Consider the following 57,671-nt stretch of genomic DNA (forward strand, 5'->3'; position numbering starts at 1 on the left):
ATTCTCTGCAATCAAAGCCTTGTCTAAACGCCTTTAAATTCTCACTGAGTGAGCAATAATTTAATGGGATTGGTATATAACCAATGCTATAGCTGGGAATAAGCAACCCATTGCACCTTATTTTGTAAGGCTTAACCAAGGTCGGGATCTATCGCTTGTCGGTAAATCGTGTTAGATAGGGATTTTGTTAAATTAGCGCTTTGTCACCTAAAGTTGTACTGATAGAATAACCGGCAATTTTAATTCACTCATCAGTATGGATTTGTAGAGCAATGCGTACCAGTAAATATCTTCTTTCTACGCTTAAAGAAACTCCGGCAAGCGCCGAAGTCATCAGTCACCAATACATGTTACGGGCAGGTCTTGTTCGTCCTGTAGCTTCAGGTTTGTACACCTGGTTGCCGACCGGTTTAAAGGTGCTGAAAAAAGTAGAAAACATCGTACGCGAAGAAATGGACAAAGCCGGGGCGATTGAAACGCTGATGCCAATGGTGCAACCTGCGGATCTTTGGCAAGAGTCTGGTCGTTGGACCGATTATGGCCCTGAATTATTGCGTCTGGAAGACCGCCATCACCGTCCGTTCGTATTGGGCCCGACTCATGAAGAAGTGATTACTAAGCTGATTAGCTCTGAGCTTTCCAGCTACAAACAACTTCCGATTAACCTGTATCAAATCCAGACTAAGTTCCGCGATGAGATTCGCCCTCGCTTCGGGGTTATGCGCGGTCGTGAATTTTTGATGAAAGATGCTTATTCTTTCCACTTATCCCAGGAATGCCTGAACAATACGTATCAGGACATGCACAGCGCTTATTGCAATATCTTTGAGCGTTTAGGTCTTGATTTTCGCCCGGTTATCGCCGATACCGGTTCCATCGGTGGTGATGCGTCGCACGAATTCCATGTACTAGCGGATTCTGGCGAAGATGATATTGCCTTCAGTGATAGTAGTGATTACGCAGCTAACATTGAAAAAGCAGAAGCCCTGGCACCGGATACCGAGCGCGGCGCAGCAACAGCAGAGTTAACCAAGGTAGCAACGCCAAACGTTCACACCATTGAAGACGTATCGAAATTCTTTGACGTAGCAGCTAAAGACGTGGTGAAAACCTTATTGGTATTGGGTGAGCATGAAGAAGGTGAAACCGCGCCAGTCGTTGCTTTGGTATTACGTGGCGATCACGAGTTGAACGAAATTAAAGCCGAGAAAATTTCTGGTATTGCAGCACCGCTAACGTTCGCTACCGATGAGCAAATCAAAGCCGTTGCAAATTGCGACGCCGGTTCTATCGGCCCTGCTGGTTTAGCTATCGACATTATTGTTGATCGCAGTGCTGCGGTAATGGCCGATTTCATCTGCGGTGCTAACGAAAGCGGATATCACTATACCGGTGCAAACTTCGATCGCGACATCCATAATTACAAAGTAGAAGATATTCGTAACGTGGTTGCTGGCGACCCTAGCCCTTGCGGTAACGGCAAGCTAACCATCAAGCGTGGTATTGAAGTCGGTCATATTTTCCAGTTAGGCGAGAAGTATGCCGATGCCATGAATGCAGGGGTATTAACGGAAACCGGTAAAAACCAGACACTGACCATGGGTTGTTACGGTATCGGTGTTTCCCGTATCGTCGCGGCGGCAATTGAGCAAAACCACGATGAAAACGGGATTATCTGGCCTGATGCCATCGCGCCTTTCAAGGTCGTGATCATTCCAATGAATATGCACAAGTCGCACCGCGTCCAGGAAACAGCAGAGAAGCTATACGCAGAATTAACTGCCGCTGGCGTTGAAGTGTTGTTTGACGATCGTAAAGAGCGTCCGGGTGTCATGTTCAAAGACATGGAGTTAATCGGTATTCCTCACGCCATCGTTGTTGGTGAGCGCAATATCGATAATGCTGAGGTTGAATACAAAAACCGACGTAGCGGTGAAAAATCACTGATTGCCATTGATGAAGCGGTCAACTTCGTTTTAAATCAATAATCCCTAATCTTTAGTTTAAAGGGCGGTTTATAAACAACCGCCCTTTTTTTTACCTAAACTCCCGACTTATTTGTGCAAAGACTTATACCAATCCCATTAAGTTTGTGCACAACTCAGAGTTAGGGCAGAGGTTCATTTGCAACATAGATTTCATTGATATAGTCATTCTATATCAGAGCGTATTGACCTTTGCTGGCCGAATTTTGTTCAATTAAGTGCCTATTAATAGTGAAACTGTTGGGCCTATCAGCACACCTATTGTAAGAAACCGCACCATTGAATTCTACGAACAGCGTTTGTTTTGAATCTGGCCCGCGTTTTTTCGATTTACCGTACAATGACTCCCTACGGGTGAGATTTAATTTAATGTGATTGGTATTAGTCAACGGGTGCATAGAAGTGTAACGATGACAATTGCTCATCAATCAAAGCCAGCATCTGTCGGTAAGACGGCGACTGGGTATTGACATAATCGACGGAGAAGCGCTCCGCATCAATCCCCTCCGGTAAATCGCGGGGAAATGGGATAAGTTGATCTTCATTTTCCATCTCGGCAAACGTTTGCTGAATCGCCCTGGCGCTGCTTTCGTTTTGCGTCGCATATTGAGCTAAACGGGTACCGGCACGATCTGCGTATAAATCGACAAAACTAAAACCACTACCGCCTGAGTTTGAGTCTAACAATTCCTTAAATTCCCCCAGCGCAAAACCAGCATTGGCATCACTGAGCAATTGCAAAGCCATCGAGTAGATAAAGTGCTTTTGCAGGTCGTTGCGTTTTAACAGGGTGATACTGCGCTTGTGGTTATTGCGCATTACTTGTTGTTGACGGGATAATGGTTGCATCTTGCCGGTTACAAGAGCGAATTTATTAGAGCCAAAATACAAGGCCAGTGCCATCATCGCATCGCGATTTTCTTCAACCGCACGTCGCCCCTGTGCAAGGGAATTTTTAGTTGCCTCAGAGAATTGATGTTTGAGAAAGTACAGCAAGCTCTTGTCGCGTTTTGGTAATTGCGCGAACCCAAGTAAATTCTGGTAATAGTGCTGCACACTCTCCTGATTAACTCCGGCAACAAGCGAATTTTTCAGCGACAACAGATTGGCCAGTCGTCCGGTATCTGCCAATGAATTTTCACCCTGATCGATATCGATTTGCAGTTGCTGCTGATTGACGTTTACCTTTTGCACCATTTCCAGCAGTTCATAGTGTTCCGGTTTTAACTTATCACTAAGCAAGGCCATTGCGGTTTCAAACAGCCATTGACCATTTAATGTAAGGCGGCCAATGCCTGCCTCACCAAACACCAGACCACTTTCCGAGTCTGGCAAGGCCAATGAAAAGTTAAGATAAAGCTCAGATCTGAAGGGTTTAATGTAACCATAAAACAACGCTTTTGATGCAGACAGCATCACATTCGTGTCGATCTTCGGACTAAGCTTATTTGCCAGCATGCTCAAACTCTGCAGCTCACTATGAGTAAAAGTGTATTGCGATTTACCGCCTTGCCTAATTTGCCTGGCAGTGCGTTGTATTATTTGTTTTGCATCGGCGGCACTAGCGCTGGACAAGCGTACGCGCTGTTGTAGTTGTGGTTCGGTTTCAACCACCATAAACAACAGTATGATCGCTCCAAGCCCCATGAAAAGGCACAAGAATTTAATGAATTTGATAAAAAACGTCAATCGGGATCCCTGTTATATTACAGTTAAAATTCTGCCGGTGATCTTACCTTAAATGATTTTTATAGGTTAATACCAGCATAGATGGTTATTTCCAGCCATCCCAGCGATCCCAGTAAATGATGCGATTGGTCATTCGGGATAGATAATTGTTGAGCAGATAAAAAGTGGTCAACTCCATTGCTTCGCCATGAATGCAGGTCCAGGCAAAACGATGACAGTTATTTTTAATAAGATCGTACTTTTGATAGCTATATATTTGTTTCGCCGCTCGTTCTGCTGTTGCTGCACTCGCCAGCGCCTGTCCTTTGGAATCACAAGCGGCATAAATTTCCGTACCTGAACGCTCCATCAGGAAACGCTCAGGAGATATGGCTTTTACCAGGCCGTTGCCATGCAACTCAACAATTGTATGGCGATCAATCAAAATGCCGGTATGCTCAAGCACCCCACCCAGGCCACAACACAACAGCGCTCCAGGGCTGACTGTGGCGAAGATCTCCTGCTGTTTACCTGCCTTCGCGGTCTGCGTTGGGTATTTGCCAATACCACTGGCATATTTGTCCAACCCTTTACGGGTATGGCCATGAGCCGTTTTACGTTTTAATTCGGCCTGCCGGTTGCGTTCAGACAACTCGCCAACGGCCATAGCGGAAGCGGCAATAGCGGCACCGACCCAAACTAAAGGTAATACCATGGTGACGTCCTTATAAAACTTCATTTGTTATTGATAGTTATAAGAAATATTCAACGATTATGCTGAAATAAATTGTCAGAAAGTGTTGCAGTGCGTATGGTTGTACCAATCACACTAAGTTTGTGCACAACTCAGAGTTAGGGCAGAGGTTCAGTTACAACATAGATTTCATTGATATAGTCATTCTATATTAATGAAATATAGGGAAGTAAATGGGCCTCTGATAAACTCCCTACGGGTGAGTTTTAAAGGCGTTTATCCTGCGTTATTGATTTTGACAATGGAGCGACCATTCTTTGCAATCAAAGCCTTGTCTAAACGCCTTTAAATTCTCACTGAGTGAGCAATAATTTAATGGGATTGGTATTAACGAAACTGTACAACCTAAAAACGATGAATTTACCCGTGTCAGCCATGAAAACCTTCGAAAAATCCTCCAAACTCAATGCCGTTTGCTACGATATTCGCGGTGCCATCGCGACCGAGGCTAGACGCCTGGAAGAGGAAGGTCACAAAGTTCTGAAACTGAATATTGGCAACCCGGCACCGTTTGGGTTTCTGGCGCCCGATGATATTGTCCGCGACGTGATTCATAATTTACCAACCGCACAGGGCTACAGTGAGTCCCAGGGAATCTATTCGGCTCGGGTAGCGGTTATGCAATATTATCAACAGTGTGGACTTAAAAACCTCAACGTCGATCATATCTATATTGGCAATGGCGTCAGCGAATTAATTGTTATGGCGATGCAGGCGCTGCTGAATAATGGCGATGAAGTGTTGGTTCCAGCTCCCGACTATCCACTTTGGACAGCCGCGGTATCCCTGTCATCAGGAAAACCGGTTCATTACCGCTGTGATGATGCCAATTTTTGGTACCCGGATATCGACGATATAGAAAGCAAAATCAATGCAAATACCAAGGCACTGGTGTTAATCAACCCGAATAACCCTACCGGTGCGGTGTACCCACAAGCGGTACTGGAAAACATTCTCGCATTGGCGAGAAAACATGGTCTCATCGTTTTTTCCGATGAAATCTACGACAAAGTATTGTACGACGGTGCCGAGCACATCCCGACCGCGAGGCTGAGCGAAGATGTGCTGGTCGTGACCATGGGCGGTCTGTCAAAAAATTACCGAATCGCCGGTTTTCGAGCCGGCTGGATGATGTTGACCGGTCCCCTGCTCCGTGCTCAGGGTTATATGGAAGGATTAAACATGCTGTCGGCGATGCGCCTGTGTGCCAATGTGCCGTGCCAACATGCAATTCAGACTGCCCTGGGTGGTTACCAGAGTATCAATGACCTGGTTAATGATGGCGGCCGCCTGAAGACGCAGCTCGATATTGCCCATCGGATGATTAACGATATTGAGGGTTTAAGTTGCCATAAGGCCAAAGGCGCGATGTACCTGTTTGTGAAAGTCGACGGTGAACGATTGCGCATCAGTGACTGTGAGCAGATGGTACTGGACATACTGCGTCAGGAAAAAATTCTGCTGGTGCAGGGTAAAGCTTTTAACCTCAACCAGGGCATTTATTTCCGCCTGGTCTTTTTACCGCACTCAGAAGACTTGATCGAAGCCATCAACCGCCTCAAACACTTTTTTAGCCATTATTCACAATATTAGATTGTTGGCAGCGTTCGACTAGCCTTATGTCGAGTTAGATGGGGCTATTTTGAGCCTGTCTTGCGGAGTACTGACCCGCTGGCGATAGACGAAAATTGAATCGATTGTTAGTTCCGGACACAATCGATATACCAGCGTCCCTGCAGGCATCCATGTAATAACCCCTCCCTTTCCCCCATCCATGGTGCGGGAGGATAAATACGTCCGTGTATAAAAAAAGCACCAAGACCGCAATCTTTGGTGCTTTTACAGTTGGGACCGTTTAGATGGATACCCCGCACGGGATATCCAGTCAAATAGTTACAGAGTGCCGCGTTCCATTTGGTTTAATTCGATAGACTCGAATAACGCCTGGAAATTACCTTCACCGAAACCAAAGTCACCTTCGCGCTGGATCATTTCAATGAAGATCGGGCCAAAGATATTCTTGGTAAAGATTTGCAGCAGATAGGTATTTTCTTTCTGGCTATCAACCAGGATTTGATGTTCCTGAATACGCTTTTTGTCTTCTTTGATCCAAGGGATACGATCGAATACATCATCATAATAAGACGGCGTAATATTCAGGGTGTCGATGTTCTCGCGTGCCAGTTTATCCAGTGAACCCACCAGGTCTTTAGTGATAAAGGCAAGATGCTGAACGCCAGGGCCATTGTATTCATCCAGATACTCATCGATCTGGTTGTTGCTGGTACCCTTGCCTTCATTAATTGGAATGCTGAAGTTACCGCAGGGAGATTGCAACGCATAAGAAACCAGCGCCGTCTTTTGACCCTTGATGTCAAAATAACGAACTTCACGGAAACCAAAGACTTCTTTATAGAAGTTGGCCCACTTCTCCATGGTACCCTGGTACACATTATTGGTCAGGTGGTCGATAGCAAGGAAACCTTTGTCTTCGACCATGTTGCGCTCACTTTCCGGCAGCAACTCAAAATCATTCTGATAAATGCTACCCTTGTCACCCCATACATCAATGAAGTAAATCAGGCTGTCGCCGATACCATAGATGGCAGGATATGGCAGATCTTTATTGGTCGCATCTGTCGCTGGTTTTGCACCACGACGCACTGCTTCTTCAAACGCAAATTGCGCGTCTTTTACGCGCCAGCCCATCGAACAAATTGCCGGGCCGTGAGCCTTGGCAAACTCACTAGAGAATCCATTGCGCTCATTGTTCATCAAAAAATGAATGTCGTTCTGATTGTAATAAACGATGTCTTTGCCTTTAAACTTACGGACGCGGGAGAAACCAAACTCCTCAAATACCTTGTCCATAAAATCTGTATCTGGTGTTGCGTATTCGGTAAATTCGATGCCACATAGGCCAATTGGATTTTTAACTTCTGTCATAATTCTTCTCGATTAATAACCATGACTTGATTATTAATCGAATCGAGCACAGGAAAAAGGTTGCCCTGACGCGGCATGCAGGAAAATCGTAAATCAATTTGTACATCGATATCGGGTAAGATGTCATCACCTAGCCGCCAGCATTATAGCGGCGTTGCGAAAGGCCTGTAAGGAAATAATTACAGGGCAATTTGGCGATTATATGCAGTTGCGAAATAACCGCAGATCGGGGCGGCTGTAAGCTGTATGCTGTATGCTGTAAGTGCTGAGCTTTAAGTTGGCTAGAAACAACAAAGCCAGCCGTTGACGGGCTGGCTTTGCTTCAAACGCATAGCGATTTAAGGGTTATCGGCTCTGGCGTTGTGCACGAGGACGACGCTGCTGAGTGATAACCGGCGCATCAGATACAGATATTTCCAGGGCCTGACGACGGACACGCACTTTACGCAACTGGTTATAAGCTTCTTTCGGCATGCCTTTTGGCAACTGTACAAAGCTGTGACGGTCATGCAGGTTAATCTGACCAATATAGGCACTGTCCAATGAAATTTCATTAGCAATTGCACCTACGATATCGCCAGGTTTGGCACCGTGCTCTTTACCCACTTCCAGGCGATAGGTTTGCCAGTCAATGTCCGAACGGGCTCCCTGGCTGCGACGACCTTCACCGCGCTCACCACGACGTTCGCCACGTTCACCCCGATCACGACCTCTACGTTCATTGCGATCGCGTGATCGACCTTCTCTGTCAGCACGCTCGCGACGTGGTTTCGGATCTTCTTTTGGTTGGAACGGTTGTTTCAACTGGGCGTTGTATAACAGAGCTGCCGCTAACTGTTCCACGCTAAGCTCCGATTCCGAAGCCATAGAGCTCAGGATCTCAACCATATTATCCAGTTCAACATTAGCCACTGTTTCAACCAGAGACTGACGCGCACGTTCAATACGGCGCTTGCCAATTTCCTGAATGCTCGGCAACTCAAAGGTGTTAATGGTACCAGATGTGGCACGCTCATAATGACGAAGCAGGTACATTTCCCGAGGGCGAACAAAGGAAATCGCTGTACCTTCACGACCGGCACGACCGGTGCGGCCAATACGGTGTACATAAGATTCGGTATCACCCGGTAAATCGTAGTTCAAAACCAAATCAATACGCGGAATGTCCAAACCACGGGCAACAACATCGGTGGCAATCATGATAGAGATTTTGCCGTTTTTCAGCTGCTCAACGGTACGTTCACGTTGTGCCTGATTCATATCACCATTCAGGGCTGCACACGGATAACCAAGTCGCTCCAGTTGTTCTGCAACGGTGATGGTGTCATTCCGAGTGCGCACAAAAATCAATAACGCATCGTAATCATAGGTTTCAACAATACGCTCAACAGCAGTATTTTTGTTGATACCAGTCACTTTCCAGGCCAACTGGGTAATGTTGGCTTTCTGCTTCTTCTCTGCGGCAATTTTCACATGCTCAGGATCCACCAGGAATCGATTGGCAACCTTGCGGATTGCCGGCGGCATCGTCGCTGAAAACAACGCCATTTGTGTTTCCTGTGGCAGGTGATCAAGAATCCATTCGATGTCTTCCAAAAAGCCCATGTTAAGCATTTCGTCGGCTTCATCGAGCGCACAGAAAGAAATATCATTAAGCTTGAGAGTCTTGCGACGCAGGTGATCCATTAATCGCCCTGGGGTACCGACAACAACCTGGGCGCCTTTTTCCAATTGCGATAATTGTGGACCATAAGACTGGCCACCATAAAGTGTAGCGATACGAAGTCCGCGCATGTTGGCGGAAAACTCCTGCAATGCTTCAGCAACCTGAATCGCCAATTCGCGTGTTGGCGCAAGTACCAGCATCTGTGGCTTACGGATACTCACATCGATATTCGCCAAAGCTGGCAAACCAAACGCGGCGGTTTTACCGGTACCCGTTTGAGCTTCACCCAATACGTGACGGCCGGCCATCAGTGGACCGATGGTTTTTTCCTGGATTGGCGTTGGATTCTTAAAACCAAGCTTTTCCAGGGACGAAAGGATAAATTCAGGCAAGCCAAGGGCTTCAAAGCCGTTTTCGGCATTGATAATATCAGTCATTAAATTGTCTTCTCAGTAGGCAGGCAAGGCCTGCAAAATAAAAGAGGAAACCACCGGAAGACTTATGGCACGTAAAAGAGCAAAGTAGAATTATGCTCGGCAAGTCAGTTGGCGGAAAACCCCCAATCCCAATCCAGCCCCGCTAAATAAAAACACTGCATGGCTATGTAGCGATGACAGTAACAGGCTGGAACAAATTAGCCGCGCATGTTACCTTGTCGGCGGATAAATGCAAGAAAAACCGAACAAAAATACCCCATTTGTCGGTAAAACTTACATTTTTGCAACGATTTATCGAAATTATATCATTACGTTTAGAAATTACGGTGAATCGGTTATCGGCTTGATCATGGCTCGGCCAATGGTGTTAGCATCGGTTCCGAACCAGACACTATTGTCCGGTTGATGATAGAACATATAGCGAATGGTGCCCGCGCCACTGGGGATATCAGCGGCGCCGATAAAGGTTTCCTGGCGGGTATCAAAAATTCGCAATTGATTGGGGCTGGTGCCGGTGACCGCAACCCACAGGCGCTGCTCGTTATCCATCGCCGAACCATATAAATTTGCCTGATGCTTTTCCGCAACCTGCCATTGTTTAAACGCTTGTGTGTCTTTGCGATAACGGCTTACATACCCTAGCTCATGATCGAGTAGCCAAATCTGATTTTTATCATCAATTTCCAGCCGCCGCGGACGCTGCTGCTGATGGGGTAAGGCATGCAGTGAGAATTGCAGGGTTATGGCGTCTACACGAGCCAGTTGGTTGGTGCCAAATAAGACTATCCAGGGGTTATTGTCGCCGTCAATCTTTATTCCATAAGGGCGAGACTGGGGTAATGGCGAGTCCAACAACTTGACCTGACGCGACTCAACGTCGAGGAAACCGATTTTATTACCCCACTGCGCGGTAAACCAGATATTGCCAATGCTGTCGAACACCAGGGTATGCGGATCGATAGGATTTTTCGCCGGCATATCAATGCGCTCGATATCACCGTTGGCCGGGTTGATCCGGCCGATATGACTATTGCGATTTCCCGCATACCAGATGAAGTCTTGCGTATCGATGATCAAATTGTGAGGATAGGTGCCATCAGGCAGCGAATATTTACGGAACTTTCCGGAGTTGGGGTCAAGTGAGGCGATATAGTTGCCTGACTGACCACAAAACCACACCTTACCCCGGCTGTCGAGCGCCGGATCGCGAGGACGGGTATCGGCCCAGGGAACCTGCCATTCCTTGATATCAATCTTAACGGAAGACTTAACTGACGGCTTAACTGAAGGCTCTGATGTGATCCCGGGCAAAGACCAGAATAACAGCAGGATTGTCACCCAAATACATATTAACCTGTTCATTTTATTGCACTTTCAAAGCATACCTTGGAACAAAGAATAGCCAACTTTGCGATGCTATGCGAGTACACTGTACAAATCAGAACAGGTCAGAACAGGCCAGTACATTTTGCTGGCGAGTATACTGCGCTGGCCACTACAGTCGGCACCAGCGCAGAAAATGTCAATCCAGGTATGGGTCAGGCCCTAACTATCAATGTTAAAACTACCTTTTACGCCGCTGACATTCAGCCCGCCCGAACCATCACCGGTGATGGTCAGCCCGCCTGCATCATTAACGGTTATAGAACCTGAGCCATCATTAATGGTAACTTCACCTACCACGTGGAGAATGACCATTTCACCGGATCCATCGTCTACCTTCACATTGCCACCAATATCGGCAACTCGTAAAGAACCGGAACCATCATCCACATAAACGTCGCCACTGATTTGCTCTATCGATAACGAACCGGAAGAATCTTCGACATTCAAAGCCCCCTGAATGCGGGCAATGTCCATTGAGCCAGAGCCGTCTTCAATATCAAGATTACCATTGATGTCGGTAATCGAAATTTTTCCTGAGCCATCATCAACGATAAGGTTCATGTTCTTTGGTAAGGTCACCTTGACATTAATATGCGGTGAATCACCATTCCAAAAGCCACTGGTGCTGGCGTGATCAGCTATCAGTATTGCCCTATCCCCGTCTTGTTCCAGGGTAAGAGTGTAGTTTTTTTCTTTTGTGGTGCGTATTTCTGCACTAACGGTGATCTCGGTTGCACCTTCCAGGCCAACGACATTTAAGCTCCCCGCTCCGGTGTCAATGTCGAGAGTCGTTATCCCGGTAGCTGCTAGTTGCATTTCTTCATTTAATTCAACATCTGCCGACTGAGCACCAACATGGATGATGCAACCGGAAAGCAACAGTGTGGAAGTTAAAATGGCAGTAATCGCTTTATATTTCATGTCCCTGGACCTTTTTTATCATTTACTTGAATAATACACCGCTGTTTAAACAGCGCCCTATTTTGAGGAAGCAGTGATAGTGTACCAGTAATCTTCATCAAAATTCCTGGTTACAGATATTCAATAACCGGACCAGAATTAATAACATACTGATAATATTAATTTTTAAAGGGGTTCAACCGCATTTATGGAAAACAGACATGGGGTTTATTGGTGAGATCATCAAAATATGTAAGATTCACACCAACTTATCGCCATTATTACCACTCAGATTTCAAAGCAGCTTCATTGAAAATAATCGGTATTTGCTCCGACTGAAACATCAGTTGACTGGCCAGGATATCCGGAAATACACCAAGGGCAATGATAATCACGGTCAACATTGCCATCACCGTGGTGTGAGAAATGGTAAAGCTCCCGCCGCTAACCGCGACGGTTTGGCATTGAGTTACCGGAGGCTTAGCCAGAATACAAAAAATAATCGACAAGTAATAATAAAGCCCGATGCCACTGCCGATGATCAAGGCGGCGATTGCCCCCCACAATTGGTTTTCGATAGCAACGGTAAACAGATAAAACTTACCAATAAATCCCGCTGTTAGTGGTATCCCTGCCAATGATAAAAGTGCCAGGATCAGGCACGCACCATGTGCCGGACGACGCCAAATCATCCCTTGCCAGTCTCGCCAGTCATCCTGGTCATGAACGCCGTGCGCTTTAGAGCGACCCGCTAGGTAAATCATCAGGATTAAGGTCGCAAGAATATAGACGAGAATATAAAACACCCCGGATTTCAACGCCCAGGCAACAGATTGCTGACTTTGGATCGCCAATACGATAATCAGATACCCCATATGGGCAATGGATGAATAGGCTAGCAACCGTTTGATATTTTTCTGGGTCAATGCCAGCAGGTTACCCAATAGCATTGATGCGATAGCGATACTTAGTAGTAAAACCTGCAGGGTCTCATTGTTGAAAATCGCCGACACCAGCCAAAACTTAACTAATATCGCAAACATGGCGGCTTTGGATACGGTGGCTAACAATAAAGTAACCGGCATGGGAGCGCCCTGATAGACATCCGGAGTCCAGGTATGAAACGGCACCAGTGATAATTTAAAGCTAAACCCTACCATGATCAGGACCAGTCCTGCCTGCCCAAGCAAGCGCAGGTTCTGCTGCCCGGGCACCTGATATGCCAGGCTCAGTTCACCGGTAGCGCCATATACAAAGGCCATCCCTAGTAACATGATTGAAGACGCGGTGGCACTTAAGATCAAATACTTAAACCCCGCTTCCAATGTATGCTGGCGCAGGTGCAAATATCCAATCATCCCCACTAATGACAATGACAGTAATTCAAAGCCGAGGAAAACCGCGGCAAAATGATTCGCCAGAACGAGAATATTCGCGCCCAACACCGCCAACAGTAGTAACACATAGTATTCGTCATGAAACTCCACCGCAGAGCGCAGGTAGCCATAGCTGACCCACACTGCGACCAGCGTACAGGATAAAATCAATACTTTTAATGTTAACGAAAAAACATCAACGTAAATGAGTGGCGTGACGGCGGAGTTAACCTGGGTCATCGCTGGATAATGCGCAAATAAAGCCAGGAGAATCGCACTCATGGTAAAGAACGCAATGCCATGCTGTGATCGCTTTAAGGCAATCAGCAATAATTGCATGACAATGGCAAGGGAAAGTATGAGTTCAGGAGCGATGGCAATAAACTGAGCCAGTTTCATAACTTACCTCCGGTTACCGTGATATTGGCGGCAGGATAAATGGCTTCAAAGTGCATCAATAACGATTGCGGAAACAGCCCCAGATACAGTAACAACGCGAATAGTAATCCACACAATAGCCATTCATGGGCGAGCAAATCAGCAATCTGAACACCTGCGTGTGGCTTACCCTGAAAGCTACCCTGAAACAGGTACATGCCATAAATCGCAGAACCGATCATAGCCGTCGCTGCCAGCACAGTGGCGACAGGATGGGAGGCAAAAGTTCCGGTTAGGGTCATAAATTCTCCGACGAAATTCAGCAATCCCGGCATACCGAATGCGGCTGCGACAAACACCAGCAACATGCCTCCCATTCGCGGCGCTGATGCAAACAATCCTCCCATTTTACTCAATTCCCGGGTATGCAGGCGTTGATACAAAATTCCAGCCATGGAAAACAGCGCGGCACTGCTTAACCCATGAGCGACAATTGTTACAATCGCACCGTGATAAGCAATACTGGAAAACGAAAACAGTGCCAATGTCACAAAGCCCATATGACTGATTGAAGAGTATGCAACCAGGCGTTTGAAATCGGATTGAGCAAACGCCATCACGGCACCATAGATGATGGATATCACTCCAAGCGCAATGGCGATGGGTGCAAATTCAACGGTTGCTTGCTCAAACAGAGGCAGTACGAAGCGCATCAACCCATAAGCACCGGTTTTTAATAATACCCCTGCCAGCAGCACCGAGCCGGCGGTTGGCGCCTGGGTATGGGCATCCGGTAGCCAGGTGTGGAACGGAAAAGACGGTAATTTAACCGCGAACGCAATAAAGAAACCGAGCATGAGCCAGTATTGCAATGGCATAGATAGATTGAGGCGTTGCCAGTCGAAATAATTAAAGCTGATTTCGCCAAACTGTTGCTGATGAATAAACGCCATGATGATAATGGCGACCAACATCAACAGGCTGGAAACCTGTGTAAAAATAAAAAACTTAATCGCGGCATAGCGGCGATTTTCATGTCCCCAGATGGCAATCAATGCAGTCATTGGTAACAGCATGACTTCCCAGAAGAAAAAGAACAGAAATAAATCAGCGGCGGCGAACACACCGATAATGCCAGCCAAAGCGGTCAACAGGTTGAAATAATAGAAATTATGATGGTGTTGGATCTCGTTGACGGAAACCAGAATGCAAACCAGGGCGAGAATTAATGTCAGCGCCACCAGAATAAAACTTAAACTGTCGATAAACGTCGCATAATCAATTCCCAGGCTGGTTATCCAGGGTACCGACAATAACGGCATCGCCTGATGAAAGATGTCATGGTTGTTGCTGGCAAACCGGGCCAGCAGGAAAAAGCAGAGAACAACGCTACCGGCGGCCAGATAAGGTAAGCTTCGCGAAAACTTGCTGCCGATGATTAAACTTACCAGGGCTACCAGCATCAGGATAGCAATGATATTGGTTAAGATCATAGCATCACTCCCAGTAGCAGTATGATTGTACCTATCCCAAGAGTTGCCGCATACCAGCGCAATCGACCACTCTGTATCGCTTTCGCTGCACTATTCCAGGTAAAGGCGTTCCAACTGATAAGTTGAACCAGCAAATCAATGGCGTCATGGCGATTTAATTTTGCCAACTTCACAAACGGCTTAACTAGCAAGGCATCGTAGGTAGCATCAAAGCCAAGACCGTTGCGGCTAAACCGGTACAAGCTCCCCTTGCCAGGAACCGGTTCGGTAGCGTTGGCCCTGGGAAAATAAATAACGTACGCCACCACGATAGCAACTAAGGGCAAGCCGATAGCCACGCTGTGCAGCCAGGATGGGCTTTGGCTGTCAGGTGCATCCACCGCCACAAAAACCTGTTCTAAGTTGGTGGGAATATATCCTCCTAAAATGGCTAACACTGCCAGCATACAAAGCGGCACAAGCAGGAGAAAATGCCGCTGTGGATGCAGTTCATGCTGCCCACGATATTGCCCAAAAAACGTAATAAACACTAAGCGAAAGCTGTACAGGCTGGTAATAAAGGCACCAAGGATCGCCATCCACCAAAACGCGGGACCTGCCGTTGGCGATTGCCATAACTGGCCGATAATGGCTTCTTTCGAGACAAACCCAGAAGTTCCGGGAAACGCGATAAGCGCCGCAATGCCAATCACGAATAATATTGAGATCAATGGCATCCGTTTCAGCAAGCCGCCCATGTGAAAGATATTTTGCTGGTGATGGGCTGCGAGGATAATCGCCCCTGCCGTGAGGAATAATAACGCTTTAAAAAACGCATGGGTCATCAGGTGGGTAATCGCCGCAACATTAGCGCCGGCGCCCAGTCCGAGCATCATATAGCCAATCTGACTCATGGTCGAGTAGGCCAGTACCCGTTTTATATCCTCCTGGGCCAGTGCCGCGATGCCAGCAATTAACAGGGTCAGGCTGCCGGTCCAGGCCACCAGGTTAAGAATATCCGGTGCCTGCAGATAAACACCTTGCATTCGGGCGATCAGGTACACCCCGGCAGTCACCATAGTCGCCGCATGGATTAGTGCACTCACCGGCGTTGGTCCGGCCATGGCATCCGGCAACCAGGTATGTAGTGGTAATTGCGCCGATTTTCCGACGGCCCCGCCGAGCAATAGCAAGGCAATCCACCAGGCGGCTTCGGATGATAATGGTGAACTATCCTGTTGCGCGAGAATCTCCTGAATGTTGAGGGTATTGGTTTCCAGAAACAGATAGAACAACCCAAGCGCCAGCAAGGTATCGCCGATACGGGTTACAATAAAGGCTTTGCGGGCAGCGATAGCATTGCCCGGCTCCTGATACCAAAAGCCAATAAGGAGGAAGCTGCACAAGCCGACCCCTTCCCATCCCAGATACAGCAACACCAGGTTATCTGCCAGCACCAGGATCAGCATGGCACAGATAAACAGGTTCATGTAGGCCATAAAGCGGCTATAGTTTTCATCCTCGCGCATATAGGCGGCGGCAAAGCCATGGATTAACCAGCCAACTCCGGTTACCACTGCAATCATTACTGCTGATAATGGGTCGAGGAAAAACGCTACCTGCACCTCGTGCTCGCCGAGCATAAACCAGGTCCAGAGGGATTCCCGAACCCCGGCGGATATATCGGAAGATTGGCTAACCGCGTACAAATCGTTAATGAGAAGGACACTGGCCAGAAAACTTAAGCCAACGCCTGATAAGGCTATCACAGTCGCCAGCTGCCAGTTAAGTCGTTTCGAAAAAATGATCAGTATTAGAAAGCTAAATAATGGGAAAAATGGCAATAGGGTTAGTGCTGTCATATTCACCCCCTTAATTGCGATAGGCCATCAACATCGACATTGTGACGCTGATGTTGCATGCGAATTAATAATGCCAGGCCAATGGCGACTTCCGCTGCTGCCAGAGTCAGGATCAGAATGAACATGATTTGTCCGTCAGCCTCCTGCCAGAGTGACCCGGCACCAACGAACGCCAGGCCGACAGCGTTTAACATAACCTCCAGGCTCATCAGCATGAATAGAGTATTACGCCTGGCCAGAACACCAATAAATCCGACACAAAATAACAAGGCACTGATCATAAACACGTGGGTGATGGGAATATCAATCATCGGTGCTCTCCCTCGCTCGTCGATTTAGCAAAGTGATAGCCCGCCAGCAATCCAGCCAATAATAAAAACGAGGCTATTTCAACCGCAAGCAGATAAGGACCATATAAGGCGATGCCAACCTGTTTGGCGCTGACTACCCCTACTTCAATATGACTGTCAGTTGCCCCCGTAACCAGGATATAGGCGAGCAGCATGGCCAGGGTCAGCGTTAATATTAACGGCCCGAACCAGGTAGCAAGCCAGGATTGTTGAAATAACACTGGCTGATTATCCCCTTGTAAATCAAACATCATCACTGCAAATACAAACAGTACTAGAATCGCACCTGCATAGACAATGACCTCCAATCCGGCGGCGAACGGTGCTCCAAGTAAATAAAAACAAAAGGCCACCGCCAACAGAGAAACCACCAGGTACAGTAGTGCGTGAATAGCATTTGCTGAGGTAACCACTTTAATACTGGCGATAAACGCCACCAATGCAGCGAAATAAAAGACCCAGTCGATATTCATAAGCGACTCCTGGAACGCATTATCATGGCATTAACCCTTTAATGTTCACCGGTGGTTTTTCTCCCTTTGCCTCACCTTTTTGCTTCGATTTAATGGCAATACCGCTGCGCTTGTAAAAGCTGTAATCGGGATATTTTCCTGGGCCATCTATCAGTAAATTTTCTTTTTCATAAACCAGGTTTGAGCGCTCGTACTCGGCCATCTCGACATCCGGTGTCAGCTGGATAGCGTATGTAGGACAGGCCTCTTCGCAGAAGCCACAGAGAATACAACGGGAAAAGTTAATGCGAAAAAATTCCGGGCGTTTGCGTCCATCTGCATCCGTTGTTTGTTGCAACGAGATACAATCGACAGGGCAGGCAACCGCGCACAGGTTGCAGGCCACACAACGTTCTTCGCCATCGGGGTCCCGGGTTAACACGATTCGTCCCCGGTACCTCGGTGCCAGGTAAGGTTTCTGCTCTGGATACTCGACCGTATCGGGCTTAGTAAAGGTGTGCTTGAGCACCAGCCACATGGTGCGCAACTGACTAAACATTGCCACCTCCTAGCACGCCTGTGAGGCGCAAGATGGCCGTGCCAAGCAAGTTAACCAGAGAAAGCGGTAGCATCACTTTCCAGCCAAATGCCAGCAGTTGATCGAATCTCGGACGAGGCAATGAAGTGCGCAATAAAATGAAAAACAGGATAAAGAACAGAACTTTAATAATAAACCAGACAATCCCGGGAAGCTCGGCGAACAGGGTATCGGCAAGAAATCCTGGTGGCAGATAACCGCCAAAAAACAGGATCACTGTCATCGCCGAAATTAAGGTCACGCCGAGATATTCCCCTAAAAAGAACAGCGCAAATTTCAGTCCTGAGTATTCGGTATGAAATCCAGCGGTAAGTTCGGTTTCCGCTTCCGGTAAATCAAATGGCAGGCGATGACTTTCAGCAATACCGGCAACTAAAAAGACCAGGCAGCCCAGCCATTGGCTGCTGATAAACCAGCCATGCTGTTGCGCTTCAACAATATCACGCAGGCTAAAACTACCGGCAAGTAGGACCACGCCCATCATCGAAAGCCCCATAAACACTTCGTAGCTGATGGTTTGCGCGGCCGCACGCATACCACCGAGTAAGGCGTATTTATTACGAGAAGACCAGCCTGCGAGGACTACGCCATAAACCGCCAACGAGGTCATCGCCAGGAAAAACAGCAGGCCGATGTTCAGGTCACTGACACCAATCGACTGGGAAAACGGGATCACCGCGAAACTCATCAACACCGTAATAGCACCAATGAACGGCGCGAGAACGAAGGTAAATCGGTCAGAGAATTTTGGCGTAAACTCATCTTTACCCAGGATTTTTAATAAGTCCGCCACGGATTGTAAAACGCCGCCCGGCCCGACCCGGTTAGGCCCCAACCGGTCCTGCCAGATGCCAATCATGCGTCGTTCAACCCAGACTAAAAACGCTGCTATCAGAACCAGGGCGAGAATGATCACACTCATCTCAATAAACGGGAATAAAGGCTCAATGTATGCCATTACCTGCCCTCCCCTACAATTTGAATCGGGATTTGCTGATCTCGTTTCTGCAGGCGCGACAAGGCGCGACTTTTCTGGTTGAGAATGCTTTGTAATTGCTCACTTTGCCCTTGCTGTTGTCGGGCGATGTCATCGCTACTTGCCTGGACAATATCGGAAACCTGGGCGATGGCATTGTGCAGGTTTAGCAACGGATGATGTAAATAGGCAGTGCCCCTGGCCACATCATCGCAGGTTATCAGGCGCACCGTCATTGATGTTTTGTCATCGCTGATTAATGTCACATGGGTTGCGCTGGTAGCGGCAAGATTCGCTTCATCGGCAGGGTTCACTAGCAGGCAGGCGACAGGTGCCAGTAACTTAAATTCAGCGATATCATCGGTAAGCGCATCGTTGGCAAACAAATGACTAAGCCTTCTGATAAGCAGGCCGTTAAAGCTGAGAACGCCTGGATTCGCCGTGTCACTCTTTCGTTGTTGCCAAGCCAGGTTTTTATCAGCGCCTCTTGCCACCGTGATGGCTTCGGCGCGATGATTCATCCGCCCACCGATTCGAGTCTGATATTTATATACCGATTGCTCAGAGTTCCAGCCAGGTGCCCAGCTAAAGGCTTTAGGTAATGCCTGGCCTTGCACATCAGTACGGCCGGCCCCTTCCATCGAAAAACTAAACGGAGACTCGGTGTCCTGGGGAGATTTTGGCTCATGCACAGTCTGGTTGGCGAACATTGCAGTGCGGCCAGAATAGCGCATCGGCTGACGCGCTGACTTAAACAATAATTGCTCCGCTAATAGCCTGCTCATATCCGGAAATGACGAATCATGCTCGGCCAAGTAAGCTCGTAGTTGCGACAACGTAGTGATATTTGCAAGGTTTTGCCGACCAAATGTCGAATCCAGTAACAGGCACCAGTGCCAGGCCGGATGGATTGGCGAGTTGGGTGGTTTCACCGCAAAGAAAGGTTGCACTAACCCCATATAATTGACGCTACTACCGTCTGATTCGGTAAAAGGAGCCGATGGCAGGACAACATCCGCCAGCTCAGATAACAAGGACTGGTTATGGTCAATCACAATCAGGGTCTGACTTTGCTCAGCCAGCTGATACTGCTGCGCTCGGGTTAATGTGGACAGGGAATGTTCAAGGACAATGACGGTACTTTGTTGCAACGATTTGGCAATGAGCTGTTCCAGGGACATGGTGTGTTGGTCAATTAAGGAGGCCAGCCCCATCGTATTCACGGCATCCGGTAAAAACGCAAACTGCCAGTGCGGCGGCGCCTGCAGCGCTAACTGTTCAACGGCTTGTAAAGTCTCTAGCTGCCAGGCACTGCAACCGGCAATAAACAATGGTCGTTTGGCATGTTGTAATGCGGTTTTAATCTCCTGCAACAGCGAGGCTAAGCCGTTATCGAAAGGCATATCACTGATTGAATCCGGCTGATTGGCATTACCCAACCCTTGTAACAGTTTGATGATTGCCGCTGGGTGAAGCGGCTCTGCATACGTTGCCACATCATCGAGTTTGCTGCTTTTACTTTGCAATAAAAACAAATTCGACCGACATGCCTGACCCGCGGTACGCACTGCCGCATCCTGCCATCTGGGTATGCCTAGCTGTTCAGCCTTGTCAAAAGCCGCATTGCGGGTTGCCTGCCGCACCGCCAGTGCAATTCGCGCGGCGCTTTGGGTTAAGTCTTCGTCGATAACGATAATGCAATCACTTTGCTCTATCTCATTGACACTAGGTGGTTGTTTAGCGGACATCACCGAGCGAATAATATCCAGGCAGAAATGCTGGTAATCGGTCAGGCCGCTGCAAAAGTTTTCGCTGCCGACCATATGCTTTAATGCAGCATTGCTTTCAAAACTGGCGCGCTCAGAGCCAATGCCAAAATTGTCAGCAGATTTATAGCGAGCCAGGGCAATAGCCAGCTGATGCGGTTTAAACTCGCTGCTAAGCTCAATGCCCCGGGCTGTTTCAATTCGACTGTCATTATTAACATAGCTAAAGCCGAAACGGCCTTTATCACAGATAAAGTAGCCATTAATGTCATGATGGTAGCGATTTACCACCCGGCGCACACTGCCATAGCGCTCTCCGACACTGATATTGCAACCCACCGCGCATCCCTGGCAGACAGACGGTGCCGATTGCAAATCCCATTTGCGCGTATAATGAGCGGAGAAAGGTTTATCGGTAAATACGCCGGTTGGACAGACTTCAACCAGGTTGCCAGAGAATTCACTCTCGAGAATACCGTCTTGCTGACGGCCAAAATACACCTGGTTTTTCGAACCGCAGGCTGAAAAATCGTTGCCGCCAGCATAATCTTTATAAAATCGTTCACAGCGATAACAAGTAATGCAGCGATTCATTTCATGATTTATCAGCGGCCCCAGATATTGATTGCTAAAGGTACGTTTCTGCCCCTGATAACGGCGCATGGAATGACCGGTCATCACCGTCATATCCTGTAAATGACACGCACCGCCTTCGCCACAGACCGGGCAATCATGGGGATGATTGGTCATCATCGCCGCGATGACCTGCTCGCGAAATTCTGCTGCTGGCTGATGATTGAGGCCAATATACATACCATCAGATACCGGCGTCATGCAGGCCATGATGGTCTTCCCCTTTTGCTGTTCCTGATCAGCAAACTGAGTAACGGCACATTGGCGACATGCACCAATGGAGCCCATTGCCGGATGCCAGCAAAAATATGGCAGGTTGTATTTTTCCGACAACATGGCCTCGAGCAAATTATCGCCTTGGCGCAACTTGACCGGCTCACCATCGATATGAACCGTCACCTGTGCAGCGGCAGGGTTGCTGGTATCCGGATTATCTGGTTGAGATTTATCCATATCCTAAATTTCCCCGTTAATGATGACCAGAATAAGGACAGCAACCCTTATCGATATGTTGTTCAAAGTCGTCGTGGAAATATTTCAGTGCGCTCTGCAACGGTTCGACGGCACCCGGTGCCAAGGCACAATGAGTTTTGCCGAGCCACATGAAATCACATAACTTGTGCAAGTTGTCCAAATCCTGCTGGCTTCCCTGTCCCTGTTCAATCCGCGTTAACGCGTCAACCGCCCAAGCGGTGCCATCGCGGCAGGGAGTGCAGAAACCACAGGATTCCTGAGCGAAAAATTTCAGCAGGTTGAGGACCATCGCCACCGGACAGTTCTGGTCATCGAGGACAATTATGCCACCAGTGCCAAGGCGACTACCGGCGGCGCTGACTTCATCGTAGCCAAGCACCAGGTCGAGGTGTTCTACAGTCAGAAAGTCTGTCGATGCACCGCCCGGCAGGAAGCCTTTGAGGTTCAGACCTGGAGATAACCCGCCCGCACGTTGATAGAGCAATTCCCGGACGGTAATGCCCATCGGCAGTTCCCACAACCCGGGACGTTGCACTCGCCCGCTAACGCTATATATTTTGGTTCCGGCATCATCATTGTTGGAAAGTTGTTTAAACCAGTCAGCGCCGTGATTAATGATGTGCGGCAGGTTACACAGGGTTTCGACATTATTGACTATGGTTGGCTTACCAAATAGACCACTTACCTGCGGAAACGGCGGTTTAGCCCGCGGATTTGCCCGTTGCCCCTCTAACGCATTGATCAGCGCCGTTTCCTCACCACAGATATAGCGGCCGGCACTGGTATGCAAATATAGATCTAACTGGTAGCCACTGTTGCGGATATTATCTCCCAGATAGCCCTGTTGATAGGCTTCATCCAGTGCCTGCTGCAACCGCTTAGCTGCCAGATGATATTCACCGCGCAGGAAAATAAAGGCTTTGTTGGCCCCAATGGCATAGCTGGCAATGATCATCGCCTCAATTAACTGATGCGGCACGCCTTCAAGTAACCAGCGGTCTTTAAAGGTGCCCGGCTCCATTTCATCGGCATTGCAGATCAAATATTTGTCATCGCCAGACCGCGGATCTGTATCTTCAAATTTCGGTACAAAACTCCATTTCATTGCGGTGGGAAATCCAGCCCCTCCCCGACCTTTCAACCCGGAGTCCTTAACCACATCCTGAACGTCCTGTGCAGACATCTGCTGCAGGATTTTATCAACACTACGATAGCCACCAACGTCGATATATTCGGGCATCGCCAGTGGCTTATCCTGATTGATGTGTTGAGTTAATGGCTTGTCTGTGGTCATTTTGTTCCCGGATTATTCACGTAAATTTAATTCGTCTTTATCATTTTCAGCGCACAGTTGCCTGAGGATATCCGTCGCCGATTGCGGGGTCAGGTGCTCAAAATGATCTTCGCCAATCATCATCGCCGGTGCTTTATCGCAGCTCCCCAGGCAGGCATTGGTGAGTAAGGTAAACATGCCATCGGACGTTGTTTCACCATAATCAATGCCAAGATATTCTTTAATCGCTTCACTGACCTGAGCAAAACCGGTCAGATGACAGCTGATCGAATCACACAAATGAATGACATAACGGCCAACGGGTTGTCGATAAATCAAATTGTAAAACGTTGCGATGCCTTCCAGTTGACTGGCAGGCATTTGCAACAGGTCGGCGACGGCATACAGGCAGTCGTCTGATATCCAACCTCGATTCTTTTGTACCAGCTTCATCGCTTCGATGCCGGCAGCCTGACGTTGCCCGAGAATTGCCACTTCATGTTCAATGGCATTGATTTCCTCGACACTCAGGTAATCCCGATAGCTGAGTTGCACGAGGTTAATGTTCCCTTCCCCGACCCTTGGTAGATTGGTTGCTAAAGACACGGTGATTTCCTTATTAAATTACTCAGCATGTTAATATGTGCTCATCGGTCTACGTCAGCCATGACGTAGTCGATGCTCCCTAATGTTGCGATCAGGTCGGCCACCATCTGCCCTCTTGAGATCAGCGGCAGCATTTGCAAATGCGCGAAAGAAGGTGTGCGGATGCGGGTACGATAACTGACCGTCGAGCCATCGCTGATCAGGTGATAGGCCATAATGCCCTTGGTGGCTTCCACCGAGACACTGACCTCGCCTGGCGGAATTACCGGTCCCCAGGACACATTGACAAAATGCGGAATCAGGGTATCGATATCTTCCATGGTATAGCGCTTATCTGGCGGCGTAGTTTGCGGGTGTTCGGCTTTGTAAGGCCCTTCAGGCATATTATTCAGGCATTGTTCAATAATACGGATACTCTGCCGCATTTCTTCCACCCGAACCCGGCAGCGGTCGTAACAGTCGCCTTTGTGACCAACCGGTACTTCAAATTCAAATTGCTCGTAACCGCCATATGGACGTTGCTTGCGTAAATCCCAGGAATATCCTGTGGCTCTTAATCCTGGTCCTGTCACGCCATATTCGATCGCTTCTTTGCTGGTATAGGCGCCGACATCAACCGTACGTGCTTTTAACAGACGGTTTTGCATAACCATCTTTTCATACTCATCGAGGCGTTTCGGCAGATAATTTACATATTCACGTACCAGGGTGTCCCAGCCTTTGGGCAGGTCCATGGCAACACCGCCAATACGAAAATAGCTGGGATGCATGCGGGCGCCGGTAAATGCTTCGACAATGGCAAATAGTTTTTCCCTGTCGATAAACATATAAAAAATCGGGGATAGTGCACCGACATCCTGGGCGAAGGTGCCATAAAACAGCAGGTGGCTGAGGATCCTGAAAATTTCTGCCATCATGATGCGAATAACCCGGGCCCGTTCGGGCACCTCGATACCGGCGAGCTGTTCAACCGCCATCACATAAGGAAAATTATTCATTACCCCGCCGAGGTAATCGATGCGATCCGTGTAGGGGATGTAACTATGCCAGGACTGGCGTTCACCCATTTTTTCTGCACCGCGATGGTGATAACCAATATCGGGGACACAATCGATAATTTCTTCCCCTTCCATTTGCAACACGATACGAAACGCACCATGTACAGAAGGATGATTGGGACCCAGGTTTAAAAAGGTAAAGTCTGCGTCTTTACTTTGTCGTTTCATCCCCCAGTCTTCGGGACGAAACTTCAATGCCTGTTGTTCAATTTCCTGTTGTTTGTCGGATAAGGTAAATGGATCCATCTCCGTCGCCCTGGCGGGATGGTCTTTCAATAATGGGTGTCCCACCCAGGTCGGTGGCATCAGAATCCGGGCCAGGTGCGGATGACTATTAAAGCGTATGCCAAACATATCCCAGGCTTCGCGTTCATACCAATTAGCGTTTGCCCAGATACCACAAATGCTGTCCACGGTTTTGTCGGTTTCTGCTAAGGCAACCTTAATGCGAATATCCTGGTTACGGGACATCGAACGCAGGTGATAGACCAGGGTAAAATCCTTACATTGTTCGGCCAGTTTCTGATCACGCACGCGTTCATCAACGGCAAACAGGTCAAAACACATATCAAAGCCATTGGGAAGTTGATGTTTTAACAATTGCATCAGGGTAAGCAGCTGGGATTTAGCCAGCCAATAGGTTTCAATGTGATCGCTGAGCTTTTGTTGCGACAGCGCCAGTTCGGCATTGATGTGGGTGATTTCATCGGCCAGGTTAAAGTCCTGACCGGGGTGCCAGTCACGGATATCTTTTAAATGGTTGGCCTGATTCATATCTGGTCAGGCTCCTGTAAGTTTTTAACATGAATGCGATGTTGATGTTTAATGTCGCGCAGGGAAGGTTTGGCAATTTCCTGAACACCCTGCTCACCCACCACATAGCTCAGGGGTCTTGGCTGATGGGCAATCTTTTCCTGTAACAACAATAAACCTTCCAGCAATGCCTCTGGACGAGGCGGACACCCGGGTACGTACACATCCACCGGAATAAATTTATCCACGCCCTGGACCACAGAGTAGATATCATACATGCCACCGGAATTGGCACAGGATCCCATGGAGATAATCCATTTGGGTTCGAGCAGTTGATCGTATAAATGGCGAATCACCGGCGCCATTTTGCGAAAACAGGTTCCAGATATCACCATCAAATCCGCCTGACGTGGCGTCGCGCGGATCACTTCTGCGCCAAAGCGGGCGATATCATGACGTGAGGTAAAGCTGGTAGCCATTTCCACATAACAACAGGACAAGCCAAAATTAAAGGGCCAGATCGAGTTTTTCCGTCCCCAGTTAACCATGTCGTCAAGTTTGGCGAACAGTACCGAACGTTTTAAATCCTGTTCCGCTATCTGCTTAGACTGACCCATTTGTCGACCCAGTTCGGCTTTGGTGAGTGACCATTCCATTAGTTATTGCCTCACTCGTGCTGGACGGTGCTTGTGGATCAACTCCAATGCGCCAATGCGCCACAAATAAATAAGTGCCGCCAGTAAGATAGTGATAAAAATGCTCGCTTCAATAAAACCCGCCATGCCACTCTCATCAAATGCTATCACCCAGGCAAACAGGAAAATGGTTTCCAGGTCGAAAATGACAAAGAATATGGCGTATAGAAAGAAATGATTGGTAAACCGGGTTTTCGGTGCATCAACGGCAATAATGCCCGACTCATAGGGCGTATGAGTGTGGCGACGACGAGTTTTCGGGCCGAGAAACATAGCCAGTGCCATCATCGCCACCAATAGCAGTACCAAAATCACAAAGTAGCTCGCGATTGGCCAGAGTTGATCGAAATTGCTTGTTACAGGGTTATTTGTTGTCACGCCGGATCCCACCTTAAACGATAGACAACCGAACCTGTAAACAACGTAGGCGACAAACTATCTTGACCAATTGCCAGAGCGGCAATCAGTCGGTTAATTGTTCTTGCTTAAAGAATAGACAAAAAATCGAAAAAGCAACAAGTTAGGACGCAGAAACCAGAGATGAGAAACGATAGGCTGGAATGCTAAGCTTAAAGCGGTAAGCTGTAAGCTGTAGGCTGTAAGCTGTAGGCTGTAAGCTGTAAGCTGTAGCCTCTAGGCGGTAAGCGGCTTTATCTTTGGTATGGTCGTTTTCACTTTACGGTCAGCCGTATTGAATAGCAAGGATGTTCGTTTTTTATGCAGAATAATGGCCAACCCCCTATCAATCCCCCATAGAAATGAGATAGAATCCCGCTCCTGCCAGAAGGAAAATCACGTTCGTTGATTTGGTCAAGTCTCCATGGAACCGCGCCAGTTTTATTTTACTAGCCCCTGACGGGTTAACTATTTAACTAATAACGGAGACTTTATGTCAATTTCTCTTGTTGCCGATATTATCGGTATGCTTGGCACCGCTGCGGTCGTATTAGCGTTCTTCCTGATCCAGTTAGAAAAAATTAACCCCAAAGGTTTACAGTACAATTTATTAAACCTGGTTGGGGCAATATTGTTACTGATCAGCCTGTGTATTAATTTCAACCTTGCTAGTTTTGTCATTGAAATTTTCTGGATTGCGGCATCCTTGGTTGGGATAGTTAAATATCATCAGAGACGACAGTTAGTAACCGCTGAGCAATAACCCCGCAACTGCCATAACTTCATATTTGTGACTATTTGACAGTTGAATACATCTTCCGTCATCCCTTGCTATAACAGGGGATGACAGCGGATAACTTAGAGAAAGTGATAAGTTCAGCAGCTGCAATTCGCTCTTTACCGCCATCCAATCCCGGAACAAGCCATACTAACCTGGTTCCGATTTTATGCCTTCTACATACGAAAAACCTGTTCACTTAGCACGATTAATTATTCTATCTGTCAAATAGATGTATAAGTGCTGTATCAGTAAAACCGTACAAATCAGAGCGACAGTTGCTGTCGGGTAAAGAAGTAAACCTAACTTGGCTTCGTAGCCAATATAGGCAAACACCGCACAAATGATGCCTGCGACACTTTCTAATACAACCTGCTCTGTTCGAGTTTTTATATTTAGATTTACGGGCCTGATATACCTTTTAAATGCCAATGTTATTTTTCCATACAGGCTAATGTTAATTCCATTTAGTTCTCAGTCGATACCAGGGCAAACACCCGACAACCCTATTCTTCGTCTGAGCCGTTGATCATCTGCGACAGGCTTGCCAGTTTAGCCAGCGCCTGGCCATGCACGGATTTTCGCGGATAGTCGCCACCACGGCGTCGTTCCCCGGCTTCAATGCCTAATAATATCTCCAGTGCCTGGTCAATATTTTCAACCGCATAGATATGAAATTTTCCTTGCTCTACCGCTTCAATAACGTCCGCATTCAGCATTAAATTGATGGTATTGGTCTTAGGAATAATTACCCCTTGGGTACCGGTCAGGCCTTTGTCGTGACAAAGTCTGTAGAAGCCCTCAATTTTTTCATTTACGCCACCAATGGACTGCACTTCACCGTGCTGATTAATCGAACCGGTCACGGCAATATCCTGGCGCACGGGTAAGTGGGTGATCGCTGAAATTAGAGCGCACAGCTCCGCCATCGAGGCACTGTCACCATCGATGTGACCGTAGGATTGCTCAATGGCAATATTCGCCGAAATCGATAATGGGAATCCCTGACCATATTTGTGGCCGAGATAACCGATAAGTAGTAACACCCCTTTTGAATGGATTGATTTGCCTAACTCGGCTTCCCGTTCGATATCGGTGACTCCTTGCGACCCCGCATAAACGGTCGCAGAGATACGAGCCGGCGTACCAAACACTGAATCACCAATCTCTAACACCGTTAAGCCATTGATTTTGCCGACCGCATCACCGTCGGTGGAGATCAACACCTGCTCTTCTTTTATCTCCTGCAACCAGGCTTCACTTAACTGTCCGGTTCGCCGGGCTTTGGCCTGCAAAGCACTATGAACATCCTGCTCTTCTATCTCACCGGTTTTACCCTGTTTCTGATAATGAAAATGCGCTTCATCGAGCAGATCATTAATCTGGGTAATATTTGCCGACAGTTTTTGCTGGTGTTCCGCGCGACGCAGAGAATAACGAACCAGGTAAGCGACGGCTTTATCACTGATTTCAGGGTAATTCATTTTTACCCCATGCTGACGAATTAACGTTGCATAGGCGCTCAGGTTGTCCGGATTGTTGACCACGTGACGGTCGAAGTCCGCTAATACCCGAAACAACTCAGTAAATTCCTGATCATATTCTTGCAGGGTGTAATACAATTCAGCATTGCCTAACAACACAACCTTGACCTGAACCGGAATTTTTTCCGGGGCCAGGGTAATACTGCTACCGTGCGATAATTCAGCATAGGGGTGTTCAATCGTCAGTTCGCCAGTTTTTAATGCCAGCTTTAAGTGGGCCCAAACCATCGGTTGCGCCAGTAATTTTTCGACATCGAGTAGCAAGAATCCACCATTGGCGCGATGCAATGCACCGGCACGTATCAACCGATAATTGGTGTACACCGCTCCCTGAACCGCAGTGTAATCAATGCTGCCAAACAGGTTCTGGAATGTTGGGTTTTGTTCATAAACGACGGGCGCGCCTTTATCCGGTTCCCTCGCCACCAACAAGTTAGGCATAAACCGCTCAACCATCAGTTTACGACTGGCTTTATCATCTCGGATCTCGTTGCCATCATCGACAAGAATATCCAGTACCGCTTCGGTTAAATGGCCTTTGACATCGTGAAGGTATTTTAAAATCCCCAGGTTGCTGGCAAATTCCCGCTCCAGTTCTTTTAGCAGCGGACGGATCGTTTGTTCAGCAGTATCATGCTTTAGTTGTCGCAACTGCACACTGGACTCGCGTTTCCATAATGGCAGTTCCAACAGGGTTTCACTCAGTAATGTCTCTAATTCCGCCAGCAGTTGGTAAAAATCGGTGCGTTCTTGTTCCGATAGCTTTGAAAAATCTTTATCATTGAGTGGCTTACCATCGACCAGGGGAGCAAAACTAATTTCCCCTTTCTCTTCATACACAGCGACATTTTTACTCAGCGCGAAGGCCTCGACTTGTTCAATCGCACTGTCGTATTTCTCATTGAAATCTCGGTCAATCGCCGCCTTGCGTCGCTGGTAGCCGGGGTTATCAAAAATCTCCGGAAACAATCCCAGCAGGTCATCGATTAAGTCCGACATTTTATCGAGCAGTAACTTGCCTTCACCGGGATTCAGATATAGCTTTTTCGGTGCCTGAACATCTTCAAAATTGTTGATATAACACCATTCTTCCGAGGGGTGTTGTTGCGATGCATACTGGTGCAACATTTGCCGGATTAACGTTTGCCGACCGGTTCCATGTTCACCTTTTGCATAGACGTTGAAGCCTTTTGACGGCATCGACAGGCCAAATTCGAGCGCTTCTTTGGCGCGATCGTGGCCAATAAAAGACTGGGTTTTCTGCTGGTCTACCTGGCTCTCGCTAAACAGGATAGATGAGATTTGTGCGCACAGCGCGTTAGCTGGAACTTTTCGCTCGTTTATTTTTATTGTCATGAAATGCTGAGTACCTGATACAAGTTACAAAAATATTACTCAGTGCCAGTGTAAACCCAGCAAAGCGTCAAAGACAATGATTTAGCGAGAATTTATAGCCCTTATACCCTTTAAGGCGATAACGGTAAACGCTCGAACTCTTTGCCACCGCATTTAACACAGGGAATGATGGTGGATGCATGCAGCACTTCAATTTGGTGATCGCAGCCTACACAGCGCAGCTGGCCAAAGCCAATTAACTCACCACTATGGTAAATTCCTTTATGTTCAAAGTCCTGTTCCAGTTCGCTCCACTCTACCTGCGTTTTATCGGTCATTTGTGCCAATTGCGACCACAGGCTTTCCCGCAGGTTTTTTAAATATATGCTTTGATCGGCCTGTTGGCGGTTCTCCTCGATAAACTGGCGCAGGTCGTTTTTAAATGCCTGCAATGACAATTGATACTCATTCACGGATAGGTCTTCGGCTGCCTCAAGGTACTCTTCGCCCTTCTCAATCAGTTTGGCTACCGTTTTCTGCTCTTCGTCTCGCAACTCAGAAAACCACTTCGACAACTTGTCATAAAAGTTCTGATAACTGGAATTTTTCTCACTCATTTGCCACTCCTGCACTGGGTTTAATACCAATCACATTAAATTATTGCTCACTCAGTGAGAATTTAAAGGCGTTTAGACAAGGCTTTGATTGCAGAGAATGGTCATTCCATTGTCAAAATCAGTAACGCAGGATAAACGCCTTTAAAACTCACCCGTAGGGAGTTTGTCAGAGGCCCATTTACGGCCCTACATTTCATTAATATAGAATGACTATATCAATGAAATCTATGTTGTAACTGAACTTCTGCCCTAACTCTGAGTTGTGCACAAACCTAATGTGATTGGTATAAATCACCGGAATTAACGATTTCTCCGTTACACCTGATAAAAGTATAGTTAACAGGAATGCACGCTTGTTGTTAGCAAGGGTTATAAGGTATTCTATAGCACAAATTTTTTATTGTTCGACCGTCGCCTGAAATGGAGTTGCAAACTGGGTTCCGATGAATCCTGGCGCTTCATCTACGCTATGCTGTTAGACATAGCGGTTAGACTTACACGACTGTCACCAAGATGTTTGAGAATCATTGATGGAATCTACCTATAATCCCCAAGCCATTGAGCAAGATATCCAAAAATACTGGACCGAAAATAATACCTTTGCAGCTAAAGAAAAGCCGGGACAGGAAAAGTTTTATTGTTTATCCATGTTCCCTTACCCAAGCGGTCGCCTGCATATGGGGCATGTGCGCAATTACACTTTAGGTGATGTGATCAGTCGCTACCAGCGCCTGCAGGGCAAAAACGTATTGCAACCTATGGGTTGGGATGCCTTTGGCCTGCCTGCTGAAAATGCGGCGATTAAAAATAAAACCGCGCCGGCAAAATGGACTTATCAGAACATCGATTACATGCGCGACCAGCTAAAATCGCTGGGCTTTGGCTACGACTGGGATCGCGAGTTCGCAACCTGTCGTAAAGAGTATTATCGCTGGGAGCAATGGTTCTTTACCAAACTTCACGAAAAAGGCCTGGTTTATAAAAAGAATGCTACGGTTAACTGGGACCCGGTTGACCAGACCGTATTGGCCAATGAACAGGTTATCGATGGTCGCGGCTGGCGCTCTGGCGCTTTGGTTGAGCGCAAGGAAATCCCCCAGTGGTTTATCAAGATCACCGACTATGCGGAAGAGCTGTTAAATGATTTGGATCAGTTAGAAGGCTGGCCGGAACAGGTTAAAACCATGCAGCGCAACTGGATTGGTCGTTCTGAAGGCGTGGAAATGACGTTCCAGGTTGCCGACAGTGATGAGAGCTTTGATATTTACACAACTCGCCCCGACACCCTGATGGGCGTCACCTATGTAGCATTGGCTGCGCAACATCCGTTGGCACTTGCCGCTGCGAAAAGCAACCCGCAATTGCAGGCATTTATTGATGAATGCAAGAACAACAAGGTTGCCGAAGCCGATATGGCGACGATGGAAAAAGCAGGGGTCGATACGGGCTTAAAGGCCGTACACCCGATTACCGGTGAACTGGTTAGCGTCTGGGCGGCGAACTTCGTATTAATGGATTACGGTTCAGGTGCGGTTATGTCCGTTCCAGGCCATGATCAACGCGACTGGGAATTCGCTAAGAAATATGACTTACCAATAAAGCAGGTTATCGCCAGCGATGAGGTGAATATTGCCGATGCGGCAATTACCGAAAAAGGCACATTGATTAACTCCGGAGAGTTTGATGGCCTGGATTTTGAGCAGGCTTTTAAAGCCATCTCAGAGACGTTAAGCGCTCAGGGCAAAGGCAAAGTTACAGTCAATTATCGTTTACGTGACTGGGGCGTTTCCCGTCAACGCTACTGGGGTACACCTATCCCGATGCTGAATCTGGAAAATGGTGAATCCGTGCCGGTTCCTGCAGACCAACTACCGGTGGAATTACCGGAAGACGTCGTCATGGATGGCGTAACTTCGCCGATTAAGGCGGACCCGGAATGGGCGAAAACCACCTATCAGGGCCAGGCGGCGTTCCGTGAAACCGATACCTTTGATACCTTTATGGAATCCTCCTGGTACTATGCTCGCTATGCAGATCCAGCAAACCAGGAAGCCATGTTAGACCCGGAGAAAGCCAATTACTGGTTGCCGGTGGATCAATACATCGGTGGCATTGAGCATGCCATATTGCATTTATTGTATGCGCGCTTCTTCCACAAGTTGTTGCGTGATGTTGGCCTGGTCGATTCTGACGAACCATTCAAGAGCTTATTATGCCAAGGCATGGTACTGGCAGATACCTTCTATCGTGAAGAAGAAAACGGTGCCAAGCACTGGTATTCGCCTAGCGATGTCGACGTTGAGCGCGATGAAAAAGGCCAGGTCGTAAAAGCGGTTTGTAAAACGGATGGTCAGGAAGTGCAATCGGCTGGCATGAGCAAGATGTCAAAGTCAAAGAACAATGGTATTGACCCACAGTCGGTCATTGATCTTTACGGTGCCGATACCGTGCGTTTGTTTATCATGTTTACAGCGCCACCGGAGCAAACCCTGGAGTGGTCTGATGCCGGTGTTGAAGGCGCACATCGATTCCTGAAAAGGGTTTGGAAACTGGTATTCGACTATCACCAGGCAGCGACCTCGGCAGACTTAACTGGCCAATTAAATTTCACCAGTGCTCACAAAAACCTGCGTCGTGACTTGCACAAGACCATTGCTAAGGTAACCGATGATATTGGCCGTCGTAATACGTTTAACACCGCGATCGCCGCCATCATGGAGCTGATGAACACCCTGGCCAAGGCTAAACTGGAGTCGGCAGAAGATATTGCAGTAATGAAAGAAGCCGTGCAGGCTATCGTGGTCATGTTAACGCCGATCACCCCTCACCTTGGTCATCACTTATGGCTATTAGTCGGTGACGGCAAGGCGGTTGAAGATGCGCAGTGGCCTCAGGTAGACAAGGATGCGCTGGTCGAAGACGAGAAACTGGTGATCGTTCAGGTTAATGGTAAATTACGTTGTAAAATTACGGTTGCCGCCGATGCGACTCAAGAAGATGTTGAAAAACTGGCGTTTTCACAGGAGAATGTGGTTAAGTTCACTGACGGTAAAACCGTGCGCAAAATTATTTACGTACCGGGCAAACTGTTAAACATCGTTGCCAATTAATGAAGAATAATATTATAAAACGTTCATTATTACCCTTGATGTTGATGGCCACGGCGCTGCTAAGCGCCTGTGGCTTTCAGCTGCGGGGGTCTTACCTACTGCCTCAGGAATTGCAAACCCTGTATCTCAGCTCCACCGATGTGCACGGTGAACTGACCCGACTGGTTCGTCAGAATCTGCAGGTCAATAACATTGAAGTATTAAAGCAACAGAGCAGTGAAGCACCAGAATTACGAATTCTTAATGATAGCCTTGATCGCCGTACCCTGTCGTTGTTTGAAAACGGCCAGGTGGCGGAATATGAGTTGACCTACACGGTTCGCTACGAGATCCGTATGCAGGGTAAAGAAAAGCAAGACTTTAAGTTTGAGATTTATCGAAACTATCAGGATAACCCGGATGCCGCCCTGGCAAAAAGCCGCGAACTCACCTTGTTACGCAAGGAAATGCGCATTGAAGCGGCCGACCGTATCCTTCGCAACATGGCCTCTATCACATTGTAAATGCGTATCTACCATAGCCAACTTAACCAACAACTCAGTAAACCATTACTGCATTTCTGGTTGATCTTCGGAGATGAGCCCTGGCAAAAAAATGACGCCCTTGAGCAAATAAAATCGGTAGCGGCAACGCAAGGATTCAGCGAAGTTATCCGCTTTAGTAGCGAAGATAATTTTGACTGGTCAGAAGTGATGGAGGAATACCAGTCCCTGTCGCTCTTTGCCAGTCAACGCATTCTCGAAATCGACATTGGCGCCGCCAGGCTTGATGAACGTGGCACTCAGGTACTGAATGATATCGCCGCCATTGATCACCCGGATGTTATGCTGATTTTGCATGGACAAAAGCTTGACGCCGCCATTCCCCGCAAGAAATGGTTTAAGAACCTGGATAGCAAAGGTTGTTACATTCCGGTCTATGAGCTCGAAGGCAAAGGCCTCAACATCTGGCTCAATCAGCAAATTAAAGCGCAAAGAATACAGTTGGCGCCCCAGGGACAGGCGATGCTGGCGGACTGTTATGCCGGTAATTTGCCGGGACTGTATCAGGAATTACAGAAACTCGCGATTCTTTATCCAAACCGGCCAATTACCCCAGCTGAGCTTGAATCGCTGTTGATTGATCAGGCGAAGTTTACCCCGTTTCAGCTGACCGATACCCTATTGGCGGGCAATATCAAACAATGCATGCACATTTTGACCCAGATGAAGCACGAAGGTGTCGCCGTTGGCCAATTGATTTGGACCCTGCATAAAGAGCTGACCCAGTTACAGGGTATGCATATTCGTCTGCAGCAGGGACAATCCAGTGCCGACATTTTTCAGCACTTTAAAGTTTGGGAAAAGAAGAAACCACTTTATCAAAACGCCCTGAACCGAACCTCTCTGGCTAATATTCAGCTCGCCAGGTCAAGATTGGCAAAAGTGGATTTGCTTAGCAAAACCGATACCGAACTCGACGCATTCCTGTTACTCGCCGATGTCTGCCTGGCAATCTTCCATGGTGAAGTGCTGGAACACTATCCACTCGAATCATCTCCAGTGAGTACGGTGTTGTAATGACTGAGAAATCAGAGCTGGGAATCTTCGGTGGTACCTTTGATCCCATTCATTATGGGCATATAAAACCGGTTCAGGAAGCGGCAAAAAAATTGTCGATAGCAAAGGTGTATTTGCTTCCCAATCAACAACCGGTGCACAAGCCAAACGCCAGTGCCGATAGCGACCAACGTCTTGCCATGCTGCGCCTGGTATGCGCCGAGTACCCGATGTTTTCACTGGATACCCGTGAGCTCGAGCGCCCGGAAAAATCCTACTCGCTGTTAACCTTGCAGGAACTGGTTGCCCAGCATCCAGGACGGCGCATCTATTTTTTTATCGGCATGGACTCATTAAACACATTGCCAGACTGGTACCAGAGCGAGCGATTATTTGATTACTGTCATTTCGTCGTGACCCGGCGTCCGGGTCATCCCCTGGCACCAGCGGTACAATCAAAATTTGCCCATCGAATTATCGAAACCCCCCAACAGCCCCCCAAAAATGAAACAGGCAACATCCTGATATTTGATACAAATCAGGTAGATGTATCGTCGACCAGGATCCGTCAATATCTGCGCCAGCAATGCAGTATTGAACAGCTGATGCCAGCAGCCGTTGCCGCTTATATTAATGCGGAAAAACTTTATCAATAGCCTGTAACTTGCTGACGGTTCACGTTAGAATTGAGGCAACGTTTTATATAGGAATAGACTTTTGCAAACAGAACAACTCCTACCTTTTGTGATCGAACAACTTGAAGAAATTAAAGCCCGGGATATCGTTACCCTTGATGTGAGGGGCAAAGCCAGTTTTACCGACTATATGGTGGTCTGCTGTGGTAATTCCACTCGTCATGTAAAATCGATTGCTGAACACCTGGCGTTAGAAATCAAGAAACAGGAAGTTGAAGTGTTGGGTATTGAAGGCACAGATATTGGTGAATGGGCGTTGATCGATCTCGGTGATATCGTAGTTCATGTGATGACCGATGAAGTTCGCGATCTTTACCAACTCGAAAAACTCTGGGCTGGCGAGTAACCGTTTATGCGCATCACCCTCATTGCCGTGGGCAATAAAATGCCGGCCTGGATCGCCCAGGGATTTGCCGAGTATGCACGGCGATTCCCACGCGACATCAGTTTTGAACTGATTGAAATTACTCCGGGCAAGCGCGGCAAAAATGCCGATATTGCCCGTATTCTCGAAAAAGAGGGTGAACAAACCATGGCTGCAGTTCCGAAAGGTAGTCGCGTCGTAACCCTGGAAGTGGAAGGTAAGCCCTGGACGACACCACAACTGGCCAAGCAACTTTCAAGTTGGCAAATGGATGGCAGGGACGTCGCTCTTTTGGTCGGCGGCCCGGAAGGTCTTGCGCCACAATGCCTTCAGGCCTCAGAACAAAAATGGTCGTTATCGCCGTTAACACTGCCCCACCCTATGGTACGGGTGATGGTCGCGGAAAGTCTCTACCGCGCCTGGAGCATCAATAACAACCACCCATATCACCGGGAGTAGGATATGGCGAGAGAGAGGGTAACGATCAGAAACCACACCGCGGAAGCAAATTTATTTGCCCGTCGGGCGCTGATCACTTTCATTGGTGTAATCGCCTTGGTACTAGTTTTACTGAGCAACGTTTATCAGCTGGAAATTAAGTCCTACCAGAAATATAAAACCCGCTCTAATGAAAACCGCATCAAGTTATTACCCGTTGCCCCAAACCGTGGCCTGATTTATGACCGTAATGGCGTTTTATTGGCAGAAAACGTGCCGGTATTCTCGCTTTCTATCATTCCAGAGCAGGTCAAGGATATAGATAACACCCTGTCTGAATTAGCCAAAATTATTGATATTAGTGATGAGCAACTGCAAGATTTTCGCGAAAGTATGCGTGCCCATCGCCGATTCAAACCAGTGGAACTGATTTCCCGCCTGGATGAAAAGCAGGTTGCTACACTGTCGGTAAACCAGCACTTATTTCCCGGAATCGTGGTCGATGCCCGCCTGAAACGCTATTACCCGTTTGCTGATCTCACCACTCATAGCCTTGGCTATGTTGCGCGTATCAATCGCAATGATTTAGCAAACCTTGAACTGCTGGGTAAAGTGGAAAATTACAAAGCCACTCGTGATATCGGCAAACTGGGGCTGGAAAAATTTTATGAAGAGCAATTGCATGGCACCATAGGTCACCAGGAAGTTGAGGTGAATAATCAGGGTCGAATACTGCGCACCCTGAACTATACCCCGCCAGTTCCGGGTAATGATCTGCATCTTACCCTGGACATTGAATTACAGATGATTGCCAAACGGGCTCTGGATGGCAAACGTGGTGCTGTAGTAGCGTTGGATCCGCGTGATGGTGGTGTCCTAGCTTTGTATTCTAACCCCAGTTATGACGGTAATTTATTTGTCCATGGTATATCCAGCAAAGAATACCAAAAACTGCAGAACCGTAACCGCCCGCTAATTAACAGGGCGACCAAAGGAACCTACCCCCCTGCTTCAACCATTAAACCGTTTCTTGGCCTGTTAGGCCTGGATGAAAACCTGATTTATCCAGGCACCAAAATCTGGGATCCGGGTTTTTATCAAATAAAGAATGGCACCCGTAAATATCGCGATCACCTGCGCTGGGGCCATGGTTGGGTAACGCTGAATGAAGCGATTATGCGCTCGTGTAATACCTTTTTCTATGACCTGTCATACAAGCTCGGTGTTGACCGCATCTCTGACACCATGGCGAAATTCGGCTTCGGTGAAACCTCAGGCCTGGATATTCACGAAGAGAGTCCGGCGATCCTGCCAAGTCGTGGCTGGAAACGCGCTCGCTATAACCAGCCCTGGTATCATGGTGATACGGTAAACATTGGCATTGGCCAGGGATTCTGGACCGTCACCCCAATGCAACTGGCTCAGGCAACGTCGATTCTTGTCAATAAGGGGCAGGTCAAGGAGCCACATTTTCTGGCAGCAACCCAGTTACCGGCACCGGCATTAACCGCACAGACCGAAACCACGGATGCTGACCTTAATGAATCCGTTGCAAACGATCAGGCAACACTATTAGTTCCATATACGGTGAACGAAAAACCGCCTATTGAATTGAATAATCCGGAGAACTGGAACATCATCCTCAAGGCCATGCATGATACGGTGAAAAAGCCGATCGGAACGGGCTACAATGCATTTTTGAATACCGACTATGACGCTGCCGGTAAATCCGGAACCGGAGAAATTGTCGGGCTTGGCGAAGATGTGGAATACGATGCCAGCAAGATTGACGAAGATAAACGGGATAATGCGATGTTCATCGCCTTCGCTCCTTACAAAAACCCGGAAATCGTGGTTGCCGTAGCCATTGAAAACGTTGCTGCCGGAGGTGGAGGTTCTAATGCCGGGCCGGTAGCGCGGCAAATCATGGATCAGTACTTTGCCAATCGCAAACTGATCAGCAGTAATAAAGATAAATAACAAGCAGATGGCCTGTGACCTGAGACTAAATGGACGATCATGCAAGCGGTAACTGACGAACCTAAAAAGAAAACCCTATTTGAGCGGATACATATCGATTTACCTCTGCTCGCCCTGCTGTTAATTCTAATGACGGTTGGTCTTGCCGTTATTTACAGTGCCGGTGGCCAGGACATGGGCTTGGTCATTCGGCAAATTACCCGGCTTGGCATCGCTTTGGTGGCAATGTTTGTGGTTGCGCAAATTCCACCGGTGGTGTTCCAGCGCTGGGCTGGGGTGTTTTTCGTCTTCGGCCTGGCAATGCTGGCAGCGGTTTTGCTGTTCGGTCATGTCGGTAAAGGGGCGCAACGATGGCTGGATTTGGGTTTTATTAAGTTTCAGCCGTCCGAGATTATGAAGCTGGTGGTACCAATGACCGTCGCCTGGTACGTTGGCAGGTATAACTTACCGGTGAAAATTCGCCATGTATTACTGGCCTTTGCCCTGGTGATTGTCCCGACCTTACTTATTGCCAAACAACCGGACCTCGGCACCTCGTTACTGATAGCCAGTTCTGGTATTTTTGTTATCTTTCTGGCGGGCGCAAGCTGGCGCTTGATTGGCATTTGTGTCACCGGTGTGCTGGCATTTTTGCCGATTCTTTGGTTTTACCTGATGCGCGACTACCAAAAACAGCGGGTGCTGACTTTTCTTGATCCAGAGCAGGACCCATTGGGTTCCGGCTACCACATTATTCAATCGAAAATTGCTATCGGATCCGGAGGCCTGAGCGGCAAGGGCTGGTTGCAAGGAACCCAGTCACAACTTGAGTTTTTACCGGAACGTCATACAGATTTTATTTTCGCGGTATTTAGCGAAGAGTTCGGCCTGATTGGCGTCATCGCCCTGCTGGCATTGTACCTGCTGATCGTGATGCGTGGTTTGTGGATTGCGGTGATGGCTCAGGATGCCTTTACCAAGTTGCTGGCGGGGAGCATCACCCTGACATTTTTCGTCTATGTTTTTGTTAATATCGGCATGGTATCAGGCATCTTACCGGTGGTCGGTGTGCCATTACCTTTAATCAGTTATGGGGGGACGTCGATGGTGACCCTGATGATGGCGTTTGGCGTATTAATGGGAATAAGCACCCACAGACGATTAATTTCCTGACCCTTTGACCTTGTCACAGACCTGGTTAAAAATTACAGTAACAGCAACTTTTGCTTCGCCCGCTTTAGCGGGTATAACAAGAATAAAGAATCACGATATGAAACATTGGCAACTTCTCCTAATTGCTGCCTCGCTCGCGTCATTGGCAGCCTGTTCTTCAAAGCCAGTTGGCGGAGACGAATATCAGCGTACTCGCTATCAGCAAAAGCATGATTCAATTCCTAATCGCTTGCCCGCGCAACACGAGTTGCAGGAACCGGCCCCGCAAATTGTCCCGAAAAGCCGTGGTGGCAACAAAGATTATGTGGTGTTTGGCAAGGCTTACCAGGTACTGCCTAGTGCTGATGATTACGTCAAAGTAGGCATGGCCAGCTGGTATGGAAAAAAATTCCATGGACACAAAACTTCCAACGGTGAAATTTACGACATGTATGGGTTTAGCGCAGCACATAAGACGCTACCTATCCCCACATACGCCAGGGTAACCAACCTGGCGAATAATAAATCGGTGATCGTTCGCATTAATGATCGCGGACCGTTTCATCATAACCGCATCATAGATTTGTCCTATAGTGCTGCTTTTAAGCTCGATATGCTTAACCAGGGCACGGCAAAAGTGAAGGTTGAAGCGATTACCGCCAGCAATATTGCTCAGTTTACAAGCAATGCTGACAGTGAAGAAATGCTGGCTAGTCGCCCTACCCCGTTAGCACCGGTAGAGAAAGAGCAAACGGTGAGCATGCTTAATAAATACATCCATGTGCTGGTAACTCGTGAGAAAGCGCTGGCAGAAAATACCGCGAAGGGCCTGAAATTTTTGCTGCAGGTGCCGGTAAATTTAACCGAAAAAGATGCCCTTTACCGGGTACAGCTTGGTCCCATTGGCGATAACTCGGATGTCGACAGCCTGCTGGCAAACTTGCACCAGCAAGGTTATCCTGAGGCTTACCCTACCGCTGTCCTGAAATAACATTCCCCTTTGCTATGGTCTGCGCAGCCAGGCCGATCTCAACGCCAATTACGGCAGATGCACAATTAGTTACCAAATGGGGGCGTATAGCCCCTATACCTTTATTCTGAAACTGATATACTGTAGGGCGAAATTTGCGCTAATAACTGACCCGCAGCGCGCTATCTGCGGGCTATACAGAAAATAATCACAGGAAAACAATGACTAAGTCTGCTCAAAAATTGATATCTTTTATCGGTGGCATAGTCCTGGCCACGTCTTCGATGACCTCGACCGCAGCCACTATCATTCCCGATGCACCAAAAATTAACGCCGAAGGCTATATACTACTGGATTACAATACAGGGAAAGTCATCAGCGAAGGAAACGCAGACGTACAGTTAGAGCCTGCCAGCTTAACGAAAATGATGACCAGCTATATTATCGGTAAAGAAATTGAGGCCGGTAATATCAAGAAAACCGATCTGGTGCCAGTAAGCGAAAACGCCTGGGCGAAAAACTTCCCGGATTCATCGAAAATGTTTATCGAAGTAGGAACGGAAGTACCGGTTGACCTGCTTAACCAGGGAATTATTGTCGCCTCGGGTAATGACGCATGTGTTGCAATGGCCGAGCATATAGCCGGTAGCGAAGGTGCATTCGCCGATTTAATGAACGCTCACGCCCAACAACTGAACATGTTAGGCAGTAACTTCCAGAACAGCCATGGTTTAAGTGGCACCGAGCATTACACCACACCTCGGGATATGGCGAGCTTAGCGGCTGCCCTTATCCGTGATGTGCCAGATGAATATGCGATTTATAAGCAAAAATCGTTCACCTACAACAACATCAAGCAATACAACCGCAATTCATTATTGTGGGACAAGAGCATGAATGTTGACGGTTTGAAAACCGGTCATCACTCGAAAGCCGGTTATAACCTGGTAACGTCTGCAACAAAGGGCGACATGCGCCTGATTTCTGTGGTGATGGGTGCCAAAAGCGAACAAGCTCGTAAAATTGAAAGTAAAAAGTTACTTAACTACGGCTTCCGCTTTTTTGAAACTTACACGGCGTTTAAAGCCGGAGATACCTTCGCCACCAATCGCGTATGGATGGGTGACCAGGAAGAAGTGGATTTAGGCATCATCACCGACGCCAATATCACCATTCCGCGTGGCCAACGTAAAAACCTAGAAGCGAATTTTGTTCTCGATCGCCAACTTGAAGCGCCATTAAGCAAAGGTGAAGTGGTTGGTACCGTGACGCTGGAGCTGGAAGGTGAAACCGTGGCTGAATATCCATTAGTGACTTTGCAGGAAATTAACGAAGGTGGCATCTTCAGCCGTGCTGTTGATTATATCAAGCTGCAATTTCAATAATTAATGACAGATACTGTCTTTTTAAATGGCGATTACGTCGCCAAAGCCAATGCAAAAATCTCGGTCCTTGACCGAGGTTTTTTGTTTGCGGACGGGGTTTATGAAGTCATCCCCGTATATCGTGGTAAGCCATTTCGGGTAAAGGAACATCTTAATCGCCTGTTTGACTCTCTCCGACAAATAAACCTGTCATCCCCTTACAGCGAGTCACAGTGGCTGGAAATCATTACCCGCGTCATTGTTAAAAACCTTAACGTGCACGGTGATAACCAATCCATTTACCTGCAGGTTACCCGAGGGATCGACAGTGATCGCCAACATACCGTATCTGGGCCTTTGCCAGCCACGGTGTTAGTCATGGCATCAAAACTTACCACCGGTGAAAGTACGCTAAAAGGCGAAAAAGCGACACTATTGGAAGACATCCGCTGGCTCCATTGTGATATCAAATCGATTGCCCTGCTCGCCAACACCCTGCTAGTCAACCAGGCGAAAGCCAACGGTTTTGATGAGGCGATATTACATCGCCAGCAGTGGCTGACCGAAGGTGCCAGTTCCAATGTATTTTTAGTGAATAACGGCCAAGTACTGACACCACCGAAGAGCCAGTACATTTTAGGTGGTATCACCCGGGACCTGATCATTGAACTTTGCCAGGCCTCAGGCCTTGAAGTTTGCCAGCGAAGGGTCCATATCAAGGAATTGCTTGACGCTGATGAAGTGTGGATATGCAGTTCAACCCGAGAGATTTCACCTATTATCGCAATTGATGATAAAATAATCGGCTCAGGCAGGATTGGCGCAACGACCCGGCGAATGGCCGCTGCGTTGCAAGCATTTAAATCCGAGTTATTGTGACTTAAGTTGTATTTATTATGATGAAAACCAAATTTAACGAATTACTGGAATTCCCGTGCGTGCTTAATTTTAAGGTCATGGGCATTGCGGTTGATCATCTGCCGGACTTAGTCGTTGCGGTTTTACAAAACGACACACCGGGAGATTACGCTCCTTCCATAAAGCCAAGCAGTAAAGGAAACTACCATTCTGTTTCCGTTGCGGTGACCGTTACCAGTCAGGAACATATCGAAAAACTGTATACGGAACTATCCGCCATTGAAGAGGTTCGTTACGTGCTATAACCATTGTGGTATGGATTTTTTAAGCTAAGCCACTATAATGCCGGCACTTGAACCTAGGGGATATGACTTTGACTCAACCACTTGTGATACGCCAGTTAAACACGCTGGACTATGAAGCCGTGTGGCGCGCAATGCAGGAATATACCGATAATCGTGATGAAAACAGCCAGGATGAACTCTGGTTGGTCGAACATCCACCGGTATTTACCCAGGGACAAGCAGGTAAAGATGAGCACCTGTTGATGCCAGGTGACATTCCGGTGGTGAAAGTTGATCGAGGCGGCCAGGTGACGTATCACGGCCCCGGACAGCAGGTCATATATTTCTTAATCGATTTAAAGCGCCGTAAATTAGGGGTCAGAGATTTAGTCACTATGATTGAACATTCAATCATCAACATGCTGGCTCAATATGACATTGAAGCCTATGCAAGACCCGATGCGCCTGGCGTATACGTCGATGGCCGCAAAGTCGCCTCATTGGGGCTGCGGGTACGAAAAGGCTGCACCTTCCATGGACTGGCGATCAATATCAATATGGATTTGTCACCATTTTTGCGGATTAATCCTTGTGGTTATGCGGGGATGGAGATGATCCAAACGGCGGACATTGGTGGTCCGCAACAGGTAGATGAGGCTGGTGAAGCCCTGGTCAAAGAGATTCAACAATTATTGGCTACTGAGCAAGTTAGCCGAGAAACAGGATTAAATTAAGCAGATGAGCAAAGCAACTACCCGGGTCACACCGGGCACAAAATTACGCGATGCCGATAAAATGGCGCACATTCCAATTCAGGTGATCCCATCCGAGCGTGAAACCATGTTGCGCAAGCCGGATTGGCTGAAAATCAAGTTGCCTCGCACGAGTGAAAACATCGATAAGGTGAAGGCCGGACTGCGTAAAGGCGGTTTGCACTCAGTTTGCGAAGAAGCATCCTGCCCTAACCTTGCTGAATGCTTTAATCACGGTACTGCCACCTTTATGATCCTGGGTGATATCTGTACCCGTCGTTGTCCGTTCTGTGATGTTGGCCATGGACGTCCTTTAGCGCCGGATTCAGAAGAGCCGAAAAAACTGGCGATGACATTAAAAGATATGGCGTTGAAATATGTGGTTATCACTTCGGTAGACCGTGATGATTTGCGCGATGGTGGCGCACAACAGTTTGCCGACTGTATTCGTGAAATCGAAGAACATGCGCCACATACTAAAGTGGAAATCCTGGTGCCTGATTTTCGTGGCCGCATGGACAGAGCATTAGAGATATTAAATGCACATCCTCCCCACGTATTTAACCACAACATGGAAACGGCACCACGCCTTTATAAGAAGGCTCGTCCGGGCGCAAATTACCAATGGTCGTTAGACTTATTGAAAAAGTTTGGCGAAGCAAACCCAGGGGTACCAACGAAATCTGGTTTGATGGTAGGACTTGGTGAAACCAACGAAGAAATCCTTGAGGTGATGCGTGACCTGCGAGCCCATGGCGTTACAATGCTGACCATTGGTCAGTACCTGCAACCATCGAAGCACCACCTGCCGGTTGAACGCTATGTGCACCCGGATGAGTTCGAAATGTTCCGCAAAGAAGCGGAAAAGATGGGCTTTGAACATGCAGCGTGCGGTCCATTGGTCCGCTCCAGTTACCACGCCGATAAGCAAGCGGCTGGTGAAGAAGTTAAATAAGCTGGCTGACCTGGATTAATTAATGAAATAGGCACTGAATTCAGTGCCTTTTTTTATCCCAGCCGAACTTTTGGCGTGAATACAACAAATACCAGGCCGAGCATGGCCGCGCCAGCAGCAAATAAAAAGCTGTTCTCACCAGAACCGGCGTTATTCCACAACCAACCGGTTACTATTGCACCAACCGCACCACCTCCCCCATAAAACAAACCATTGTAGATGGCCTGTGCACGATTTTGCTGATCCGGGCGAAAATAGTGCTGAAAAAACGCCATGCAGGCACAATGATACAAGGCAAAGCTGACCGCATGCATGCTCATCGCCAACGCCAGTATCCAGGCATTATCGGCATACAAGGCGGTCAGTAACCAACGCAACGCGGTGGTTAAAAAGCATAACAGGAAAATGGTATTCAGTGACCAGGCTTTAAAAACCAGATAAGCGCTGTAAAACATTAACACTTCGACGACAATCGCCACGCCCATAAACATACCCACGTCACTGGTCGCAAACCCAGAGTCGCGCAGGTAAAGGGCGAAAAAATTATAAAATGGTCCGAAACTGATTTGCATTAACAAGCCAGAGATCAGAAAACAGATAAATCCAGGGTGAAAAAGGCGTTTACTGACAGATCCGATGTTGCCAGGTGCGCTGGAAACGATAGCCTGGCCGGGATCGCGATTTTGTAACGATACCAGGGTTAACATCAATACCCAAAACATCGCCAGGTAAGGGAAATACAAGGACGATGTTGCCGCCAAAATTTCGCCACCGCTCAAGGTGGCAATAATAAACCCCAGGCTTCCCCATAGCCTGATCCTAGAATAAGCCTGGCGGCCAGAATCAATCGAACTCAGGGTAAGCACTTCGAGCTGCGGCAATATGCCGTTAAAGAACAACATAAACAGGGAAAAGGACATTAACACAGGCCAGAAGCCATCACTGACAAAGACCAGGCATAACGATGCTAAGGTCAATAAACAGCCGAGCAGAATAAGGTGAGATAACCGACCACTCTTATCGGCGATATGTGCCCATAGCCCTGGACCTATGATTTTCGTGGCGGCAACCGCAGCCAGTATCTCGCCTATTTGCAGCGTATTAAACCCTTTTTCGTCGAGAAACAATGACGCGAAAGGCATGAATAAGCCAATCAGGGCAAAGTAACAAAAAAAGCCACCGCTAAGGGTGGCATAGGTCTTTATTTGCGTTGTCAATATACCAATCCACTTTGAAATGTGACCCATTCAGAATGTCAGCCGAGGGAATTCTACAAGGCGTCGGTATTTAGGAATGGCCATTCCATTTCAAATATCGAGTACGCTGTAGAAATGCCTCTCGGACATTCCCGCATGGGCAAATATGAAAACCACTAATTCAACTTACCTTACTTTATATCAATAAATTTCGATGGTTTAATCCGTGGACTTGCCATTTCGAATATTTGCTGAATGATCAATCTTTAATGTGGATTGGTATCACTCAATAACCGGAGTTGGGCAGTTAACATCAGGGTTTTGCGCACGATGCCTGAGCACATGATCCATGACCGTAATGGCCATCATAGCTTCAGCAATAGGTACCGCCCGGATACCGACGCAAGGGTCATGGCGGCCACGGGTAATGATGTCGGTAGGGTTGCCTTCAATATCAATGGTTTTTCCGGAAACGCCAATACTGGAGGTTGGCTTGAGAGCGATATTAGCAACCAGATCCTGGCCAGACGATATTCCGCCCAGCACCCCACCGGCCTGGTTCGATAAAAATCCATCCGGAGTCATTTCATCACGATGTTCACTGCCGCGCTGATTCACCACGTCAAAACCTGCGCCAATCTCAACACCTTTGACCGCATTAATGCTCATTAAACTATGCGCCAATTCCGCATCAAGACGATCAAACACCGGCTCGCCAAGCCCAACCGGCATGCCACTAGCCACCACTTTAACTGCTGCACCGATGGAATCTTTGTCCCGCAAAATACTACGGATTAATTGGTCTAATGCGTCCAGTTTGCTGACATCCGGAAAGAAGAACGGGTTTTGCTCAACCTGCTGCCAGTCATAATTATCAGCTTTAATATCGCCAATCTGACTGACACAGGCTCGAATTTCAATACCAAACTGCTGTGCCAGGTATTTTTTCGCGATACTTCCGGCTGCCACGCGCATGGCAGTCTCGCGTGCAGACGAGCGTCCACCACCACGATAATCGCGGATGCCATATTTTTGCCAGTAGGTATAATCGGCATGCCCCGGTCGAAAACTGTTGGCGATTTCACGGTAATCTTTAGAACGCTGGTCGGTATTCTCAATCAATAAACCAATTGGTGTACCTGTGGTTTTTCCTTCGAATACACCGGACAGGATTTTTACCTTATCCGCCTCCTTACGGGCGGTAGTGTAACGGGAAGTACCAGGCTTGCGCCGATCCAAATCCCATTGCAAATCCTCCTCGGTTAATGCCAGTCCAGGAGGACATCCATCAACAATCGCACCTAACGCCGATCCATGACTTTCGCCAAATGTGGTGACTTTAAATAACTGCCCTATTGAATTTCCCGCCATAATTATCCTTTATTCTCAAAAACATCCTTAAACTCGGTTAACTGCGCTTTGTTCAACACAAACACACCGAGGCCACCAAGCTCAAAATCAAGCCACTGGAATGGCACTTGCGGGTAAGTTTCCATGACATGAATCATGGAATTTCCTACCTCGCAGACAAGTACGCCATCTTCGGTCAGGTAATCCGCGCTCTGAACCAGAATTTTTCGAACCAGGTCCAGGCCATCGTCACCGCATCCCAGTCCCATTTCCGGTTCATGGTGAAACTCTTCCGGCATATCGGCAATATCTTGAGCATCCACATAAGGTGGATTGGTGACAATTAAATCGTATTGCTGGCCAGTCACCGCCGAAAACAAGTCTGATTGTAGTAGATGAACACGCTGCTCAAGCTGATGATTCTCAACATTGATTGCCGCCACATCCAGTGCATCAACAGACAGGTCGACGGCATCAACTGCGGCATCAGCAAACTGATATGCACAGGCAATCGCGATACATCCACTACCCGTGCATAAATCAAGGATTCGCTGCGGCGAATGCGCCAGCTGCTTACTGAATCCCTGTTGAATTAATTCTGCTATGGGAGAGCGAGGTACCAATACCCGTTCATCGACGTAAAATGGTAAACCACAGAAATACGCCTGCTGAGTAATATATGCGGCCGGAATACGTTCATCGGCGCGACGCAAGACCAGCTCAATAATCGCCAGCTTTTCGGTTTTGGTCAGTCTTGAGTTCAGTAACGAGGTATCCTTGTGGGGTGGCAGGTTTAAAGCAAAACAGATTAACGTAAACGCCTCATCCCAGGGATTATCGGTGCCATGTCCATAAAACAAATCGACTTCGTTGAAGCGACTGACACTCCAGCGCAACATATCGCCAATGGTCTTTAAATCATCTACCACTTCATTGACTTTCACTTCTAACACACGTTACTCCAACATTACCGTCTCGATAAAATTATCATCCCGCCAGCATTTAGCTATTTTATTGCCGACCAGCTTCAACTAAACTAGCCCCATGAAACCGAAAACATCACTCAACCCTGAAGAACTTGAACTTTTTGCACAAGCGATAGGGTCCGTTAAGCCCCTGTCTCAGGATAAAGTGAATTTGAAACAACCGTCGCCGGCGCAAAAAAGCAAGCAACGGCAACGACTTACGTTTGAAAAACAACAGTTTCATTTTTCCGATGAGTTTGAACCTCAGTTGCCGAGTTCCGGACCAATGAAATACGTCCGACAAGATGCCGACAGTTTTGAAGCCAAGCTATTACGCCGTGGGGAATATACTCCGGAGCTTATTTTAGACCTGCATGGCCTCAAACAACAAGAGTCAAAGCAGGAAATCGCAGCTTTATTAGCAAGTTGTGTAAAACAACACATTAAATGTGCCTGTATTATTCATGGCATAGGCAATCAGGTACTGAAAACCAAGGTGCCCCACTGGCTGGTTCAGCACCCGAGCGTCGTCGCCTTTCACCAGGCTCCCCTGGAATGGGGCGGAATGGGTGCCCTGCTGGTTTTGATCGACCTACCTGACGATCCGTTCAGCAAATAACATCAAAATATCCGTATCCCGATCAGCAAAAATCATCCGGGGTAACGATGCCCTGATAGTGACCTGTCATTTGCGTCGCATCATAATCGATTTCAGCTACTGCCGCGGTAGCAAATACCGGGGTACTTTTTTCAATACTCAGCTCTGCGGTTAAATAACTTACCAACGGCATATGGGAGACGACAAGAATATTTTCCCAGCGTTCCAGGTGCACAGTCCCGTCGAGATAATCATGGCAATCACTTGCAGACCCCGCCGGCGTTAATAACGAAAGCGTTTGCAATGCCAGGCTCGCCCCAAGCTGTTCATTCATTATCGCCGCAGTCTCCTGCGCCCGCGTGTAGGGGCTGACCAGTATTGCGTCCAGGTTGATTTGTTGTTTACCAAGCCAGCGGGCCATCACCTGTGTTTCCAGAACCCCTAATGGAGTTAATTTTCGAGTCACATCGCTGTCAGAATGAAGCTCGGCTTCACCGTGTCGCATGATAAATATTTTCATTAATTGTGCGGGTTCGAATTTATCCTCGTTCAACCCTGATACTAGCATCAAATTTTATCCAGGAATACCGTTAAAAACGGCAATGGGAGATTATTTACGTCGATAAATCAATCGACTAAGAAAAAACGCAGATCAACGAATTTTTTTAATCAACCTAATCAAAAATACTCGCCATTGACTGGCAAATATTCATCTATAGTTAATCTCAACAGGTAAATCTTCGTCACTTTTCAATTGGGGGCATTATGTCTTTAAAAGATTCAAAAACTGAACAAAACCTCAAGGACGCCTTCGCTGGTGAATCACAAGCGAATCGCCGCTATCTGTATTTTGCATCGAAAGCCGATGTCGAGGGATATAATGACGTTGCTGCAGTATTTCGCTCAACTGCCGAAGGCGAAACCGGCCATGCCCATGGCCATCTTGAATATCTGGAAGAAACTGGTGATCCGGCAACCGGGCTTCCGTTCGGCGGCACTGCAGATAATCTCAAAACTGCCATCGCCGGGGAAACTCACGAATATACCGACATGTATCCAGGTATGGCGAAAACCGCCCGAGATGAAGGCTTCGATGAGATCGCTGATTGGTTTGAAACCCTTGCCAAAGCAGAACGAAGCCACGCCAATCGGTTTCAAAAAGCATTAGATAACCTAGACCAATAACAGAGAACCGAACCGCCCTGCGCCTACCGGGTGTGTTCATTGCTTTTGTAGCGGGAATTGGTATGAGCGAAAACCGAAATCGAGAGGGTAGCCTGGAAGCACCAACGCGCCACCCGATTGACTGGCAGTCTGAGCAATTCTGGAACAAGGAAAGCCTTAACGACGAATTGGAACGCGTGTTTGATATCTGTCACGGCTGCCGTCGCTGTGTCAGCCTTTGTGACTCGTTCCCAACCTTGTTTGATTTAGTCGATGAATCGGAAACGATGGAAGTCGATGGGGTGAATAAAGACGATTACGCAAAGGTGGTTGAGCAATGCTACCTCTGCGACATGTGCTACATGAGTAAATGTCCCTATGTTCCTCCGCATGAATGGAACGTTGATTTTCCCCATTTGATGTTGCGGGCAAAGGCTGTTCAATTCAAGGAACAGGGTGCCAGCAAACGCGATAACTTGTTAACCAATACCGATCTTGTCGCCAGGATGGGTACTATTCCCGTCGTCGATGTCACGATAAATAAGCTCAACAAAAGCGAAGGTTTTCGCAAAACCCTGGAAAAATCATTTGGCGTTCATCACCGTGCTCCACTGCCGGAATTCTCAGCCAACACCCTGCGTAAACAGGCGGGCAAAGTGATTGAGCCGCAACAAGCCAAACCACTGGGCAGAACCAAGGGGAAAGTTGCCTTGTTTACCAGCTGTTATGGCAATCATTATGATGCCCAGACCGGCCTGGACTTAATCAAGGTATTTCAACACAACAATATTCATGTCGAGTTAACACCGTCTGAAGTCTGTTGTGGCATGCCAAAACTGGAACTTGGTGACCTGCAAGCGGTACAAGCAGCCAAAGAAAACAACATACCTATGCTCTATGACCTGGTGGTCAGGGGCTATGATCTCACCTCTACCATTCCCTCCTGTGTATTGATGTTTAAGCAGGAGCTGCCGCTGATGTTTCCGGACGACAAACAGGTGATAGCCGTTAAAGAAGCGTTTTTCGATCCTTTCGAATATCTGCATCTGCGACACAAGCAAGGAGGTTTTAATACCGAATTCAATGCTGAACTCGGAGATGTCACCTACCAGGTTGCCTGCCATCTGCGGGTACAGAACATTGGCTTGAAGACCCGGGATATTTTGTCCCTCATTCCCAATACCAATATCCATGTACAGGAGCGATGTTCCGGACATGATGGGACCTACGCAGTGAAAGCGGAAACCTATGATAAGTCAGTAAAAATTGCTCGTCCCGTGGTTAGAAAAGTGGATCAGGTAGAGCCTGATTATCACGCCAGTGATTGTCCAATGGCGAGTAAACAAATCGTTCACCTGGCGTCATCGGTAGATAAAGCCAGCCATCCTATGAGCTTGCTACGCAAGGCTTACGGGCTAGACTAGTTCAGGCCATTCTAGCCTCGTTGGTTATCCGAACTGATAACAACAAGTGCAGGCTGTGGCACGATTTTTTAAGGCACATACGAGTAATACCAATCACATTAAGTTTGTGCACAACTCAGAGTTAGGACAGAGGTTCAGTTACAACATAGATTTCATTGATATAGTCATTCTATATTATTGAAATATAGGGTCGTAAATGGACCTCTGGCAAACTCCCTACGGGTGAGTTTTAAAGGCGTTTGCGCTGCATTACTGATTTTGGCTAATTCTGAAAATGGAACGACCATTCTCTGAAATCAAAGCCTTGTCTAAACGCCTTTAAATTCTCACTGAGTGAGCAATAAGTTAATGTGATTGGTATAACAGGAGTTGGTAATGGAAAAACTCAACAGACAACAACTATGGTCGCTGGAAGATTACGCTCAATTTCGCCCCGCATTCCGCAGCGACGTCATGGCACACAAAAAAAACCGTCAGTTGACTTTGGCGGAGCACTTAAGACTTCTGTTTGAAGATCGAAAAACGATTCAATATCAGATTCAGGAAATGTTGCGTATCGAACGAATCTTTGAAGCAAAGGCTATTAATGAAGAGCTTGAAGCATATAACCCATTAATTCCCGACGGCTGTAACCTGAAAGCTACCATGTTAATCGAATATGAGGATGTCGAAGACAGGAAAGTGCAATTGGCTAAATTGCTTGATATTGAGAAGTCGGTTTATATCAAGGTCGGTGACTTTGACAACGTGTACCCTATTTGCAATGAAGATCTCGACCGACAAACGGAGGAGAAGACCTCGTCAGTCCATTTTCTGCGGTTTGAATTTACTAAAGAGATGATCAGCGCCTGGTATCGTGGCGAATCGGTAGTGATTGGGGTCGAACACCGCAACTTCCCGAAAGTGCATCAACCTTTGCCGGAACATATCAAAAGCGCCTTACAGGCTGATTTCGATCCGCCGCCTCTGCCGCACTAGGGCTGTAGATTTCTCGGGTCACTTTTGCGTGCGAGGGGGTTGGGCAATAACTTCACCCGCTTGCAGGCCTGAAAGCACTTCAACCTGATCTCCCAACTGCCTACCGGTGCGCACGAAACGACGGGTCAGTTGCTCTTCATTCGCCACCCAAACCACTTCCATCTGCCCAAAATGACGCAGGTAGTCCTTATTGATCAACATCCTGTCAACTTTACCTGTGGTCACCAGTACTCTGGCAAACATACCCGGGAGTAGGGCTGGATTGAACTCAATGTCGGTTTTCACTTCAAAGCTCCTGGCATTGGCATCGGCAGCCGGGACGATTTCGCCGACTACGCCTTCGACCGTTTGCTGTAAACTATCAATTTTTACCTGAACCTTATCGCCAACGGTTAGTTTCAGGGCAATTGACTCACGAATGTTGGCAACCACCTGTAGACTTGACGGGTTGTATAAACTCAGCAGTGTTTGCCCTGGCGTTGCCATATCACCAGGCTCTGCAAGGCGATCAACCACCCGGCCAGAAATCGGCGAGTTAATCGTCGCAAATGCCAGTCCTGACTGGGCTTCCTCCAGTGCCTGACGAGCCCCCAGCAATTGAGCGTTACTTTGCCGGGTATTAGCGCTGGCGTTATCCAATTCGCTTTTTGACACCAGGCCTTGTTTTTGCAGCTCCTGGATACGTTGGAAATTTCGTGCCGCCTCTTCCGCCCTGGCTTTTACCGCACTGACCTGAGCTTTTGCCTGCGATACCCTGGCATCCAGATCGGTGCTATTCAAGGTGATCAGCACATCACCTTTTGAAATCATTTGCCCGGCACGTACATTTATGGTCTCAATCCTTGCCAGAATCCGGCTGGAAACCAGAGTCGCGTCCCTTGCCTGTAGCGCGGCCGGAAACGCTTCGAGATCATCCATTTGCTGTAATTCTACCGTATATGGAGACGTATACGACTGAGTTGGCATGGGTAATCTTGCCGGCACGATTTTATCCTTGAAAGCGCCAGCCAGCCAGGCGATGGCCAACAACAATAAGACCACAGCCAGTATCGGGGTGATGATTCGTTTCACTGTATGACTATTCATTTGCTATGTTACCTGTTTGCAAAGATGGCTGGCTGAAGACCAGGAAGTAAACCATGGGCACGACCAAAAGCGAAAATAATGTTGATGCGATAATGCCGAAAATAATCGCCAATGCCAGCCCATTAAACACCGGATCCAGGGTAATAATCAGGTTTCCCAGCAAGGTCGTCCCCGCCGTCAATAATACGGGTCGCATCCGCGTCTCCCCTGCGGTTAAAACCGCTTCTTTAACGTCCGCTCCGGTCTGCCGGGCATAGGATATAAATTCGACCAGGATCAGCGAGTTACGAACGACGATCCCTGCCAGCGCGATCATCCCTATCATCGCCGTTGCGGTAAATAATACCGGCTCAGGTGCGCCAGCGATTTGCCGCTCGCCAAATTGATTCATCAGCAAAAATCCGGGCATTATGCCGATGATGGTTAACGGTATTGCCGACATAATAATTAACGATAATGCGGTACTGCTGGTCTGTAGTTTTAACACCACGAAAATACCAATCAGGGCAAACGCAAAGGCTATGCCCATATCCCGAAAAACATCCAGGGTTATACGCCACTCACCTTCGCCAGAAAAAGAATAATGAGTGCCCTCTGGTAACTGCCAGCCGATTCCGCCGCCGGAATTGATAAAACTTCTTTGTTGCCAGGGGGTTGCGATTTTGTCTTTCTGTCCATAGTCGGCAGTGACATCAGCAATGACGTCGGCAGGTGTTCTGCCAGATATCTCTGCGGTCACATAAATTACCCGTTGCAAATCCTTACGCATCACCGGTTGGGCGACGAACAGATCCTGCCACTGACCAAGCTCCGCCAAGGGCACAATCGGCTGCGGAGCATTCTCCAGTCCCAGCCCCTGATTCAACTGGGCAATGCCCATTCGTCCTTTTAGTTGCATTGCGGAAATATAATCCAGATCCTGCCTTAGCCTGAACGGCAAGTTCAATTCTATCGGTACCGGGTGCGCATCAAACGGTTGTTGATAGACACCGATATCGCTCCCTTCTACGGCAATAGCGAGAGCCTGATTAACCTCCTGGGTGGAAATACCCGATAACGCGGCTTTCTGTTTATCGACGACAAAGCGCTTTATCTTCTGCTCAGCAATAATACTGGTATCGACTTCAACCACATGCGTTTCCTGCTGTAAGCGCATTTTTAGTTGTCGGGCAGCACTAAGATGGGTGGCTGGGTCAACCAGAGGTTCCGCATAAACTTCTGCCACCAGGGTACTCATTACCGGTGGGCCTGGCGGTACTTCGACTACCTTGATAGAACGTTGATCCGATTGCAACGGTTGCAATAACTGTCGCAGTCTCAATACCACCCCGTGCGACTGATGCTGACGTTGGTTTTTATCCATCAATACAATGCGAATATCCCCGAGATTATGGCCGCGACGTTGATAATAACCACGCACCAGACCATTAAAATCAATCGGTGAATTCTCACCGATATAGACCGCCAGGGATTCAACTTCCGGTAATTGCAGCGCCAGTTGACCGACCTGTTTCGCCATCGCTGCGGTTTGTTCCAATGTTGTTCCTTCAGGCATGTCGAGAATCACCTGGATTTCGTTTTTGTTATCAAATGGCAATAGCTTTAACGGGACTTGTCGAAAAACGGGTAATAATGCTGAGGCCAGGAACAGCAAGACGACAATAATCAAACCCAGTTTGATTCGAGTACGTTTTTCCAGAATGGGTGATAATATTTTCCGGTATAATCCAGGCGAGCGCTGTGACGCTACTGCCTCCTCGTCATCGTTATGTTGTAAAAATTTGGCGGCAAGCCAGGGGGTCACCAGAAACGCAACTAATGTCGATATCATTACCGAAACCGGTACATTAAATGCCATGGGCGCCATGTAAGGTCCCATCATCCCGGTGATAAATGCCAGGGGTATAAAGGCCAGGATAATGGTTAATGTTGACATTAACAGAGCCGGACGAATCTCCTGCATAGCGGCAACAATTTTTTGCTGGGCACTGCGTCCTGTCTGCTTCAGGGTGCGTTCGATATTATCGATCCCCGTTATCGGGTCATCGACCAGTAACCCTAAAGACAGGATCAGGGCAAATAATGTCACCCGATTGATGGTATAACCAAACAGATAGTCAAGTATCAAAGTCAGGCCATAGCAAACTGGCACTGCAAGTCCGACTACAATCGCAGGTCGCCAGCCAAGAAAAACGCCGATAAACACGACGACGGTGAAGATGGCAAACGCCAGTGACGAGGTCAGGTTATTGACTTTATCATCGGCAGTCTGGCCATAATCCCTAAGTAATTTAAACTGTACTTCTGGTGGCAAAATGCGTTGCCCGACGTCCTCCATAACCGTTAGCACATCGCTACTTACCGCCACTGCATTACTGCCCTTTTGTTTGGCAACACTTATCGTCACCATTGGCAATTGCCTGAAGCTACGGTTTTCGGCCTGGCCATTTTCGCTGTCAGTGAGATTGGCAATTTCCAGCCATTGATAGGATTGCAATTCACCGGGGCCGTCACTCAACCGCGCCACATCTTTTAGCAATATGGGTTTGCCGTTAATGACATTAACCACCATATTTTCAAGTTCGGTGATATTGGTGAAGACATCGCCTGATTCAATCACAATCTGTTGCTGACTCAATGACAGGGAGCCCTGGTGGGCTAACTGATTAGATACGTCGATAGCACTGGCAATATCGAGAACCGTTGTTTGCCGTGCAGCCAGGGCTTGTAAGTCCAGCTCAATTTGTAATGTCCGCGGCCTGCCTCCAACCACCTGGATTTCACTGGTCGAATCTATACGCTGCAGTATGGTTGATATTTCTTCGGCAAAACGACGCAACTGATAATCATCATATAAGGTTGGATCCAGACTGTATAACCCCAGCATCACAATCGGCACATCATCGACTTCCTGAGGCCTCACTTGCCAACTCTGCACTACTGCGGGTAATAGGTTCTGATTGGAATAGAGCTTATTATATGTGTTGACGATTGCTTTTTGCCTTTCTTCGCCAACATGAAAGCGCAGTGTGACTACCAGTTGCCCACTGTACGAAGTCGAGTATATGTGTTCAATTCCAGGAATTTGCGATAACAATTTCTCTAATGGGATAGTGACCTGGCGTTCAACCTGAGTCGCGGTCAGGTTAGGTGCCATGACCTGAACATCGATCATCGGTACGACAATCTGTGGCTCCTCTTCCCTTGGGGTGATATTCAGGGCCAATAAGCCTAAAGACAGAGACAGAACGAATATCAGTAACGGGATCTTTCCCTTCAGAGAGCGAGCAACCAAAGTGTCGATTAGATTCATTTTCATCAGCTCTGTACCCAGTGA

The 57,671-nt window shown here is 47.7% G+C and carries 48 protein-coding genes; 21 read left to right on the forward strand and 27 right to left on the reverse strand.

Going from position 1 to position 57,671, the window contains the following annotated elements; translation table 11 throughout:
- The first annotated feature begins 272 nt into the window (after positions 1 to 272).
- The gene (locus E8M12_RS14810) at positions 273 to 1,988 is read left to right on the forward strand and encodes a proline--tRNA ligase (RefSeq protein ID WP_136737048.1); all 1,716 of its coding nucleotides are present in this window, start codon (positions 273 to 275) and stop codon (positions 1,986 to 1,988) included.
- Between the two features lie 378 nt (positions 1,989 to 2,366).
- Here E8M12_RS14810 and E8M12_RS14815 read toward each other — a convergent pair whose 3' ends face one another.
- Together E8M12_RS14815 and E8M12_RS14820 are read right to left on the reverse strand one after the other, a co-directional pair.
- Positions 2,367 to 3,674 carry a YfiM family lipoprotein gene (locus E8M12_RS14815; protein ID WP_136737049.1) on the reverse strand — a complete coding sequence of 436 codons (1,308 nt, stop codon included), beginning with the start codon at positions 3,672 to 3,674 and terminating at the stop codon, positions 2,367 to 2,369.
- Positions 3,675 to 3,759: 85 nt separating this feature from the next.
- Complete coding sequence (locus E8M12_RS14820) at positions 3,760 to 4,392, reverse strand: hypothetical protein (RefSeq protein ID WP_136737050.1); 633 nt, start codon at positions 4,390 to 4,392, stop codon at positions 3,760 to 3,762.
- A 390-nt stretch (positions 4,393 to 4,782) separates the two neighbouring features.
- Here E8M12_RS14820 and E8M12_RS14825 point away from each other — a divergent pair, with 390 nt between their 5' ends.
- Positions 4,783 to 6,000, forward strand: coding sequence for a pyridoxal phosphate-dependent aminotransferase (locus E8M12_RS14825; protein WP_136737098.1), 1,218 nt, complete (start codon positions 4,783 to 4,785; stop codon positions 5,998 to 6,000).
- Positions 6,001 to 6,300: 300 nt separating this feature from the next.
- On the opposite strand, the gene hppD is transcribed toward E8M12_RS14825, so the two are convergent.
- The 17 genes from hppD to ndhC form a co-directional block, all read right to left on the reverse strand.
- Complete coding sequence (hppD, locus tag E8M12_RS14830) at positions 6,301 to 7,353, reverse strand: 4-hydroxyphenylpyruvate dioxygenase (protein ID WP_136737051.1); 1,053 nt, start codon at positions 7,351 to 7,353, stop codon at positions 6,301 to 6,303.
- Between the two features lie 345 nt (positions 7,354 to 7,698).
- Complete coding sequence (locus tag E8M12_RS14835) at positions 7,699 to 9,456, reverse strand: DEAD/DEAH box helicase (protein WP_136737052.1); 1,758 nt, start codon at positions 9,454 to 9,456, stop codon at positions 7,699 to 7,701.
- 321 nt (positions 9,457 to 9,777) lie between these two features.
- Positions 9,778 to 10,818 (reverse strand): Vgb family protein, encoded by a 1,041-nt coding sequence (locus E8M12_RS14840; RefSeq protein WP_136737053.1) that lies wholly within the window; start codon positions 10,816 to 10,818, stop codon positions 9,778 to 9,780.
- A 183-nt stretch (positions 10,819 to 11,001) separates the two neighbouring features.
- A complete protein-coding gene (locus E8M12_RS14845) occupies positions 11,002 to 11,763 on the reverse strand; it encodes a DUF4097 family beta strand repeat-containing protein (RefSeq protein WP_136737054.1) in 762 nt (253 codons plus the stop codon).
- 260 nt (positions 11,764 to 12,023) lie between these two features.
- Entirely contained in the window at positions 12,024 to 13,517 is a 1,494-nt protein-coding gene (locus tag E8M12_RS14850) for an NADH-quinone oxidoreductase subunit N (protein ID WP_136737055.1), read from the reverse strand.
- Entirely contained in the window at positions 13,514 to 14,989 is a 1,476-nt protein-coding gene (locus E8M12_RS14855) for a complex I subunit 4 family protein (RefSeq protein ID WP_136737056.1), read from the reverse strand. The genes E8M12_RS14850 and E8M12_RS14855 overlap by 4 nt, the downstream gene beginning before the upstream one ends.
- Positions 14,986 to 16,830: an NADH-quinone oxidoreductase subunit L gene (gene nuoL / locus E8M12_RS14860; protein ID WP_136737057.1), complete on the reverse strand. Its 1,845-nt coding sequence runs from the start codon at positions 16,828 to 16,830 to the stop codon at positions 14,986 to 14,988. Before nuoL ends, E8M12_RS14855 begins: the two co-directional genes overlap by 4 nt.
- A gap of 2 nt (positions 16,831 to 16,832) precedes the next feature.
- The gene (gene nuoK / locus E8M12_RS14865) at positions 16,833 to 17,141 is read right to left on the reverse strand and encodes an NADH-quinone oxidoreductase subunit NuoK (protein WP_136737058.1); all 309 of its coding nucleotides are present in this window, start codon (positions 17,139 to 17,141) and stop codon (positions 16,833 to 16,835) included.
- Entirely contained in the window at positions 17,138 to 17,653 is a 516-nt protein-coding gene (gene nuoJ / locus E8M12_RS14870) for an NADH-quinone oxidoreductase subunit J (RefSeq protein WP_246034172.1), read from the reverse strand. The genes nuoK and nuoJ overlap by 4 nt, the downstream gene beginning before the upstream one ends.
- Positions 17,654 to 17,675: 22 nt before the next feature.
- Positions 17,676 to 18,191, reverse strand: coding sequence for an NADH-quinone oxidoreductase subunit NuoI (gene nuoI / locus E8M12_RS14875; RefSeq protein WP_136737059.1), 516 nt, complete (start codon positions 18,189 to 18,191; stop codon positions 17,676 to 17,678).
- Positions 18,184 to 19,188 carry an NADH-quinone oxidoreductase subunit NuoH gene (nuoH, locus tag E8M12_RS14880; protein WP_136737060.1) on the reverse strand — a complete coding sequence of 335 codons (1,005 nt, stop codon included), beginning with the start codon at positions 19,186 to 19,188 and terminating at the stop codon, positions 18,184 to 18,186. Before nuoH ends, nuoI begins: the two co-directional genes overlap by 8 nt.
- On the reverse strand, positions 19,188 to 22,058 hold the full coding sequence (nuoG, locus tag E8M12_RS14885; protein WP_136737061.1) for an NADH-quinone oxidoreductase subunit NuoG: 2,871 nt from the start codon (positions 22,056 to 22,058) through the stop codon (positions 19,188 to 19,190). The genes nuoH and nuoG overlap by 1 nt, the downstream gene beginning before the upstream one ends.
- Before the next feature lie 16 nt (positions 22,059 to 22,074).
- Positions 22,075 to 23,373, reverse strand: a complete 1,299-nt coding sequence (nuoF, locus tag E8M12_RS14890) for an NADH-quinone oxidoreductase subunit NuoF (protein WP_136737062.1) — start codon at positions 23,371 to 23,373, stop codon at positions 22,075 to 22,077.
- Positions 23,374 to 23,385: 12 nt separating this feature from the next.
- Positions 23,386 to 23,958: an NADH-quinone oxidoreductase subunit NuoE gene (gene nuoE, locus E8M12_RS14895; RefSeq protein ID WP_438363465.1), complete on the reverse strand. Its 573-nt coding sequence runs from the start codon at positions 23,956 to 23,958 to the stop codon at positions 23,386 to 23,388.
- 41 nt (positions 23,959 to 23,999) lie between these two features.
- On the reverse strand, positions 24,000 to 25,790 hold the full coding sequence (nuoC, locus tag E8M12_RS14900) for an NADH-quinone oxidoreductase subunit C/D (RefSeq protein ID WP_136737063.1): 1,791 nt from the start codon (positions 25,788 to 25,790) through the stop codon (positions 24,000 to 24,002).
- A complete protein-coding gene (locus E8M12_RS14905; RefSeq protein WP_136737064.1) occupies positions 25,787 to 26,425 on the reverse strand; it encodes a NuoB/complex I 20 kDa subunit family protein in 639 nt (212 codons plus the stop codon). The genes nuoC and E8M12_RS14905 overlap by 4 nt, the downstream gene beginning before the upstream one ends.
- Before the next feature lie 3 nt (positions 26,426 to 26,428).
- Positions 26,429 to 26,842, reverse strand: coding sequence for an NADH-quinone oxidoreductase subunit A (gene ndhC / locus E8M12_RS14910; RefSeq protein ID WP_246034173.1), 414 nt, complete (start codon positions 26,840 to 26,842; stop codon positions 26,429 to 26,431).
- A gap of 511 nt (positions 26,843 to 27,353) precedes the next feature.
- Here ndhC and E8M12_RS14915 point away from each other — a divergent pair.
- A complete protein-coding gene (locus E8M12_RS14915; protein WP_136737065.1) occupies positions 27,354 to 27,623 on the forward strand; it encodes a CBU_0592 family membrane protein in 270 nt (89 codons plus the stop codon).
- A 521-nt stretch (positions 27,624 to 28,144) separates the two neighbouring features.
- Here the strand turns inward: E8M12_RS14915 and E8M12_RS14920 are convergent.
- Together E8M12_RS14920 and E8M12_RS14925 are read right to left on the reverse strand one after the other, a co-directional pair.
- Positions 28,145 to 30,538: a Lon protease family protein gene (locus E8M12_RS14920; protein ID WP_136737066.1), complete on the reverse strand. Its 2,394-nt coding sequence runs from the start codon at positions 30,536 to 30,538 to the stop codon at positions 28,145 to 28,147.
- 110 nt (positions 30,539 to 30,648) lie between these two features.
- Positions 30,649 to 31,134 (reverse strand): zinc ribbon-containing protein, encoded by a 486-nt coding sequence (locus tag E8M12_RS14925; protein WP_136737067.1) that lies wholly within the window; start codon positions 31,132 to 31,134, stop codon positions 30,649 to 30,651.
- 530 nt (positions 31,135 to 31,664) lie between these two features.
- On the opposite strand from E8M12_RS14925, the gene leuS reads away from it, so the two are divergent.
- The 14 genes from leuS (at position 31,665) to lipA (ending at position 45,573) form a co-directional block, all read left to right on the forward strand.
- Positions 31,665 to 34,244 (forward strand): leucine--tRNA ligase, encoded by a 2,580-nt coding sequence (gene leuS, locus E8M12_RS14930; protein ID WP_136737068.1) that lies wholly within the window; start codon positions 31,665 to 31,667, stop codon positions 34,242 to 34,244.
- Positions 34,244 to 34,747 carry an LPS-assembly lipoprotein LptE gene (locus E8M12_RS14935; RefSeq protein WP_136737069.1) on the forward strand — a complete coding sequence of 168 codons (504 nt, stop codon included), beginning with the start codon at positions 34,244 to 34,246 and terminating at the stop codon, positions 34,745 to 34,747. The genes leuS and E8M12_RS14935 overlap by 1 nt, the downstream gene beginning before the upstream one ends.
- Entirely contained in the window at positions 34,748 to 35,803 is a 1,056-nt protein-coding gene (holA, locus tag E8M12_RS14940; protein WP_136737070.1) for a DNA polymerase III subunit delta, read from the forward strand.
- Positions 35,803 to 36,438 carry a nicotinate-nucleotide adenylyltransferase gene (gene nadD / locus E8M12_RS14945; RefSeq protein ID WP_136737071.1) on the forward strand — a complete coding sequence of 212 codons (636 nt, stop codon included), beginning with the start codon at positions 35,803 to 35,805 and terminating at the stop codon, positions 36,436 to 36,438. The genes holA and nadD overlap by 1 nt, the downstream gene beginning before the upstream one ends.
- Positions 36,439 to 36,499: 61 nt before the next feature.
- Positions 36,500 to 36,823: a ribosome silencing factor gene (gene rsfS, locus E8M12_RS14950; protein WP_136737072.1), complete on the forward strand. Its 324-nt coding sequence runs from the start codon at positions 36,500 to 36,502 to the stop codon at positions 36,821 to 36,823.
- A 6-nt stretch (positions 36,824 to 36,829) separates the two neighbouring features.
- On the forward strand, positions 36,830 to 37,300 hold the full coding sequence (gene rlmH, locus E8M12_RS14955; RefSeq protein ID WP_136737073.1) for a 23S rRNA (pseudouridine(1915)-N(3))-methyltransferase RlmH: 471 nt from the start codon (positions 36,830 to 36,832) through the stop codon (positions 37,298 to 37,300).
- A gap of 3 nt (positions 37,301 to 37,303) precedes the next feature.
- Positions 37,304 to 39,259 carry a penicillin-binding protein 2 gene (gene mrdA / locus E8M12_RS14960; protein ID WP_136737074.1) on the forward strand — a complete coding sequence of 652 codons (1,956 nt, stop codon included), beginning with the start codon at positions 37,304 to 37,306 and terminating at the stop codon, positions 39,257 to 39,259.
- A gap of 39 nt (positions 39,260 to 39,298) precedes the next feature.
- Complete coding sequence (rodA, locus tag E8M12_RS14965) at positions 39,299 to 40,411, forward strand: rod shape-determining protein RodA (protein WP_136737075.1); 1,113 nt, start codon at positions 39,299 to 39,301, stop codon at positions 40,409 to 40,411.
- A gap of 97 nt (positions 40,412 to 40,508) precedes the next feature.
- Positions 40,509 to 41,381, forward strand: a complete 873-nt coding sequence (locus E8M12_RS14970; RefSeq protein ID WP_136737076.1) for a septal ring lytic transglycosylase RlpA family protein — start codon at positions 40,509 to 40,511, stop codon at positions 41,379 to 41,381.
- Positions 41,382 to 41,581: 200 nt separating this feature from the next.
- Positions 41,582 to 42,745, forward strand: coding sequence for a serine hydrolase (locus E8M12_RS14975; protein WP_136737077.1), 1,164 nt, complete (start codon positions 41,582 to 41,584; stop codon positions 42,743 to 42,745).
- A 3-nt stretch (positions 42,746 to 42,748) separates the two neighbouring features.
- Positions 42,749 to 43,603 (forward strand): D-amino acid aminotransferase, encoded by an 855-nt coding sequence (locus E8M12_RS14980; RefSeq protein WP_136737078.1) that lies wholly within the window; start codon positions 42,749 to 42,751, stop codon positions 43,601 to 43,603.
- A gap of 17 nt (positions 43,604 to 43,620) precedes the next feature.
- Positions 43,621 to 43,887, forward strand: coding sequence for a DUF493 family protein YbeD (ybeD, locus tag E8M12_RS14985; protein ID WP_211245057.1), 267 nt, complete (start codon positions 43,621 to 43,623; stop codon positions 43,885 to 43,887).
- Positions 43,888 to 43,949: 62 nt separating this feature from the next.
- Complete coding sequence (gene lipB, locus E8M12_RS14990; protein WP_136737079.1) at positions 43,950 to 44,600, forward strand: lipoyl(octanoyl) transferase LipB; 651 nt, start codon at positions 43,950 to 43,952, stop codon at positions 44,598 to 44,600.
- Positions 44,601 to 44,604: 4 nt separating this feature from the next.
- Positions 44,605 to 45,573 carry a lipoyl synthase gene (lipA, locus tag E8M12_RS14995; RefSeq protein ID WP_136737080.1) on the forward strand — a complete coding sequence of 323 codons (969 nt, stop codon included), beginning with the start codon at positions 44,605 to 44,607 and terminating at the stop codon, positions 45,571 to 45,573.
- Positions 45,574 to 45,626: 53 nt separating this feature from the next.
- Here lipA and E8M12_RS15000 read toward each other — a convergent pair whose 3' ends face one another.
- The 3 genes from E8M12_RS15000 to prmB all read right to left on the reverse strand — a co-directional run bounded on the left by E8M12_RS15000 (position 45,627) and on the right by prmB (position 49,072).
- Positions 45,627 to 46,790, reverse strand: coding sequence for an MFS transporter (locus tag E8M12_RS15000; protein WP_169303156.1), 1,164 nt, complete (start codon positions 46,788 to 46,790; stop codon positions 45,627 to 45,629).
- A gap of 261 nt (positions 46,791 to 47,051) precedes the next feature.
- The gene (gene aroC, locus E8M12_RS15005) at positions 47,052 to 48,140 is read right to left on the reverse strand and encodes a chorismate synthase (protein WP_136737082.1); all 1,089 of its coding nucleotides are present in this window, start codon (positions 48,138 to 48,140) and stop codon (positions 47,052 to 47,054) included.
- Positions 48,141 to 48,142: 2 nt separating this feature from the next.
- On the reverse strand, positions 48,143 to 49,072 hold the full coding sequence (gene prmB / locus E8M12_RS15010) for a 50S ribosomal protein L3 N(5)-glutamine methyltransferase (protein WP_136737083.1): 930 nt from the start codon (positions 49,070 to 49,072) through the stop codon (positions 48,143 to 48,145).
- A gap of 91 nt (positions 49,073 to 49,163) precedes the next feature.
- On the opposite strand from prmB, the gene smrB reads away from it, so the two are divergent.
- A complete protein-coding gene (gene smrB / locus E8M12_RS15015) occupies positions 49,164 to 49,703 on the forward strand; it encodes an endonuclease SmrB (protein WP_136737084.1) in 540 nt (179 codons plus the stop codon).
- A 22-nt stretch (positions 49,704 to 49,725) separates the two neighbouring features.
- Here smrB and sixA read toward each other — a convergent pair whose 3' ends face one another.
- Positions 49,726 to 50,202, reverse strand: coding sequence for a phosphohistidine phosphatase SixA (sixA, locus tag E8M12_RS15020; protein WP_169303157.1), 477 nt, complete (start codon positions 50,200 to 50,202; stop codon positions 49,726 to 49,728).
- A 245-nt stretch (positions 50,203 to 50,447) separates the two neighbouring features.
- Between sixA and E8M12_RS15025 the strand changes: the two genes are divergently transcribed.
- The 3 genes from E8M12_RS15025 (at position 50,448) to E8M12_RS15035 (ending at position 53,248) form a co-directional block, all read left to right on the forward strand.
- Positions 50,448 to 50,867: a rubrerythrin family protein gene (locus E8M12_RS15025; protein WP_136737086.1), complete on the forward strand. Its 420-nt coding sequence runs from the start codon at positions 50,448 to 50,450 to the stop codon at positions 50,865 to 50,867.
- Positions 50,868 to 50,929: 62 nt separating this feature from the next.
- Positions 50,930 to 52,270, forward strand: a complete 1,341-nt coding sequence (locus tag E8M12_RS15030) for a heterodisulfide reductase-related iron-sulfur binding cluster (RefSeq protein WP_136737087.1) — start codon at positions 50,930 to 50,932, stop codon at positions 52,268 to 52,270.
- A gap of 375 nt (positions 52,271 to 52,645) precedes the next feature.
- Positions 52,646 to 53,248, forward strand: coding sequence for a DUF3501 family protein (locus tag E8M12_RS15035; protein ID WP_136737088.1), 603 nt, complete (start codon positions 52,646 to 52,648; stop codon positions 53,246 to 53,248).
- 18 nt (positions 53,249 to 53,266) lie between these two features.
- Here the strand turns inward: E8M12_RS15035 and E8M12_RS15040 are convergent, their stop codons facing one another.
- Complete coding sequence (locus E8M12_RS15040) at positions 53,267 to 54,334, reverse strand: efflux RND transporter periplasmic adaptor subunit (protein ID WP_136737089.1); 1,068 nt, start codon at positions 54,332 to 54,334, stop codon at positions 53,267 to 53,269.
- Positions 54,327 to 57,647 (reverse strand): efflux RND transporter permease subunit, encoded by a 3,321-nt coding sequence (locus E8M12_RS15045; protein ID WP_136737103.1) that lies wholly within the window; start codon positions 57,645 to 57,647, stop codon positions 54,327 to 54,329. Before E8M12_RS15045 ends, E8M12_RS15040 begins: the two co-directional genes overlap by 8 nt.
- Between the last annotated feature and the right edge of the window lie 24 nt (positions 57,648 to 57,671).

It is taken from the genome of Thalassotalea mangrovi (assembly GCF_005116735.1).
GTDB lineage: Bacteria > Pseudomonadota > Gammaproteobacteria > Enterobacterales > Alteromonadaceae > Thalassotalea_A > Thalassotalea_A mangrovi.

Coding starts and splice junctions, on each gene's coding strand:
- E8M12_RS14810 (WP_136737048.1), top strand. CDS start 273: ATGCGTACCAGTAAATATCTTCTTTCTACGCTTAAAGAAACTCCGGCA.
- E8M12_RS14820 (WP_136737050.1), bottom strand. CDS start 4,392: ATGAAGTTTTATAAGGACGTCACCATGGTATTACCTTTAGTTTGGGTC.
- E8M12_RS14825 (WP_136737098.1), top strand. CDS start 4,783: ATGAAAACCTTCGAAAAATCCTCCAAACTCAATGCCGTTTGCTACGAT.
- hppD (WP_136737051.1), bottom strand. CDS start 7,353: ATGACAGAAGTTAAAAATCCAATTGGCCTATGTGGCATCGAATTTACC.
- E8M12_RS14835 (WP_136737052.1), bottom strand. CDS start 9,456: ATGACTGATATTATCAATGCCGAAAACGGCTTTGAAGCCCTTGGCTTG.
- E8M12_RS14840 (WP_136737053.1), bottom strand. CDS start 10,818: ATGAACAGGTTAATATGTATTTGGGTGACAATCCTGCTGTTATTCTGG.
- E8M12_RS14845 (WP_136737054.1), bottom strand. CDS start 11,763: ATGAAATATAAAGCGATTACTGCCATTTTAACTTCCACACTGTTGCTT.
- E8M12_RS14850 (WP_136737055.1), bottom strand. CDS start 13,517: ATGAAACTGGCTCAGTTTATTGCCATCGCTCCTGAACTCATACTTTCC.
- E8M12_RS14855 (WP_136737056.1), bottom strand. CDS start 14,989: ATGATCTTAACCAATATCATTGCTATCCTGATGCTGGTAGCCCTGGTA.
- nuoL (WP_136737057.1), bottom strand. CDS start 16,830: ATGACAGCACTAACCCTATTGCCATTTTTCCCATTATTTAGCTTTCTA.
- nuoK (WP_136737058.1), bottom strand. CDS start 17,141: ATGATTGATATTCCCATCACCCACGTGTTTATGATCAGTGCCTTGTTA.
- nuoJ (WP_246034172.1), bottom strand. CDS start 17,653: ATGAATATCGACTGGGTCTTTTATTTCGCTGCATTGGTGGCGTTTATC.
- nuoI (WP_136737059.1), bottom strand. CDS start 18,191: ATGTTTAGTCAGTTGCGCACCATGTGGCTGGTGCTCAAGCACACCTTT.
- nuoH (WP_136737060.1), bottom strand. CDS start 19,188: ATGGCATACATTGAGCCTTTATTCCCGTTTATTGAGATGAGTGTGATC.
- nuoG (WP_136737061.1), bottom strand. CDS start 22,058: ATGGATAAATCTCAACCAGATAATCCGGATACCAGCAACCCTGCCGCT.
- nuoF (WP_136737062.1), bottom strand. CDS start 23,373: ATGACCACAGACAAGCCATTAACTCAACACATCAATCAGGATAAGCCA.
- nuoC (WP_136737063.1), bottom strand. CDS start 25,790: ATGAATCAGGCCAACCATTTAAAAGATATCCGTGACTGGCACCCCGGT.
- E8M12_RS14905 (WP_136737064.1), bottom strand. CDS start 26,425: ATGGAATGGTCACTCACCAAAGCCGAACTGGGTCGACAAATGGGTCAG.
- E8M12_RS14915 (WP_136737065.1), top strand. CDS start 27,354: ATGTCAATTTCTCTTGTTGCCGATATTATCGGTATGCTTGGCACCGCT.
- E8M12_RS14920 (WP_136737066.1), bottom strand. CDS start 30,538: ATGACAATAAAAATAAACGAGCGAAAAGTTCCAGCTAACGCGCTGTGC.
- E8M12_RS14925 (WP_136737067.1), bottom strand. CDS start 31,134: ATGAGTGAGAAAAATTCCAGTTATCAGAACTTTTATGACAAGTTGTCG.
- leuS (WP_136737068.1), top strand. CDS start 31,665: ATGGAATCTACCTATAATCCCCAAGCCATTGAGCAAGATATCCAAAAA.
- E8M12_RS14935 (WP_136737069.1), top strand. CDS start 34,244: ATGAAGAATAATATTATAAAACGTTCATTATTACCCTTGATGTTGATG.
- holA (WP_136737070.1), top strand. CDS start 34,748: ATGCGTATCTACCATAGCCAACTTAACCAACAACTCAGTAAACCATTA.
- nadD (WP_136737071.1), top strand. CDS start 35,803: ATGACTGAGAAATCAGAGCTGGGAATCTTCGGTGGTACCTTTGATCCC.
- rlmH (WP_136737073.1), top strand. CDS start 36,830: ATGCGCATCACCCTCATTGCCGTGGGCAATAAAATGCCGGCCTGGATC.
- mrdA (WP_136737074.1), top strand. CDS start 37,304: ATGGCGAGAGAGAGGGTAACGATCAGAAACCACACCGCGGAAGCAAAT.
- rodA (WP_136737075.1), top strand. CDS start 39,299: ATGCAAGCGGTAACTGACGAACCTAAAAAGAAAACCCTATTTGAGCGG.
- E8M12_RS14970 (WP_136737076.1), top strand. CDS start 40,509: ATGAAACATTGGCAACTTCTCCTAATTGCTGCCTCGCTCGCGTCATTG.
- E8M12_RS14975 (WP_136737077.1), top strand. CDS start 41,582: ATGACTAAGTCTGCTCAAAAATTGATATCTTTTATCGGTGGCATAGTC.
- E8M12_RS14980 (WP_136737078.1), top strand. CDS start 42,749: ATGACAGATACTGTCTTTTTAAATGGCGATTACGTCGCCAAAGCCAAT.
- ybeD (WP_211245057.1), top strand. CDS start 43,621: ATGATGAAAACCAAATTTAACGAATTACTGGAATTCCCGTGCGTGCTT.
- lipB (WP_136737079.1), top strand. CDS start 43,950: ATGACTTTGACTCAACCACTTGTGATACGCCAGTTAAACACGCTGGAC.
- lipA (WP_136737080.1), top strand. CDS start 44,605: ATGAGCAAAGCAACTACCCGGGTCACACCGGGCACAAAATTACGCGAT.
- aroC (WP_136737082.1), bottom strand. CDS start 48,140: ATGGCGGGAAATTCAATAGGGCAGTTATTTAAAGTCACCACATTTGGC.
- smrB (WP_136737084.1), top strand. CDS start 49,164: ATGAAACCGAAAACATCACTCAACCCTGAAGAACTTGAACTTTTTGCA.
- sixA (WP_169303157.1), bottom strand. CDS start 50,202: ATGAAAATATTTATCATGCGACACGGTGAAGCCGAGCTTCATTCTGAC.
- E8M12_RS15025 (WP_136737086.1), top strand. CDS start 50,448: ATGTCTTTAAAAGATTCAAAAACTGAACAAAACCTCAAGGACGCCTTC.
- E8M12_RS15030 (WP_136737087.1), top strand. CDS start 50,930: ATGAGCGAAAACCGAAATCGAGAGGGTAGCCTGGAAGCACCAACGCGC.
- E8M12_RS15035 (WP_136737088.1), top strand. CDS start 52,646: ATGGAAAAACTCAACAGACAACAACTATGGTCGCTGGAAGATTACGCT.
- E8M12_RS15040 (WP_136737089.1), bottom strand. CDS start 54,334: ATGAATAGTCATACAGTGAAACGAATCATCACCCCGATACTGGCTGTG.
- E8M12_RS15045 (WP_136737103.1), bottom strand. CDS start 57,647: ATGAATCTAATCGACACTTTGGTTGCTCGCTCTCTGAAGGGAAAGATC.